The following is a 57,671-nucleotide window of genomic DNA, read 5'->3' as shown; positions in this document are numbered from 1 at the left end:
GTCGGCAACGACACTCCGAGATCGACAATATTGCCCCCTGCACTGATCGCGACGTTGCCGCCTACGCTCATAACGCCTTGATTGAATGCACCGAAGTCTATTGAAGTGCGATCGAGCCGCCCGTAGCTGCTACTGCCGGAGGCAATCGTCGGCTTTCCCGTTACCTGCATCCATTGCCACCAAAATTGCGCAATCGGCGCGCCGGCTTGCCCGGAGATCGTGCCCGCCGTGTCAATGACATTCTCGATGCCTGCGATATTTCCTTGCGCGTGAATCGATATGTCACCGGCTGCTTCGGGATTCACCGCGGACGTGACGAGAATATTGCTCGCTGGCGTCCCGGCGCCTTGCACAACCGTAGTCGAGCCTGCCGGAGCATCGGGCGCCCGAGGCGACGGTGCGCCAGCCGTATAGATCACGCCGGGAATGACCGTTGCGTCAGGCTGTTGAGCAACAATCGGGTCGAACAGCGAAACATCGTTCGCTGCAGCGACATCGATCGAGCCCGTACCGGTTCGAACCATCGTCGGCGCCACCACAACGCGGTTGTTCGGATTGGCAATGTTCGGGTTGGTCGCGTTGTTGTATTCGAAATGCCCGTCAAGGATCACGTTACCGATCGCGCCCGACGAGAATCCGTCGGCGGGCCTCAATGCGAGCGGATTGGTACTCGATAGATCGGCGCCGGCGACAAGCCGGTATGACGAGCTGCTCCCTTGGTTCAGACTGGCGGAAAGCAGTGGCAACGCGTTTGCCACCACCGCGACCGGTGCCGGCGTATTGTCCGTCTGGGGCGGCTGTATCGTGATGTCTCCGGCAATGACCGGCACCAGCACGGACGGAGGCGCCTTCACCTGGTCGATATGCGGCGTGACACCCGGGTTGGCAGCTTGCCATGTGATCAAGTCCTTGACGTACGACTGGTATTGCGCAAGATAGCGCGGATACCAGGTCGGGTCAGCCAGTTCCTGAGCCGCCGTCGGCGCCTGAAGCGCCACGACCGGCTGCCCTAGGGCAATCGGCGCGTTCTGATGCGTCGGGTCTGCGAAGTAGAACCCCCAGGCACCGTTTGACAGTTGTGATGTCAGGTACTGCGCATATTCCTTGTACATGCCGTAATACTGCGCGACCTCGTCGGCATTCCCGCCCGTCCAATTGTACGGACCGATCAGCCCCAGATAGCTATAGTTCGACAGAATGTAGCCAAACGGTCCAAACGGCATCGTCGACCATGTGTAGTTTGCTGCACTGTACGTCGACGGCGTCGGCTTCGGTGCAACAATACTGCTCCCGATCGGGTTGTCGATCTGGAAAAATCCATCCGACAAACTTGCCCTGACATCAACGTCATTCTCCGCCCGCAGCGTCACGACCGGCGCCTGCCCATTGAACCGGAACGCCTGATTCGTCGCCGACGTCCCTGCTCCGAGGTTCCAGTTCGTCAGCACCTCGATGTTGCCGCCGTTGATCGCCAGGCTCGGATTGTCCAGCTCGATACCCGGCACGATGCGCGCATTCGCGATTCCCGTGCCATCGAACGGATTCTTCAATACGTCCAGCCCGTGCTGCACGAAACCCATCAGCGTGCCGGGCGCAGCCGTCGTCGCGTTGCCGTCCTGATACCCGTAGAACGTCTGGTGATCCGTGTTCGAGCCACCCGACACCGGCGTAAAGAACATGCTCTGCAGCCCGCCGAAGCCGATCGCGCCGTTGCCACTCTGCAATTGCGCCTGCGTCACCGCCGCCGTTGCGCCTGTCCCATTGTTCGTTACGGTGCCACCGCCGGTTCCATCCGGCGTGAACGTAAAGGTCGTCGGCGTACTGGACGTGCTCTGCGCGGTAAAGGTGCCAGCCAGCAAGTGACCGCGGGCGTCGTACCAGCCGGCCGGGTCGACGATGCCGTCGAAATGCTTCGCGCCCGTGGTCGCATCCGTGGTGCTCCACGTCGCATAGGCCTCGAGCGTCGTCGCGCGCGAACCCGCGATGCCCTTGCCCGCCGCGAATCCCGACGACGGTAACGACACGTTCACGGTACCGTCCGACAACAGCGGCGCGCGGAAATTCACCGTACCGCCCGACAGTCCGCCAGCCGTTCCGCCCGAAACGTCGATCAATGCGTTCGCGCCGACCCGGATCAGCCCGGCGCGCGACGGATCGATGTTCTCGTAGCCATAAGTTGCATTGTACGGATCGGCCACGCCCGGATCGAACACGCCACTCGTCCCGATATCGACCCTGCCGCCGCGCTGGTTCGAAGCCGAGCCGCGTGCCAGCAGCGTGCCCTCGACATCGACACCGCTGTGCCCGTACAGCGCGATCGCGCCGCCCGCCTTGCCCGACGCGTCGATCGTGCCCGACACATTGACATTGCCGTTCGCCGGGTCCGATGCGTTGCCCGCACCGCCGTCCGCCGTCAGCGACACCGCGTGTGCGGTGAGCGTGTTACCTGCCGACAGCGTGAGATTGCCCGACCGGGTATGGATCGCGATGGCCTGGTTCACGCCGCTTGATGCGAGCGTTTTCGCGAGCGCGTCGAGATCGGCAGCGCCGCCCGTATCGAGCGACAACGAACCACCCGCATAACCACTTGCCGCGCCGCCCTTGATCGTACCGTTCAGGGTCACGACCTGCTCTGGCGCCGACAGCGTCAGGCTGCCCGCCGCGCCCCCGCCATTCGCACCCGAGAAATCGAGCGTCGAGCCGGCCTGCACGTCGACCGTCCCGGCGTCGGCCGTCAACGTGATCGCGCCGGCCGGCGCGTACCGCACGATGTCGAAGAACTGCTTCGACACGCCGGCCGCGCTCACCGTCGACCCGCTACCAAGCGTCAGATTGCCGCTCGTCGCCTCGAGACTCACGTTGCCCGCGGGGGCGGCGATCGTCGCGCCGTTGTCGGCGATCGTCCCGCCAACGAAATGCCATGCGCCGCCTACCGGTGTCCTCGCCAACGCGGTGCCCGACGCGCCGTTCAACGTCAGTGCCCCGGTCGTCTTCACGGTCGATGCCGAACTCGTATCGGCGAGATAGACGGGCGCATTCAGCGTAACCGGCAGTGCGCCGAAGTCGAACGTGCCGGTTCCCTGCCCGACAATACCGCCCGTCGCGGTCATGCTCGCGGAGCCGAAACCGCTCGCCAGCTTCGTGCCCGAGCCGAAATCGATCTCCTTGGCATTGACCGTCAGCGTGCCGCTGCCCGGTGCAGCCGTCCCGTTCGGCGCGCCAGTTTCGTTCGTGAACGCAATCTGGTGCGCATTCAGCGTCACATGACCGCCGTCGCTCTTGAACGTCCCGGCGCTCAGGTCCACGCTGTTGCCGAACGTCGCGTTCACGTCGCCGACGAAGCCGATCGCACCATAACTGCGCAGCGTCACCTGTTGCGCGTTGCCGAATTGCGCGAGCCCGGCCGGATCGATCACGAAGCCGGGCAGTGCCGCGGCCGCCGCACCGTTCGTACCGGTAAACGTAATCGCCGATCCGTCCGCCGTGATCGCCGTCGCCGACAGCACGGCACTGGGATCGACCTTCAGGTTTCCGGACGAATCCAGCGTGAGCGCCTGCCCGCCCGCAAGCGTCGCGCCTGCGCCGACGGTCAGCAGACCGCTGCCGGTCGAGCCCGTGCGCGTGAGCGGTGCCATCGTGCCGTTCGACACGCGCACGAGCGCGCCATCGCCAGCGATTGCAATCGGTTGATCCTTCGCCGCCGGATAGTCGCCGGCTGCCGCGATCGACGCCCCTGCGTCAATGCGCAGGCCGTTCGCGGCATTCGGATCCGTGCCGCTCGTGTCGGTCTTCGTGACGAGAAGGATCTCCGGGCCTTTGAGCGCCGTGTTGCCATCGTTCGATACGATCACGCTGTTCGCGATCGGCGTGATCGTCACACCCTTCTTCGTTGCCGCGCGCGTGCCGCCGATCAGCAGGCTGCCCGCATTCAGCGAATCGAGCGCATCACTGCCGATCTGCAGATAGCCCGGCAGCGCGGCACCGCCGTTGCCGGTGATCTGGATGTCCTGGGACGCAATGTCGACTTCGGCGGGTGCGCCCCCAGTGCCAGCGGCCGTATTCAGCGTTGCACCGAGCGTCAATGCCTTGTTCGCAGCCAGCACGAGCTGACCGCCGTCAACCGGCAACGGCGGCGTTACGTTGCCTTTCTTCGCGGCCTGCGCGGCAAAGAACGCGTTCGCTCCCGTCACCGTGTACTGCGAGTATTGCCGCCACACCGGAGCCGACTGCACGCTGAACAGCGTCGGCGTCGCGCTGCGACCACCGGTCAGTGCATCGGCGAAATACCCTGCCGTCGTCACGATGCCATCCGGCAACACCTGGCTCGCCCCCGGCACGACGCCACCTGCCGCGCTCGCGAGCGTCACGCGATACGCGCCTGGCAGCGTCGCGTACTTGCCTGGAAGCAGCGTGTAATAGCCGGCCGCCAGCCCCGGCACCCCGGAAAGGTAGACGGCCTTGCCGACCGTGTCCCTCAGGCCTGCTTGACCGACACCGAACGTCATCGTCGTGCCGACCGTCGTACCGTCGACCGACGGCTGCACGGACTGCGCGAACACCGGATCGTAGGCCGCCACCGGCGACTGCGCCCCCGGCACGATCGCATAAACGTTCGCCGCCCCCGGATTCACCGGCACCGTCGCCCCGGCGGGATTGTTCGCATAGCTGATGTTGTATTGCGACAGCACGTCGCGCGTGCCGCCCGTTCCCGGTACCCATTCGACCGCCTGCAGGTCGCCGCCGCCGGATAGATCGATCTTTGCGCCCGGGGCCAGCGCGACGCGGTTGCCGTTGACGCCGATGTACTTCGCCGGCGGAGCGGTCACATCCGGCACCGTCGAGACCGTGCTCGGCTTGAACTGCCACTCGGCGCCATCGACCGTCGTGCCATACGGGATCACGAGGCCGCCGTTCGATACCGATGTCGTACTGCCGTTCGCGAACGTAACCGAATCGGTCGCGACCAGCGGCAGGCTGGCGAACTGCGCCTGGGTCGAAGCGTTCGACGGATCGCCGACGCCGAACAGGATCGTGCCGGACGGTGCGCGCACCGTGCCAGCCTGCACGATGTCGGTGGCATCGACGAGCAGTGCGCCGCCCGCCGATAGCGGCGTGCCCGATGCTCCGTTCGACGCGAATGCGACAGTCGTCGGCGCCGGCTTGCCTGTCGCCGGATCGATCGGTCCGACGGCATCGACAATGAACGTGCTGCCGGTGGCCGGATACAGGTCCGCAGCCTTGAACGACACGTTGCCGGGTGTATGGAGAATGCCGGGAGCCTGAGCCGTTCCCGTCGAATTCGCATTGGTCGAACTCATGCGAATGTCGCCTGAACTGACGAAGTTGGCCTGTCCGATGTTGTTCAGTTGAAACTGATTGCGCAGATCGATGAACGACGCGTTCACGTTCAGCGTCGCGTCGGACCGGGTCGCGACCGGCGCAAATGCCAGCGACTGCGCCGTCAGCGTCGGCCCGACCAGTGCGACGTATGGCGCATCGATCTCGATCGTGGTGCCGGACGGCCGCTGCGGCGGCTGGGTTAGCAAGGTCTGGAGAACCGAGGCCGGATTCGTGCTGCCGTTCGATTGCGTTGCAGGCGTCGACAGCAGGGTCACGAATTGATCCATGCCCAGCGCCGCGACGCGCCCGGTATTCAACGTAACCGATTCGGGCAGCGCCAGTTTGACGTCGCCTGCGAACGCAATCGGCGGCACTTCCATGGCAGCCGTCGGGGGCGTGGCGTCGCCGAGCACGAGATTCGCGACGCCCGATCCGTCAAGGCGATCGGCCGAGAACTGAATCACACCGGTCGGCCGGCCGATCGGCAAGCCGGTCGTCGTGTCGATGGCGGTTGCGAAACTTTGACCGGCCTCGAGACCCGCCGGCGTCAGTTCCCCACTTTGCCGGACGACCAGCGCGGTCGCGCCGGCTGCGCCATTGTTCTGATGCGGCAGGATCGTCAGCGTGCCGCCGCGCCCCTGCGAAGCGCCCGCGTGCGCAGCGAGCGTCGCATCGGCAAAGAGTCCGTACGCGGCGGACAGCGTGATCGAGCCGGCATCGCTCCAGACAGGCTGCGACGCGTAAGTGCCGTTCGCCTGCAACTGATCGAAGTTCGCCGACGCACCGGCCACATCGATCCGCGAGCCCGGCTGTGCAACCACATAACCGGCATCGCTCGAGAGCGTGACCGAACCGCCCGGCAGGACCTTGCCGGTGTTCGGCACGACAGTCGTCGCCCCAATCTTGACCGGCGTGGCGAGCGGATTGGCAAGCGCGGTGCCCGACACATCGAGCGTCGCGCCCGCGCCGAGCCACACCGATCGGCTGTCGCTCGGCGTGAATATGCCGTACTGGCCCGTCTGCCCGAACGTACCGCCCGAATCCGCACTGAGCGTGATCGATCCGCCAGGCGCGACGATCGAGCCGAGCACCGTCACCTGCGTGGGCGAACCAAAGCCGACGCTCGCACCGGCATCGGTATGAATCGACGCGCCGGACGACAGCGTGACCGCCCCTGTCACGCCCGGATACGACGGCGCCATACTCCCCGCTGCCAGCCATGACACATAGTTGCCGCCCGTCAACACGAGGCTGGTCGGCTGCCGGTGATAGTCGTCGAGACGGCCCGATGTCGTCAGGCCCGAAGTCGACAGATTGGCGCCCGTGGTCGCCTGTTGTAGCGCCAGTACGTCCGGAATCAGATTGCGCTGCGTAAGCGCAACCGTCGCGCCAGGCGCCACGGTCGCGTCGTAGTATGCATTCAGCACAACCTTGCCGAAGCCTTGCTGCGCGAAGAATCGCTCCGGCAGATAGACATCCCACGGCGCGGCGGTCTGCGGATCTCCGCCAATCTGGAATCCGAGCGCCTGCAACGTCAGCGTGCCGCCTCCTGAAAGACCCTCACTGAGGATCGTGCCGCCGAGCGCGATCGTACCGTTTGCGGGTTGCGTGCTCGGCAAGTTGGGACCGGAATCGCCTATGTGACCGAACTGCTTTGTTTCAAGCGCGACATAAGTCTTCAACGACACGTTGCCGCCGCGCCCCACTGGCGTGCCGTTCTGCATCAACAGTTGACCATTCGACTGCAGTTCGCCGCCACTCGATACGTCCAGCACGCTACCGGGACGCAGCAGAATCGATCCCGTGGCGTCCGCGAAGACGTCGCTCACGTGTCCGACGGATTGCTCAGTGGTCGCCAGCGAAATGTTGCCGCCGTCGATGAACTGGGTATTGCCCGGCGTCGTCCCCGGTGCCGCCTGAACGTCATTGTTGACCCATTGGCCCGCCGCACTGAGCACGGCTTGCGGACCGACGACGATATTGCCGCCGCTCGCGATGGAAATCGAGCCGCCCGGCGCAGTCAAACTGCCAGCCACGTTGACGTCCGAACCGCTAGCCGCACTGTTGAGCGCAATGGATCCCCCCGGCCGCACGCCAAGATGCGTGTCCTGGGCGACGACGATCCCCTTCCCGCCGTGCGTATCCTGCGTCACGTTCACGTTCGAGAAGCCGCCGGCGTTCAATGCGTCGACCGGCACGACCATCGTGGTCAGCACGTCGCGCGGATCAGTAGTGGCGACATTCTGCAGCGACGTCTTGTCGATCGGCGTATTGCTCGAGAAGCCTGGCGCGAGATCGTCGAGCTGCGGCGCCTGGCCCTGCAGAATCGTCAATCCCGTGACGCCGGTCGGCGCCTCAATCGAATTGTTCCACGTCAGATCGGCGAGCGTGCCGCTGGTGCGCTTCGCATCCGCACCGAGATTGAACGTCCCGCCCGACGGCAGGCTGTTGCCCTGCATCTGCTTCGCGCCGCCGAACGATTGCGCGCTGATATCGCCATCGAGCACGAGCGCCGAGGTCGCGAACAGGTCGAGCGTGCCTGCGTTGCCACCAACGATATAGTCGCCCTGATACGTGCCGCCCGTCAGAAGCGGGTTGTACCACGTCTTCGTCACGCCCCAGCGCGGGTGGCTTTCGATGAACTGGCCGGCAATTCCGACGTAGGTCTGGTACGGGCTCGCCTGCCCGATCGGCACGATCGCGCCATTCGCATCGACGAGCCGCGTCGTATTGACGATCCCGCCGTCGACATGCACGTACCCGCCGTTCAGGTTCAGTGACGAACCACGTGCGGTCATCACCTCGTTGCCCGACAGCGTGATCGTTCCACCGTTGGTCAACAACTGATCGACCGTGCGGGGAATCAGGTTCACATAGCCCGACAGATTCAGGATCGGGCTGCCGACCCATGACACGCCATCGCTGCGCGTACCGGTCAGCGTGCTGTCCACGACCACGTTCTTCAGCCCCGCGAGGAAGCTGTCACGCAGCAGTGGCGAATCGGCCAGTTCGTTCTGGCCGATTCGATCGACCGTCACGAGCGTCTGCGCGATCGGGATGTCGACGTTCGCCAGCCCGGACACATCGATCGTCGATCCGGCATCCTGATAAATGCGACCCGGCGCCGCGCTCTGCTTGACGTCGGGCGTATAGGCCGTCACCGACGGCGAAATCGCCGTCACCGACACGTTCGAACCCGGCGCCTCGATCAGCGAACCACCCTGGAACCACACCGCACCGGCCGTCATCGCGATGCCGCCCGGCGTGAACGTCGTGCCAGGCGTCGACGTCGCCGTCTGCCCGCTTTTGTCCGGCAGCACAGTCGTCACCGAGCCCGGACCGAACGTGAGCAAGCCCGACCGTTTGGCGGTGTCGGCATCGCCTCCGCTCGGTCCGCCCGTTGCAAGCGTCGTCCCCGGATACGCATTGCCGAGTGGATCGTTCGACATGTATTCGTCGACCGTCGAAATCGTGATCCGGCCCGGCGTATTGACGCTCGTCGTCACGCCTACCACACCATCCTGCGCGACGCGGCCGCCGAGCAGGTTCACGCTGCCACGCGACACTTGCACGATGCCTGTGTTCGTCAGCGTGCCCACCGGCGTGAGGTCGACCGTCGTACCATTCTGCGTCGTGACGATCTGGCCGCTCAGCTCGGGCAACAGCAGTTGCGGATTGTTTTTCGGGCTACCGTTCGGCCGCAGGCTCACGCCGACACCCGCGGCCAGCACGACCTGGCCGTCGGTCGCGGTGATGCTGCCGCCATTCTTCACGTTCGGCGCCGCGACGAGCACGAACCCGCCGTCGCTGACCGTGCCGTTCGTATGCGTCGCAATCGACGCGCCCTGTTCGATCGTGATGTCGCCCGGCGCCTGATAAGTCCCGTTCGTTTTCGCCACGTTGCCGAGCCCCAGTATCTCGTTGGGGCGATTCGACGATCCGACCACACCGGTGGAACTCCCGGACTCCGGATACGCGAGTCCGCCGGTCGTGCCGGCAGGCAAGCTGAGGAACTGCTGGTTGCTCGCAACGATGCCGTCGGGCGTCGGTACGATCTGGTTCTTCATGTCCAGCAGATTCAGCGACGACGCCACCAGCGAATGCACGTTCACCTGCGACCCCGCCCCGAACAACACCCCGTTCCGGTTGATCACGTACACCGCCCCTTGCGCGGTGATGTTCCCCAGAATCTGACTCGGCCGGCCACTCGGATCATTGACCCGGTTCAACACCGCCCAGTTGTTCGCACCATTCGTCTGCGTCCCGCCCGACTGGTCGAAATTGAGCGTCGTCTGCCGGCCGACGTTCATCGTCTCCCACGTCAGCACCGCGTTCTGCCCGGTCTGCTTGACGTCGACGTTCACGTGCCCGTTCGTGTCGGTATTTTGCGTAGGCGCGTTCGCGTTGAACCACAGCACCGGATTGTTCGTATCGCCCGACGCGCCCGCCGCAACCTGCAGCCCGCCCGGCGCCAGCCCGTTCGCCACCGTCGACGGCAGCTTCGCCGCCGCGGCGGCCGCATTCTGCTGCGCCGCAATCTGCGCGGCGATCGCATGCGCGGCATAGCCGAGGTTGCGGATCGACGGCTGGCTCGCCTGCAGCGCCTGCTGCGGCGACACGCCGAGATTCGACACGCCCGGCACGCCGCCGGCGCCGCCCGCGCCACCGCCCGACGGGCTCGCGGCCACGTGACCGAGGTTCATGATGCCCGCCCCATGCGCATGCGCGGACACACCCGCCGCGAGCATCAGCACGACCGCCCGGTAGAGCGGGTTCAGCTCCGATTTCAGGACCGACCGCGAGGCCGCTGCGTGAAGTTGCCGATCCGTACGTGCGCGTGCTGCCATTCTTGCCACCCCGATGCTAGGAAATTGCGCGCGGCGCCGGTCGGGCACCACGCGTGTCGTTGCGCCTGAAGCAGGCCGCTGGAATCCGAAGACCATACGAAGCGCGCATGGCAGCGACATGGCGACTGTTACGGACCATTCCGGCCGCCGTGAAATGGTCCGTAGCTTTTGTCATGGAGCACCGCTCACGCCCGTACGGAATGCGCGCGCGGCAGCGCAGCGAGCGCGTCGGCCAGCCGCGCGACCACCGCGGGCCAATCACCGGGCCGCGTCTGCCGGAACAGCGTCGCGGACGGATACCACGGGCTGTCGTCGCGTTCGAGCAGCCAGCGCCAGTCAGGCACGCGCGGCAGCAGCACCCACAGAGGTCGCGCGAGCGCACCGGCCAGGTGCGCGAGCGACGTGTCGACGCTGATCACGAGATCCAGCGCGTCGACCAGCGCGGCCGTTTCGGCGAAATCCATCAACGCGTCGGCGAACGACAGCACGCCGCTTGCGGCGAATTCATCCGCGTCGCGCGCACGCACCTGCGGCTGCAGGCTCACGAACGTCGCATCGAGCGCCCCGAACCCGACGAGCGGCGCCAGCGCGGCGAACGGCATCGAGCGGTTCTCGTCGTTCGCGTGACGCGGATTGCCGGACCATGCGAGCCCGACCCGCAGCCGGCCGCGCGGCGAGATCGCGTCGAGGCGCTGCACCCACGCCGCGCGCCGCCGCGCATCGGCGCGCAGATACGGCACGTCGGCCGGCACCGTATCGAGCGTCGTGCGGAACGCATACGGCAGGCTCATCAGCGGACATTGCAGGTCGAAGGCCGGCGCCGGCTGGCCCTCGGTGACGATCCGGCTCACCCCGCGCAGCGTGCCGAGCAGTTCGCCGAGCGCGGCCGGCGCCTCGACGATCACGGTCGCGCCCCGGTCGTGCGCGAGGCCCGCGTAGCGGCAGAACTGCAGCGTGTCGCCGTAGCCCTGTTCCGCATGCAGCAACAGCGTGCGGCCGGCGAGCGGCTCGTCGCCGGTCCACAGCGGCCGGTCCGCATGGCGCCGGTGCAGCATCACGTCGGCCGCGTCCCAGCGCGCCTCGTGCTGCCGCCACCCCGCGTCGAAATCGCCCATCAGCAGCCGGCAGAACGCCTCCGAACGGCGCGCTGCGCCGTGGTGCGGATCGCGTCCGCAAGCATCGGCGTAGTCCGCCAGCGCCGCGTCGTAGTCGCCGCGATGCTGGCGCGCGACCGCCCGCGTGAAGAGCGCCTGCGCGACGTTCGCGGGCGCGGCGGCCGCCGCTGCGTGACTCGCGAGCGCTTCGTCGTAGCGACCGAGTTGCTGCAGTGCCAGCGCCCGGTTGTAATGCAGCTCCGCATGCGGTCCCGTCAGCGCGAGCGCCGCGTCGTAATCCGCGAGCGCTTCGTCGTAGCGGCCGAGCGCGCGCAACGCGGCTGCGCTGTTTCTCCGCGCGTGGATGTCGTCGGGCTTGCGCGCCAAAGCCTCCCGGTACGCGTGCGCGGCCTGCTCGTGACGTTCGAGACCGAGCAGCGCATTGCCGCGTCCGACCCATGCGGCGACGTTGCCGCGATTCAGCGCGAGCAGCCGGTCGCAGCGTTTCAGCAATTCGTCGCGGGCATGCAGCAGATCGAGCGCGACGCAGCTCGCGTAAAGCAGTTGCTCGTCGTCCGGCATCCGCGCGAGCCCTTCGTCGAGACACGCGAGCGCGTCGGCGGGCCGGCCGAGTTCGGTCATCACCACGCCGCACGCGTGGACGAGCTCGAGCGTCTTGCCGCGCACGACCATCGCGAGCTGATAACTGTGAAGCGCCTGCTCGCGATGGCCGAGCGCACGCAGCGCATGGCCACGCTCGGTATGCGCGGCCGGATCGTTCGCGTCGATCCGCAGCACGCGCTCGATGCTGATCAGCGCATCGGCCGGCCGCCCGAGCCATCGCAGTGTCTCGCCACGCCGGCACCACGCCGCCGTGTGGGCCGGTTCGCGCACGAGCGCGCGATCGTAGGCCGCGAGCGCCGCGTCGTATTGGCCGAGCGCGAGCAACGCGTCGCCGCGCGCCGCATGCGACGGCGCATGCTCCGGATCGGCCGCGAGCGCGCGCTCGACAGCGGCGAGCGCATCGCGATGACGGCCGATGCCGGTCAGCGCCGCCGCATGGTTCGCGAGATTCCACGGCTGGTTCAACCCGAACGTCATCGATCGCGCGAGCAGCGGCTCCGCGCGCGCCGGGTCGCCGAGTTTCAGATACACGAGGCCGAGCAGATGCAGCGCCTCGACGTGGTCGGGCGCCATCGTCAGCACGCCTTCGTAGAGCCGCCCGGCGCCCGCGAAGTCGCGCTGCTCGAGCCGCACGCGCGCATTGCGCAGCGCATCGTCGAGCACGGCGCGCAGCGGCACGGCGGCGGCGCCGAGGACGGCGCCCGCCATCGGCGCGGGCTCGCGGCGCGCATTCATCGCGCGCCTTCGCCGACGAGCGCCGGCAATTCGGCCGCGATCCGCTCGACGACGGGCGCCCACTGCCCGCCCTCGGGCTGGCGGAACAATCGCGCGGACGGATACCACAGGCTGTCGTCCCGTTCGAGCAGCCAGCGGAAATCGGGCGTATGCGGAATCATCAGCGCGAGCGGCCGGCCGAGCGCGCCGGCGAGGTGCGCGACGGACGTATCGACGCTGACGATGCCGTCCATCAGCGCAGTGAGCGCCGCCGTGTCCGCGAAGTCCGCCAGCTCGTCGCCGACGAACCGCACGGCGCTCGCGTCGAGCAACGGCCGGTCCTCGTCGCGGACCACCTTCTGCAGGCTGATCCACTCGTAGCGGTCGTCGAATAGCGGCAGCAGATCCGCGAGCGTCATCGAGCGGTTGCGGTCGTTCAGGTGCAGCGGGTTGCCGGACCACACGAGGCCGATGCGCGGCCGCGTCGATGCGCCGAGCCGGTCGCGCCAGCCCGCGACGCGGGCGGGATCGGCGGCGAGATACGGCACGCTCGCCGGAATCGACGTCAGATCGGTGCGGAATTCGAGCGGCAGGCTCAGCAGCGGGCAATGAAGATCGAACGGTGGCAGCGGCTCGCCGCGCGCGACGAGCGTGTCGACGCCGTCGAGCGTCGCGAACAGCGTCTTCAACTCGACCGGCGCTTCAAGCACGACGCGCGCGCCGAGCGCTTTCACGAGCGGCACGTAGCGGCAGAACTGCAGCGTGTCGCCGAGCCCCTGTTCCGGGTACAGCAGGATCGTCTTGCCGTCGAGCGGCATCCCGTGGGTCCAGCGCGGCTGCGCGAACGTGCGCCGGCTCGCGTCGAGCTGCGTATCGCGCCAGCGCCATTCGTATTCGGCCCAGCCCGCTTCGAAATCGCCGATCGACAGACACAGAAACGCCCGCATGCAGTGCGCGAGCACGTAGTCGGGATCGATGTCGATCGCGTCCGCATACGCCTGCCGCGCGTCGTCGTGACGCCTCAGCGCACGCAGCGCATTGCCCCTGTGGAAGTGCGCGAGCTTGTCGCGCGGCGTCGCGGCGATCACGCGCGCGAAATCGTCGAGCGCGGCGTCGTAGCGATGCGTTTCGAGCTGCACGCGGCCGCGCGTGAACCACGCTGGCGCGTAGCTCGCATCGAGCGCGAGCGCGCGGTCGCACATGTCGCGCGCTTCGTCGTGACGTTCGATGCGCATCAGCGCGCTCGCGTAGTTGCACAGCACGCCGGCACTGCCCGGTTCCGCGTCGAGCGCGCGCGCATAGCTGTCGACCGCGTCGCGATAGCGCTCCAGGCGGCTGGCCGCGTTGCCGCGGTTCGCGAGCGCCCGCGCATGGCGCGGATCGATTGCGAGCACGCGGTCGCAGCGCACCAGCGCCTCATCGTGCCGCTCGAGCTGTTCAAGAGCGACCGAGCTGTTGAAGATCGCATCGACGAAGGTCGGGCTCGCCGCGATCGCCGCATTGAAATCCGCGAGCGCCCGTTCCGGATCGTGCAGATCCAGATACGCGACACCGCGCAGGAACAGCACTTCGGCGCTGCCCGGCGTCTGCGCGAGCGCATGGCCATAGCTGTCGACCGCATCGCGGAAACGGCCGAGTTCGCGCAGCGCGAGACCCCGCCCGCGCATCGCGTCGAACGTGCGCCCGGCGATGGCGATCGCGCGGTCGCAATCGGCCAGCGCATCGTCGTGGCGGCCGAGCGCGCGCAGCATGTCGCTGCGCTTCACGTAGCCGTCGGCGAAACCGGAGGTCAGTTCGAGCAGGCGATCGTAGACCGCGCACGCTTCGTCGTACCGCGCAAGCTGCGCGAGCAAGCCCGCCCGCTGAAACAGCGCGCGCTGATGCGCGGGATTGATCGCGAGCGCTTCGTCGAGGCGCGCGAGCGCATCGTGCTCGCGCCCGAGCCCCGCCAGCACCGCCGAATAGTTCGCGAGCGCGAGCGGCACCGGCTGACGCTCGACCGAACGCCGCATCAGCGGCTCGGCGTCGTCGAGGCGCCCCTGCTGGAAGCGCACCGCGCCGAGCAGGTGCAGCGCCTCCGGATGGTCGGGTTCGAGCGCGAGCAGTTCCCCATACGCACGCTCCGCATGCTCCAGTGCGCCGTCGCGATGCGCGTTGCGTGCACGCGCGAGCAGCCGTTCGAGCTGCGCGGCGTCGGGCGGACGGCGATCCGGCGATCGTGGCGCGGCCGGCGCGCTCGCGAGTGTCGTCCCTTCCCCGTTCGATGTCATCGTGTGGCCCCTGGCTGGTCGTTCTGTTCTGGTTCGGTGTCGCTATCGCACGCTTGCATCGATGCCGCCGATCGCGACACGCACCGCGTCGATCACGTCGGCCCAGTTGCCCGGCGCCGGCTGGCGGAACAACCGCGCGGACGGATACCACGGGCTGTCGCCGCGTGCGCGCATCCAGCGCCATTCCGCCGGATCGGGCAGCAGCACCCAGACCGGCGCGCCGAGCGCACCAGCGAGATGCGCGACCGCGGAATCGACCGCGATCACGAGATCGAGCGCGCCGATCAGCGCGGCCGTATCGGCGAAATCGCCGAGTTCTTCGTCGACACGGCGCACCGGCGCATTGGCGAGCAACGTATGGTCCGATTCGCGCATGGGCTTCTGCAGGCTGATCCAGTCGACGTCGAGATCGAACAGCGGCGCGAACCGGGCGAAATCGATCGAGCGGTTGTGATCGTTGCGGTGTTCCGGATTGCCGGCCCACGCGAGGCCGATGCGCGGCCGGCGCCGCTCGCCGAGCAGCGCATCCCACTGCCGTGTGCGCTGCGGGTCCGCATGGAGATAGGCGCCGGCGCGCGGAATGGTGGCCTCGTCGGTGCGGAACGCGTGAGGCAGGCTCAGCAGCGGCGCGTGGCAGTCGAACGCCGGCAGCGGCTGGCCGCGCGCGATCACGTCGGCCGCACCGTGCAGCGACGCCATCAGCGCACGCAGCGGCGGCTGCACCTCGAACACTACGCGCGCACCACGATCGGCCATGAGCGGCACGTAGCGGCAGAATTGCAGCGTGTCGCCGAAGCCCTGCTCCGCATGGATCAGCACCGTCCGGCCGTCGAGCGGCGTGTCGCCGCGCCACGCAGGTTGCGTGAACGGCCGGTAGTGCCGCGCGAGTTGTGCGTCGCGCAGCCGCCATTCGTATTCCGGCCACCCGCGCGCGAAGTCGCCTTCGATCAGATACAACGACGCGCGCGCGAAATGCGCTTCGGCGTAATCGGGCTGCAGCGCGATCGCGCGGTCGTACGCGGCGAGCGCATCGTCCGTGCGAGCCGTTTCGAAATGCAGGTTGCCGCGGTTGAGCCAGTTCGTCGCGTGTTCCGGACGCAGCGCGACTGCGCGGTCGAGCGACGCCATCGCTTCGTCGTAGCGGTGCAGATCCTGCAACACGTTGCCGCGGTTGGTCCACGCTTCGGCGAACCGCGCGTCGCGCGCCAGCGCGGCGTCGTAGCTCGCCAGCGCTTCGTCGTAACGCTTCAGGTAACGCAGCGCGGTGCCGCGATTGCACAGCGTTTCCGCCGAATGCGGATCGATCGCGAGCGCGCGCGCATAGCCGGCGAGCGCGTCGTCGTAGCGCTTGAGCTGCAGCAACGCGTTGCCGCGGCTCGCATGCGCACGCACATGACCTGGGTCGAATGCCAGCACGCGTTCGCAACGGGCGAGCGCCTCGTCCGCGCGGCCGAGCCGTTCGAGCGCCACCGCGCTGTTGTACAGCGCGTCGAGCCGCGCGGGATCGGCCGCGATCGCTTCGTTGAAGGCGGCCAGCGCCTCGCTCGGCCGGTCGAGGTCGATCAGCGTGCGGCCGCGCTCGGCCATGATCGCGGCCACGCCGGGCCGGATCGCGCTCGCGCGGTCGAGGCACTGCAGCGCATCGGCCGGCCGCTGCAGTTCGCGCAGCACGAGACCGCGGTTGAACCAGGATTCGAACGAGCGCGAGTCGACCATCAGCGCGCGGTCGTAGGTATCGAGCGCTTCGTCGAAACGGCCGAGCGCACGCAGCGCGCTGCCGCGATTGCAGAGCGCGTCGAGCACGAGCGGCGACACGGCGAGCGCACGGTCGAACGACGCCAGCGCGTCGTCGTAGCGGCGCAGCCCGATCAGCGTATTGCCGCGACGCACGAGCGTCTGCACGTCGTCGGGCGCCGTGCGCAGTGCGGCCGCGAAATGCTCGAGCGCCTCGTCGATGCGGCCACGCTCGCCGGAGATCGCGCCGAGATCCGACAGCGCGCGCGTGCCGGGCGCGATCGCGATCGACTGGCGCAGCAGCGCTTCGGCGTCGTCGGCCGCGCCGCGCTGGAACTGCAGCACGCCGTACAGGTGCAGCGCCTGCGGATTGTCCGGCTCCTTCGCGAGCACGGCGAGATATTCGCGCGCCGCGTCGTCGAACCGCCCGGCGCTGTGCCAGTTCTGTGCGCGGCTCAGGAGCGCCGCGGATTGCCGTTGTCCGGATGCGTCGTTCCCCGACGCGCCCGCGTGTGCATCATGCCGGTGCTCGACCGTCACGTTCGCCCCCTTCCAGTTTGCCGATGCCGCCGCTGAACGGGCCGAGGCGGCCGGTCGCGGGGTCATGCTCGGGACGAGACTAACGGACACCCAATAACAGACGTATGACGAAAGTTACGGACCTTTTTGTCGGGGGACGGATCGCCGGCGCGGGGGCGGCACCACGCCTATTGGCCGATCGGAATCGTGCGCACGTATTCGACCGCGGGCGCCCCGATCGTGACCGAGAAGCGCACGCCGCGCGGCAACGGCATCCCGAGCGACGTGACGCTGCTGACGCCGTGCTGCGCGAGAAACTGCGCGTAGGTCTGCTCGATCGCGGCCTGGCTTGTCGTCCAGCCGCCGGGCGGAATCCATACCGCCAGTTGCATCGACCGCGCATCGCTGCTGACGACCACGCGCGTGAAATCGTCCATGTGCTGGAGCGCCGTCTCGACCTCGGCCAGCGACGCAATCGGCTGCGACGCGCTGCGCACGAGCTCGCGCCCGTTCAACCGGTAGCGCACGACCTGAACGTGCGCCGGCCCGCCGCCGACACCGAGGTGACGCACCATCACAAGGTCGTTCGGCCGGATCCGCAACGGCGGCCCGAACACCTCGTCGGCCGTCACGAGGTTCATCAGGTCGAACTGCAACTGGGAAAAATAGCGGCCGAGCAGACGCGTTTGCGCCAGATTCGACGCGATATCGTCGCGGCCTCGGATCGTCGCGTCGAGGCCGCGCCACGACAGCAGCGCGATCACGGCCAGCAGCGCGATCGCGACCAGCATCTCGATCAGCGTGAAGCCCCGCGCGCGCGCCGCCGCGCGCGGTTCAGTGGCGCGCTTCATCCTGGACGACCGTCACGACTTCGGCGAGCACGTTGCGGCTCGACGCCGACGAAAATACGCTGACCGTCACGCGCCGCACGAGCGGGCTCGGCAACGCGGCCACGGACTGCCGGCACACGAACCGGTAACGGCCCTGCGGGCAAGCGAACGTCTGCGTGCCGACCGGTGGCCAGGTCGACGCGATGCGGATCTCGCCGAGCGCGTTGTCGGCGCTCCACAGCGCGAGCAGTCGCATGCGCGCCGTGTCGGTGTCCGACGCGAGCGCGCCGATCGCGCGCATCACGGCGCCGAGCGCCACCGCGACGATCGCCAGCGCGATCAGCACCTCGATCAGCGTGAAGCCCCGTAGCCGCGCCCGTGCGGCGCGGTAGGTGTTGGTTCTGTCGTCGCACATGACCTGCGTTCTTGTCGATGAGTCGTCGCCGGGCATCCCGCGCCGAGCGCGCGACGCATCACGCATCGCCGGCACGGCAGACGCCGCGCATGCACGTTAAGTCGCGCGTATGGCAGGTGCGTGTCGAAAGGTACGGACCATTTGGCGCGGTCGATGCGGCGCGCGCGGGCACGCCGGTGTGTCACGCGATGCGTGACGAGCGACAGCGAAACGAGGGAAAAGGGGAACGAAGAGGAAAAACGAGGGCAATGAACGACCGCGCCGATCCAGGATCGGGATTGGGATCGGCGCGACGGCGTCAGGCCGTCACGGTGTCGTCATACTCGGCGCGTGCGCGCTGGCCGGCGGCATAGGCGTCGGCTTCGCCGCGAAAGGCGTCCGTGCTGAATGCGACGACTTTCACACCGACGCCGGACGCCCGCTTTACCGTCAGCGCCCATTGCCAACCGCCGTCTTGTTCGAAGACGTGCAGCGAGGATTCGAGGGATGAGTCCAGTACGGTCACGGGTTGTGCTCCTGCCCTACGCGTCCCATTGGCGGCACCTCAGGCATGTCGAAAAAATGCGCCGGTTCGCGGCGCGTTTCAGCTATTCGACAGTCTAGTCAAGGAATGTTGCGACGCACCATCAGGGCTTACACTCGCCTATCGGAACCCGGTGGTCGATCGAACCTGCCTGAAACCCTTGCGGCACGGGCCTCCCGGGCACGTTTCCGCCGCCGATACACACTCGTGCGACAACGTGCCGCATCGACTACCCATGGATCGTATCGGTCGGAAAACGGGTCGCGATCGAACGCCACCGAGCCGCCCGGGCGGCATGGCCAGCGACTAACGCCCCACCGCCGCCGACACCACCCGCCGGAACGTCAGATTGATGCGCTCGCCCTGCACGGCCGGCGCCTTCGGCACGCGGTGCTGCCATTCGGCCTGCGTGCGGCCGCGCATCACGAGCAGGCTGCCGTGCGTCAGCCGGTACGCATGCACGACGCCGGTCGCACGGTGACGCAGGTCGAACACGCGCATCGCGCCGAGGCTCACCGACGCGATCACCGGTGCGTCGCCGAGCTCCGGCTCGTTGTCCGCATGCCAGCCGAGGCTGTCCTGTCCGTTGCGGTAACGATTGAGCAGCACGCTGTTGAAATGCGCGCCGCACGTGGCCTCGACTGCACGCTTCAGGTCGAGCACGGCCGCCGTCCACGGCGCGGGCACGTTGCGGATCCCCGAATACACGTAGACGGCGTCCGGCTCGCCCTGCCACGCGGTGAGCCGCGGCAGCGGAATGCGGCCGCGCGGCGTGCGAATCGTGTCCTGTCGCCATGCGACTTCATCGATCAGCGCGGCCAGCACGCGATCGGCGTCGGACGGTGCGAGCCAGTCCGGGTACCAGTCCACGTCGGGCGCGGGCGCATCGGCGAAAAGATCGGGCGTCGACATGTCGGGATCAGGCAGAAAATGAACGGTACAGACGAACCATGTCTGCATGGTAGACAACGGCGACACGCGCCGCCATGCGCCGTCATTCCGGCGCGTGGCGCGGCCGCCCGTGCGAACCGTGAACCGCGAAGCCGATGCATTTGCGGCGTGTCACGCGATCATCGCGGCGCGCGTCGATTTCGACGCTATCGCGCCCGTCAACCTTTCGCGCGCGTCAACCGGATCAGCGTGATTTCGGACGGCACGCCGAAGCGGTTCGGCGGCCCCCAGTAGCCGGTGCCGCGGCTCGTATAAAGCCACATCGCGCCGAACCGGTTCAGCCCGCCGATCACCGGCTGCTGCAGCCGCACGAACGGCGGCCACGGCAGGAACTGGCCGCCATGCGTATGGCCGGACAGCTGCACGGTGAAGCCGGCGCGGCTCGCCGCTTCCGCGCTGCGCGGCTGGTGCGCGAGCAGGATCTTCGTCGCGACGTCGCGCGGCGCGCCCGCCAGCGCCTGCTCGGGGTCGCTGCGATGCGCGGGATCGAACCCGCCCGCCGTGAAATCGGTGACGCCCGCGAGCACGGCGCGCGCACCGTCATGCTCGATCAGCACGTGCTCGTTGAGCAGCACCGTCAATCCGATTCGCCGGAATTCGTCGATCCACGCGTGCGCGCCGGCGTAGTACTCGTGGTTGCCCGTCACGAGGAAGCTGCCGTGCCGCGACTGCATGCGGCCGAGCGGCGCCGTGTGCTCGCGCAGCCGCTTGACCGAGCCGTCGACCACGTCGCCCGTGACGACGACGAGATCCGCATCGAGCGCATTGACTGCCCGCACGATCCGCTCGATATAAGGCCGCTTGATCGTCGGCCCGACATGAATGTCCGACAGTTGCACGATCGTCAGCCCGTCGAGCGCGGCCGGCAGCCCGTCGACCGGAATCGACACGCGCTTGACCGCCGCCGTGCGGCGCGCGCCGACGAAGCCGATCGCGGTGACCAGCACCGCCGCCACCAGCACGCCGAGCGCCGTGTCGGGGCTCGCGTCGCTCCAGGCGCCGTCATGCCCGAGATGCCGCCACGCGACGACGCCGAGCAGCACCAGCTCGCGCAGGAACGTCAGCACCAGCAGCGACGAGAAGAAGCCCATCGCGAGCGAGCCGGCCCAGCCGACGAGCGTCGCGGCCCAGCCTTCGTCGAAGCGGCGCGAGAACATGCCGACCGGAATCAGCACGACGAAGCTCGCCAGTACCAGCGCCGCGAGCGTGCGCGCGAGCGGCGACGCGAATGCGCCGGGAATGATCCGCATCCCGACATACACATGGAACAGCACGCCGATTGCGATGAACCGGACAAAGAAACTTCGCATGGAACACTCATCCTCGTTGCGCTACCACCGTCGCGCGGCGCGTCGGCCGGGATCGTGACGTCAAGTCTCGTCATGCCCCGCGCCACGCGCCGCGTCCTTCGCACGATGGTACACAGATACCGGCCGGCTCGACCGGTCGCGGATTCGCAACCGCCCGCGCAGCAATCCGGCTTGCGCCGCCTCGATTCCCGCCCATCGGCGAACGAACGTCGCCGGCGCGGTTCCGTCTGACGATCCTTTACGGTCCGTCAGCCACCCTGCGACAGCATCCGCTGGCAGAATCGCGGACCGCGCCACGCGCCGTACCCGAACGCCCGGCGGGCGCCTCGGCGCGTGCTACGGGCCCGCGCCGCATCGCTGGCGGTCCGCATCGCGCTGATTTATGATCGGCTCCGTATCGCGGAATCGTCGTCGCGGCAACGAACCGCATTGCGCCGCGCCCGGCATCCACCCCCAACGTCGAGCTCGTCACACCATGAGAAAAACAACGCCGCGCGTGCCCCTGCGCGCCGCCGCCGTCCTGGTGCCAGCCCTGCCGCTGGCGGGCTGCACGTCGCACGGCGCACCGTCGTATGTCCTGTTCGGCGCGTATTTCCCGCTCTGGCTCGTCAGCGCGATCGTCGGCATCGTCGGCGCGATCGTCGCGCACCGCGTGTTCGTCGCGACCGGCTGGGCCGCCACGGTGCCCTACCAGCTCGCCGTCTGCACCGCGATCGGGCTCGTGGTCGCCGTGATCGTATGGCTCACCGGCACGGGTCCGTTTGCATGAAGGCCGCCGGAATCGCCCGCCCCTCCACGAAAGGCCGCGTGATCGCGCTGGCGATCGTCGCGCTCGGCATCGCCGCGCTCGCGTTCGCGTACCACCGCACATCGGCCTACCCGTCCACCGACGACGCGTCGATCGACGCGGACGTCGTCCACGTCGCGTCGCCCGTCGGCGGCCGCATCGTGCGGCTCGCCGTGCACGAGAACCAGCGCGTCGCGAAAGGCGACCTGCTGTATGAAATCGATCCGGTGCCGTACCGGCTGACGGTCGCGCAGGCGCAGGCTGATCTCGAGCTCGCGCGCGCATCGCTCGACACGCGCCGCCGCTCGCTGATCGGCGAGCGTTCGAACGCGGCGGTCGCCGCCGAGCAGGTCAAGCGCGCGACGCAGAATTACGACCTCGCGACGCGCGACGTGAACCGGCTCGCGCCGCTCGCCGCGCAGGGCTACGTCAGCGCGCAGCAGTTCGACCAGGCGAAGGTCCGGCAGCGCGATGCGGCCGTGTCGCTCGCGCAGGCAAAGGAACAGCAGCGATCGTCCGCGCAGACGATCGGCGACGATGCCGACGCGATCGCGACGCTCCATGCGCGCGAAGCGGCGCTCGCCCGCGCGCAGCACGCGCTCGACGACACGGTCGTGCGCGCGCCGCACGACGGGCTCGTGACGGGCCTGACCGTGCTCGCCGGCGAAACCCTCGCGCCGAACCAGTCGATCTTCACGCTGATCGACGCAAGCGAATGGTTCGCGGTCGGCAATTTCCGCGAAACGTCGCTGAATCGCATCGCGGTCGGCGATTGCGCGACCGTCTATTCGATGATCGACCGCAGCCGTCCGCTGACGGGCAAGGTGGTCGGCATCGGCGCGGGCATCGCGGACAGCGATCGCATCAACCTGCCGCGCGCGCTGCCGATCGTGCAGCGTTCGGTGAACTGGGTGCATGTCGCGCAGCGCTTCCCCGTGCGCGTGAAGCTCGACGAACCCGACGGCAAGCTCGTGCGTGTCGGCGCGAGCGCGATCGTCGAGGTCCGGCATGGCTCAGCCTGCCGCTGACGTCCGCGCGCCGGGCCCGCGCGAAGTTCTGCGACTGCTCGCGCCGTTTCCGGGGCGCACGTCGATCGCCGTGCGGGTCGCACTGATCTGCGCGCTGACCGTGCTCGTGACGAGCGCGTACGGCACGCCCGAAGCCGCGCTGTCCGCCTACGTCGTGTTCTTCATGATCCGCGCCGACCGCGTGACGAGCATCGTGCTCGCGGCGGCGCTCCTGCTGATCGTCACGATCGTGATCGGGCTCGTGCTCGGCATCGCGATCTTCAGCATCGACTATTCGATCCTGCGGGTTGCGTGCATGGCCGTGCTGTCGGTCGGGCTGCTGTACCTGACGTCGGCCAGCAAGCTGCGCCCCGTGGGCGCGATCCTCGCGATGATCGTCGGCTTCGGGCTCGACCAGCTCGGCCTCGCACCGTTCGGCGAAGCCGCGACCCGCGCGCTGCTGTATATCTGGCTGACGATCGCGATTCCCGTCGGCGTTGCGATCGTCGTGAACCTGCTGATCGCGCCGTCGCCGCGCCGGCTCGCGCTCGCGCAGATCGCGAAGCGGCTGCGGCTCGCCGCGCGTCGGCTGCGCGGCGACGACGACGCGTGCGCGGCGTTCGACGCCAGCCTGCGCGAAGGCGACAAGCAGCTGCTGACGTGGCTCAAGCTCTCGAAACTCGAAGGCTCGTCGAGCGCCGCCGACGTTGCGGCACTGCGCCAGGCGATTGCGTCGAGCACGGCGCTGATGGTCGGCGTCGCGCTGGCCGATCGCGAACCCGACGCGCGGCTGCCCGCCGCGTTCGCCGCATCGATCGCCGCCACGCTCGACGAGATGGCGGCCATTCTCGAGCGCGGCGGCTATCCGGTCGACGTGACGCTCGCGCTGCCGCCGGTCGATGCACTGCCGCCGCTCGCGCGCGTCGCCGCGACCGATCTCCATGCGGCGATCACGCGCTTCGCGGAACCGGGCGCGGCGGCCGATACGACTGCACCCGCGCCGGCCGCGCCCGTCGGCGCGTCCGCCGCTGCCCGCCCCGAGCCCGTCGCATCGCCCGCACCGGCGCCGCGCGGCGGCTTCTTCCTGGCGGATGCGCGCAGCAATCCCGATCACATCCGCTATGCGCTGAAGACGACCGCCGCGGCCATCTTCTGCTATCTGCTGTATTCGCAGCTCGACTGGTCGGGCATCCATACGTGCGTCGTCACCTGCTACATCGTGTCGCTCGGCTCGACCGCCGAGACGGTCGAGAAGCTCACGCTGCGGATCGTCGGCTGCATCGTCGGTGCGCTGCTCGGCACCGCGGCGCTCGTGTTCGTCGTTCCGGCGCTCTCGTCGATCGGTCAGCTGATGGCGCTGGTGTTCGCGGGCGCGTGGCTGTCCGCGTGGGTCGCGTTCGGCTCGCCGCGCATCGGGTACGCGGGCTTCCAGATCGCGTTCGCGTTTTTCCTGTGCGTGATCCAGGGTGCCGGCCCCGGCTTCGACCTGACGATCGCGCGCGATCGCACGATCGGCATCCTGCTCGGCAACGTCGTCGTGTATCTCGTATTCACGCGCATCTGGCCCGTCAGCATCGGCAAGCAGATCGACGTCGCGCTCGCCGCGCTGCTCGAGCAGTGGCGCCGCGTCGTTCAGATCGCGCAGCCGGCCGAACGTCGCACGCTCGCCGCCGAAGCCTTCGCGCGCCACGGCGCGATCGCGCAGGAGCTCGGCCTCGTCCACTACGAACCGTCGTGGGTACGCCCCGCCGCCACGTGGCTCGCCACCCGGCGACGCGCACTCGCGGAACTCGGCGCGCTCGAAGGCCCGCTGTTCCTGCTCGCCGAGCGTGCGCCGGGCGACGCGGCGATCGGCGCGCGGCTCGCGCGCGTGGTCGCGCTGCGTGACGGCGACCCGGCTGCCGACACCGCTTCGCCGACGGCGTATTCGAGAACAAGCGCGGCGACCATGCCGGCCGCCGCGCCCGCCGACCCTGCACGCGACGCGCTGCTGAACCTGATCGACACGCGGCTCGCGCATATCGCCGAGGCCGCGCGTCAAGCCACCCCGAAGGAGCCTGCCCCTCATGCGCGTCCCTGAACCGCCGGCCGCGTCGATCGCCGCCGCCGCGCTCGCGACTGCCGTCGCGCTGGCCGGTTGCGCAACGTCGTCGATCGATCTGGCGCCGGACGCACCCGATCGCCCGTGGCAGCCGCAAACGTCGGCCGCGGGCGACATCGTGCCGGCCCCGCCGCTCGCGTCCGCGCAACGCGCACCGCACGACTACACGCTGCCGCCCTCGCCCGCGCTCGCATCGGTGTCGCCGCCCGCCGCGCTCGATGCCGCGCATCCGTACACGCTGCCCGAGCTGATCGATCTCGCCGAATCGACGAACCCGCTGACCCGCATCGCGTGGAACGACGCGCGCAACGCAGCGCTCGCGGTCGGCATCGCGAAGGCCGCGTACCTGCCGAACCTGTCCGCGACCGCAATGGGCGCGTACCAGACGAGCCACGGCTCGACATCCACGATCCTCGGCGACGCGTCGAGCAACACGACCGCGCACGGCACGATTTCAGCGCTGTCGCTGCAATGGCTGCTGTTCGATTTCGGCGGCCGCGCGGCGCGCGTCGAGGCGGCCGAGCAGGCGTCGGTCGCGTCGAACGTCGCGTTCACGGCCGTGCATCAGCAAGTGATCCACGACGTGACGGTCGCGTACTACCGCTACGAAGCCGCACGCTCGCGCGCGGCCAGCGCGCAGCAGGGCCTGACGAATGCCGACGCGATCCTCGCGGCGTCCCGCGCACGGCTGAAGCAAGGCGTCGGCACCGTCGTCGAACTCGCACAGTCGACGCAGAACCGGGCGCAGGCGAATCTCGCGCTGGTGCAGGCGAACGGCGCGCAAAGCGACAGCTACCTCGCGCTGGTCTCCGCGCTCGGCATCTCGCCGCTGTCGAAGCCGTCGATCGCCGCGCTGCCGAAGCGGCCGCTGCCGCCCGCGCTCGCTTCGTCGGTCGATGCGATCGTGTCGGATGCGATCGCGCGCCGTCCCGACCTGCAGGGCGCGTATGCGCTCGAGCAGGCCAACCGGGCGAAGATCAAGGCCGCGGAAGCCGCGTTCATGCCGAAGGTCTTCCTGTCCGCGTCGACGTCCTATGCCAGCGGCGGCACGGCGATCACCGCGCTGCCCGCGATCGGCGACCAGGCGCCGACCGTCAACCTGAACGGCAGCCGCTACGGCGGCGGCGTGTTCCTCGGCGTAACGATCCCGCTATACGATGGCGGCCTGCGCTCGGCGGTGCTGATGCAGGCACGCAACGATGCGCAGAGCGCGTCCGCGCGACTCACGCGGACCAAGGAGGAAGCCGTCCGCCAGGTCGTCGCCGCGCAGAATGCGGTGCAGACGAGCCTTGCGTCGCACGATGCGGCAAAGGCGCTCGTCGACGCCGCGCAGACGAGCTACGACGCGGCGCTGGCCGCGTACCGGAACGGCGTGGGCTCGGTCACCGATGCGACGATCGCGCAAAGCCAGTTGCTCGCGGCCCGCAACGCGGAGGTCGACAGCTACGCCGGCGCGCTGTCGGCCGCCGCCGCGCTGGCGCTCGCGACGGGGACGATCGGGTCGTCGCAGTAACCGTCGCAGTAACCGTCGCAGTAACCGTCGCAGTGCGGCGCCGGCCGGCCGCCCAACCGGTTGACGGGTGCGCGGGCGGCCGACTAGAATGCCGCCCATTCTTCCTTCAGGAACCATCGTGGACAGTTGCAGCACTCCGTTGCGTGCGCCGCTTGCCGCCTGAACGCCTGTCCGACGCAGTTCTCCTGCCGCGGCTCGCGTTCCGCGAGCCCGCACGCCTCCCGTTTCACACTGAATGACGTATTCGCGCGGTACAGTGCCGCGCGATGACGGCCATCGTGCCGCGTTCGGCATCTCGTCGACGCGACGCGGGCCGGCATGCGCTCATTGCACGGCAGGACACTCATGACTCTCGATTTCGCACTCCGTCTTTTCACCGCGTTCGCCTGCGGCGTCGCGATCGGCCTCGAACGCCAGATGCGGCAACGCACGGCGGGCCTGCGCACCATCACGCTCGTCGCGAGCGGCGCATGCCTGTTCGTCACACTCGGCGTGCTGACCGGCAACGGCGTGGCCGGCGTCACGCAGATCGCCGCCTACGTCGTGTCGGGCGTCGGCTTTCTCGGCGGCGGCGTGATCATGCGCGACAAGGGTTCGATCCAGGGCATCAACACGGCCGCGACGCTGTGGTGCTCGGCCGCCGTCGGCGTGCTGGCCGGCTCTGGCCACTTCGTGCCGGCGCTGGCCGGCACGGGCGTCGTGCTGCTCACCAACACGGTACTGCGCGGCGTCAGCCAGGCGATCAACGCGACTCCCGTGTCGAATGCCGATCTCGTGCGCGAATACCAGATCACCGTGATCTGCCTCACCGCGGACGAAGTGCACATCCGCACGCTGCTGTCGAATTCGATGTATGCGAAACCGCTGTCGTTCCAGAGCCTGACCAGCGAGGACGTGCCCGAGCAGCCGGACCGGCTGAAGGTGACCGCGACGCTGAAGCTGCATCCGAAGGATCAGCAGAAGCTCGAGCAGATCGCGAGCCGGATGAGCATGGAAAAGAGCATTTCCAGCGTGAGCTGGACCGCGAAGGAAGCGGAGCCGCTGATGGAGTGAGCGGCAGCGGCCGCTCGTGCGTTCGTGCAGCGCGATCGCCCCGCCGCCGGTGCCGCGTCAGGGGGTTTCGATGAGTCCGGCCGCGATCGCCTTGACGACCGCCTGGACCTTGTTCGTCGCGCCGAGCTTCTCGAGGATGTTGTTCACGTGGAAGTTGACCGTGCGCTCCGAGATGCTGAGGATCTGGCCGATCTCGCACGCGGTCTTGCCTTCGGCCGTCCAGCACAGCACCTCGCGCTCGCGCGCGGTCAGCGTGACGCTCGACTCGGGCGACAGCTTCGGCACCATGAAGCGGCTCATCAGCGAATGCGACAGGTTCGCGAGCCAGTTCGTCTGCAGCGTCAGCATGTTGATCTCGGCCGGCGTGAGCCGGTCCGCATGACGTGCGATGCTCAGCAGCCCGAACGCGCCGCGCGCCGCCCAGCTCGACTGCGCAACGCCCACCGACAGCCCGTAGTCGCGCGCGTCCTGCCACAACGGGCACGGGTCGATCCGGTCGACGTCCGGCCACACGATCATGTTGGTGCTCAACGCGCCATCGCGAACCGTCGAATCGATCTCGATGTAGTTCTGCGCCTGGTAGCGCGCCATCCAGCCGTCCGGATAGGTGTTGAAGATCGCGACGGCCGGCTTCGACACGGGCAGCGGCACGCGAATGCCGTAACAGCAATATTCGAAGCCGAGGCGTTTAGAATAGGCAGCGATCCGCTGGAAGAGCTGCTGCTCGTCTTCCGCGGCACTGAATTGTTGGTAGGCATCCTGCCAGCGTAATTCCATTATTTCTCCGACAACGTCACGCTGTCATACCTGTCAGGTGCCAGCGCCGGTTCGGGGCTGATACATTCCGCGCATGACTTCACCTTTGTTGCATCCGGTCCGCGGCCCGTCTCCGGACGGCTACGTACGGCTGTCCGAAAACGCACTGGCCGCGCTCGCGCTCGACCATGTCGCCAGCGACTTCGATGCATCGCTGCTCGCGGAACTGCGCGACAGCGCCATCGACGCGCGCCTGGCCGGCTACACCGAATGGCACCGCCCGGCCAGTGCCGGCGTCGCGTATCTGACGGTCGGCTGGGACTGGTATCTCGAACGTGCAACGGGCATGTTCGTGATCGCGGGGGGCGACGTCCGCAGCAACATCATGGCAGTCGATGCCAGCGGCGCCGATCTCGGCATGTTCCGCACCGCCGCCGCGCTCGCCGCGCGGCTGGCAGGCATCGACTGGCCCGCCGCGGTCGCATCGGCGCTGCTCGGTCGCAACGACACCTATCATGCCGGCCCCACGCTCCAGTGACAATCGGCCACACTTTCCTCTGACATTTCCGCAAGACTGGCGCTCTTTATAAGCAAAAGCCGCCCGTATTTCAATCCCGCCGATCAAGAAACCGTTACCACCGGTCAAATCGCCTCGGCGCACGTCTACCTGTAAGAGTTACCAGTTACCGCCTCCTCGTGACGCGCGCTGTAATGCGTGCATACAAAGACCAATCCGAGGACACCATGCGAACCTTCGTTCACGAGGAAGGGCGGTTGCCGCACGAACTTGCAGCGGATTTAGGGCGCTATCGGCGCCGTGTATTCGTCGAACAGCTCGGTTGGGCGCTTCCGTCGGCGAACGAGAGTTTCGAGCGCGATCAGTTCGATCGCGACGATACCGTCTACGTGTTCGCGAGAAACGCCGGCGGCGACGTGTGCGGATGTGCGCGCCTGTTGCCGACCACCCGCCCGTACCTGCTGAAGTCGTTGTTCGCCGACCTGATCGCCGAAGACGTCGCGCTGCCGCAATCGGCTGCCGTCTGGGAGCTGTCGCGGTTCGCGGCGACCGGCGACGAAGGCGGTCCGGGCAATGCCGAGTGGGCCGTCCGCCCGATGCTGGCCGCGGTCGTCGAATGCGCGGCGCAGCTCGGCGCGCGGCAGCTGATCGGCGTGACGTTCGCGAGTGTGGAGCGGCTGTTCCGCCGGATCGGCGTGCACGCGCACCGGGCAGGGCCGCCCAAGCAGGTGGATGGTCGTCTGGTTGTCGCGTGCTGGATCGACATCGATCCGCAAACGTTTGCTGCACTTGGAATCGAGCCGGGACGGGCCGCCCGGCAAGCCATCGCCGCCTGAGCCGGAACGCGCGTAGTCCGGCCGCGGCATCGTAACGAAGGAGAACCACCTTGGACCAGTCTCAGGTCTTTCGCGCGATGATGCCCGGCTTGACGGGTGCCGGCGGCGCCCGCATCGCAGTCGCCTACCCGTCGTTTCCGCGGCCGCTGCCGCTCGTGCGGCTCGATCGCCGCGGCCTCGTGTTCCGGGCTGCCGGCGCCGCGCCGCTCGTGTGCGGGCTGCCGCGCGCGGCGACGCTGCTGGTCGCCGACGAGCCGCTCTGCTCCCTGCGCCTCGTGATCCGCGACATCGCCGCGGCCGACGACGGCCGGCACGACCTCACGATGCAGCCGTCCGGTGCCGCCAGCGACGAACTGCTGTGGCACGCGCTCCGCGAACGCGCACCGTACCGGCAGATCCGGCAGCCGCTCGCGCCCGTCGATGCGGCCGTCGCACCGAACGGCGAGCCGCAGGCCGCCGGCGACGCCGCGCAGCGTCCGTCGCGCAGCGCGGCGTTCCGTCTGCGCAGCCACAGCGATGCGCTGTTCTTCGCCGACTGGCTCGAATATCACTTCGACGAGCTGCGCGCGCTGTCGCAGCGGCACGGGCCGCAACTGCAGCTCAACCAGTTGCAGCGGCAGGTCGCCGACGACGGGGTGGGCGTGCGCTTCCTCTACGACATCGATGGACACGCGACGCGGCACGCGCTGACCGACTGCGCGCGCGAGGCCTGCGCGTGGATCGAGATGGAAATGCGCGACAAGTACGCGGTGCCGGTTGCGCAGGAGCGGTTCGGCGCATTCGCCGCGCACGCGCGGGCAGGCGGGATGTGAGCATGTGAGAGTGACGGCGGCCCCGGGATGCGCGACGGTCGGTGGGCGAATGGCGAATATTCCGGGGCAGGACACGGCAGAATGCCCGATCTCCCGAAGGGTCGCGGTACGCGGTGCCCTGCCCTTGCCAGGAAAGGCCGGCAGCGCTGCGTTGCACAATTACAACTAGGGCTTGCCATCCCTCGGGTTTTCCCTTAAAGTTGCATCTGTCTCCTCCATGTCTCCAAACATGGATTCAGCCCGCTCCAGTAGCGGGCTTTTTCTTGCCTGCGTGGTTTAGCGGGGACATATCAAAACTCCGCGCTTCCGGCACATTCACCGTGGCCAGGCGGCTTATCATCGGCGAACCGTCACGCACAGCCGACGTCGTCATGCACGCCCAGCTGCGCATCGCCCGCCCCGTCGCCGATCTCGCCCGAACCGAGCGCATGTACCGCGCGGCGTTCGAATTGTCGGTACTCGCGCTTCGACAATCACGACGGTTTCTCCGGCGTCATGCCCGGACGCGAAGGGCTCGACTACCACTTCGAATTCACGCACTATCCGGCGCATCCGGTCGCACCTTCGCCCACGCCCGAAGACCTGATCGTCTTCTATCTGCCTGACCACGCTGCCTGGGAAGTCGCATGCGCATGCGCAGCCGCGCACGACTTCATGCGCGTGGTGTCGTTCAATCCGTATTGGGATGGATCCGGACAGACGTTCGAGGACCCCGATGGTTACCGGATCGTCCTGCAGAACTCGGGATGGCGTTGACGGGCAGGCATGCCAGAACCGTTACGCACTGAGATCGCCGCCGGGACGAACAGTCATCGCGCATGCGACAAATATCACATGCGGTCGCAGCGCATGGCGTTGGGGCGACGCGAGATGATCACCGAGATCGCGTGCGTCGGAATGCGCTTCGAAGCGTGCGATGGTTGCTCGTGCATCGGCAACCGAGCTCGGGCCGCGCGCGAGCCATGCAGTCACGTCGGGATCTGAATGCATTGCCACCAGCGGGCCTGCACCGTCCGAGCGCCGGCGGCGCAACGTCAAACGTTCGGTTTCGATCTCCGATGGCACGATCAACGTGATCGGGACGTACACAGTGCACGGGATGCGTCAGACCGCACGCGCTCGATTTCGATAGCGCAGTAACGAGCCCGAATGCAACGCGAAGGGGTGAGGCAATCGTGATCGTCGTCCGTACCGGCAAGAAGCGTCGACGGTCACAAGCACCGGCGACGTGAAATGAATGCAGCGGGACGCATCGCCCCGCCCGGCGTTCGCCGAATGCGCACGCGGCGTCCGTTCGGGCGCCCGCGCGTCGAACGCGCTTACTCGTTTTCTTCGAAGTAGTGACGGGGCCTTGTCCAGCAAGACTGTTTCGCGAAAGTTACGCCAAAATCTACGCCGAATTCCTAAATTGGGGACAAAGACGGAGCCAAGAGCCCGCGCACTCCAGCTTCGAGTAGCCGGCGCTTGATCATCTGTGTAGCGTTGCGTTACACTACACAGATGATCAAGTCCTTCCGACACAAGGGCCTCCAGGTTTTCTTCGAGGCGGGCTCCAAGAAAGGCATCCGGCCAGATCATGCCGACAAGCTGCGTCGCCAGTTGGCCCGCCTGGACTTAGCGAGCGGCCCCGAGGACATGAACGTACCAGGCTGGCGGCTGCATTCCCTGGCGCAGGATCTTGCCGGCCACTATTCGGTGAGAGTCAATGGCAACTGGCGCATGACGTTCACCTTTGAAGACATGGATGCGATTCTGGTGGACTACCAAGACTATCACTGAGGCAATCATGACTCGAATCTTCAATCCGCCGTACCCCGGCGAAACGTTGCGCGAAGACGTATTGCCCGAACTTGGGCTCACGGTCACGGAAGCAGCCGAGCAGCTTGGCGTGACCCGCTCGGCTCTGTCGCGCGTGCTGAATGGTCATGCTGCAATCTCGCCCGAAATGGCATTACGCCTCGAGCAATGGCTGGGCATCGAAAATGGCGGGCGTGCCGACTTGTGGATTGCCCAACAAGCGGCCTACGATCTTTGGCAAGCTCGCCAGAAAGGTGTGCCGCACGTCGAGCGAGTCCACCTCGCGGCTTGAGGCACAGGCATCGATGCGAAAATCGCCAGTCCGTCCTGGTTGCAGATGGGACACCGAGTTTCCGTAAGGCGGGCCGCAAGATGTGGCCGCGCTCGCTGTTCGGGCTTCCGTCTCGTCCGCGCAGCTCGTTCAGCAAGCGCCGGAGCATAGGTTCTCTCGCAAGAAGGAAAAACCTACGCCGGTATCCTTATTTTTCAACGATCTAGGAAAAGATCGCCGGCGTTCACCCGAATGTCCGGCGAACTATTCGTTCTCTTCGAAGTAATGCCCGAATTTCACCTGCTTGGTCCGGATATAGCGCTCGTTTTCCTCGCGCATCGGCACCGCGAGCGCCACGCGTTCGCAGACGGGAATGCCGTGCTTCACGAGCGTGTCGAACTTCTTCGGGTTGTTGCTCATCAGGCGCACCGACGTCACGCCGAGGATGCGCAGGATCGCGGCGGCCGAGTCGTATTCGCGGGCGTCGTCGGGCAGGCCGAGGTCGAGATTGGCCTCGACGGTATCGCGCCCCTGCTCCTGCAGCGCGTATGCGCGGATCTTGTTGCTCAGGCCGATGCCCCGCCCTTCGTGGCCGCGCAGATACAGCAGCACGCCGCGGTCTTCCGCCGCGATGTAGCGCAGCGCGAGATCGAGCTGCTCGCCGCAATCGCAGCGGTAGGAGCCGAACACGTCGCCCGTCAGGCACTCGGAATGCAGCCGCGCCAGCACGGACTGCTCGCCGGTGACGTCACCCATCACGAGCGCGAGATGTTCGGCATCGCTGCCCGATACGCGGAAAGCGTACGACGTGAACGTACCGTAGCGCGTGGGCAGCGAGGCGGTGGCGACGAGCGTCACGCACTCGTCGGCCTGGCCATTGCCCGGCGTGGGCGATTGGGGACGCGAAGACATCATGAATTGAGTCGAAACGATCAGGAATGTAGGAGTTGTGTGGATAGTGCGTGACCGGAGTTTACCGCTAATCTGGAAACGTCACGCGACTGCCTCAGTCGGCCCGGCTATACTGGGCCCCTCGGGTGCCGCGCATCACGCCCTGCCTTCCCTGCATCGTCCCGCACACGGAGAAAGCAAATGAGCACGACTGTCGCGCAAATTCTCAAGGCCAAGCCGGATTCCGGCCGCACGATCTACACCGTCACGAAAACCGATTTCGTCTATGACGCCATCAAGCTGATGGCCGAAAAGGGAATCGGCGCACTGCTGGTCGTCGACGGTGACGACATCGTCGGCATCGTTACCGAGCGCGACTACGCGCGCAAGGTCGTGCTGCAGGAGCGTTCGTCGAAAGCCACCCGCGTCGAGGAAATCATGACGGCCAAGGTGCGCTACGTCGAACCGTCGCAATCCACCGACGAGTGCATGGCGCTGATGACCGAACACCGGATGCGCCACCTGCCCGTTCTCGACGGCGGCAAGCTGATCGGCCTGATCTCGATCGGTGACCTCGTGAAGAGCGTAATTGCCGACCAGCAATTCACGATCAGCCAGCTGGAACACTATATCCACGGCACCCCGGCGGTCACGTCCGTCTGATCCCCCCAGCGAAAAAGGCCCAAACGCGCGAGCGTCTGGGCGGGAAAGCCGCCGGAATGCGGCGACGGAGGTTCTGCTCTGCTTGACGCAGACGCGCGCTAGCGGCGCGCGTCCCCTCGGTCACATGCTTTGTTCGGGCAGACCCGGGATATTCAGTTGCCGAAGTAGACGGAGTTCACGGGATTCGGGGCTTCACGCGTGACGCGGCGGCCCGACTGGCCTGCGCTCATCGCCGCAGCACCGTAGCCGCTCGTATCGGCTTGGGCGAGCATCGGCTGGTTCGGCTGAATCCGTTGTTCCGCGGCCTGGATGTCCTGCGGATATTGCGAATCGCTCGCGATCGGCTTGTAGCCGTGCTGTTCGAGTTGCACGAGGTCGGCCCGGACCTGCTCACGGGTCAAGCCCTGCTCGGACTGTGCGAACGATGCAATCGGGGCGGCAAGGACGGATGCAGCGATCGCTGCGTAGATGATCGACTTCATGATTAACCTCCGAAATATGTTCTCTTTTGGCGTCGCTCCCGGCAGGACTGTCTGAAGCGATGGATCCAGTGTAGTGCTCGCGATACCAAGGGGAAACCCTTGGTTTGAACATACAGCGTTGCATTTTTGGAAAATATCCATCGCCGTCGCGTCACCGCATCGCCCTCACTTAACGCATTTCGACAACAATACCTGACGGAAGGCCGACAGCCCAATCGCCGATCCGGAAGGTTGTGTTGTAGAATCGTAAGGCTTTATTCACACGCCAGTACCTTATCCACCATGCACGCGCCCACGCCTCTTTCGGTTTCGCCGTCCGGCCCCGCCGGCGTGTGCATGCGCGCCGGTCATCCGGCGCCCCCCTGCCTTCGACGCACGGCCCAGGCACCGCTCGCCCCTGCCCGGCGCCTGATCTGACGGCACGGTCTCCTCCCGGAGCCAGGTCAGACAGGCTCCGGGCGATCCCCATAGGCACGCCACGCCTGCCCCCTGCCGATCATTTGGAGAACTGCCATGAAACAACGCCTTTACCAGCTGAGCGAAGTCGACGTCGCTCGCCTCGAGAAGCACGCCGAACACAACCCGCGCTTCCAGGCGATGCTTGACACGCTGCTCGAGCGCGCGGACATCGTCCAGCCCGACGCCATCAAGGCGAACGTCGTCACGATGAACTCGCAAATCACGCTGCTCGACGAAGCGTCCCAGGAACAGACCACCTGGACGATTGTTTATCCGGATGCCGCCAATCTCGAACTCGGACGCCTGAACGTATTCTCGCCGGTCGGCATGGCGCTGCTGGGCACGCAACGCGGTCAACTGGTGAAGGTGCTGCAGCCGAGCGGCGTCGAAAAGCTGATGAAGGTCGCGGCGATCGTGTTCCAGCCGGAAGCCAACGGCGAATACACGCGCTGACGCCGCTGCTGGCCGGCGGCGTACCTCGGCCATCCCAAACAAAAAGCGAGGCCCTGAGCCTCGTTTTTTTGCGTCCGGACGATACGCACCGTCGTCGCGACCTGCGTCGCCGTATTCGACAGGCGAAAAAAAGGCGCCCGAAGGCGCCTTTTTCGATACTGCGAAGCTGGTTACCCAGCCGTCACGCTTAGAAACGGTGACGCAGACCAACCGTTGCTGCGGTTTGGTTGATCGACGAGCTCGGCAGGTTGTTGCTGAAGCTGTCGCCGTTGTAGATCGATGCGCCAATGCCGTTCTTCGCAGCGCGCTGGTACACAGCTTGTGCGTAGACGTCGGTGCGCTTCGACAGCGAGTAGTCAGCTTGCAGGCCGAACTGGTTCCAGTGCGTGCTGCCGTTGTTGATCTTCGCGTTCGTGTACGTGTAAGCAGCACCCAGGCCGAGAGCCGGCGTCAGGTTGTACTTTGCGTTGACTTCGTAGTTGTCGGTGCGCAGCGTGCCCAGAGCGACTGCATTGTTGTCGAGACGCGCTTGCGTCCATGCAGCGCCGACTTGTGCCGGGCCGAATGCGTAACCAGCAGCAGCACCGTACGTGCGGACGCGGCCTTGGCTGGCGATGCCACCGATTGCCGACGACGTTGCGCCGTTTGCGTTCGTACCGTCACCCAGGTTCGCTTGCGAGTATGCACCCGCCAGCTTCAGGCCTTGGAACTGGTATGCAACGCCTGCGCTGTACGCACGGTTGTTGCCGAAGTTCGTGTTGTTCGAGAACGAGTACGTGCCGCCGAATTGCAGGCCAGCGTAGTTCGCGCTCGTGAACTTGACCGTGTTGTTCTGTGCGACATCGCCGTTCGTGCTCAGACGGTCGAGGTTCAGCGGGTGCGCGAAGTACGTGCCGCCCCACGAGCCCGTTGCCGTCAGCGGCGCCAGGTAGTCTTGCGTTGCGTCATACTGCTTACCCAGCGTGACCGTGCCGTACTGGCTCGACAGGCCGACGAAAGCTTGACGGTTGAACATGCCGCCGTTGCCGTTCGCGAACTTGCCGTTACCGATGTTGAAGCCGCTTTCCAACGTGAAGATTGCCTTCAGGCCGCCACCCAGGTCTTCCGAGCCACGCAGGCCGAAACGGCTCTGGTCAATGCCCGAACCCATCGCCCAACGCGACTTGCCAGCTTGGCCGAGTGCCGGCTGGACGTTGCTCGTGTAGGTGATGCCTGCGTCCAGCACGCCGTACAGCGTGACGCTGCTTTGCGCGTGAGCGACGGTAGCAAACGATGCTGCAGCTGCTGCAACGATCAGAGTCTTGTTCATTCGTGGAGCTCCCTTCTAAAAAGAGGCAGGTCTCGCGACCTTGTTCATAAACGGTCTGCAACCGCCCGGGAGCGCCATCGGTCCTGCTGGCGGCGCCCGGATAGTTGCCCGTTTGGGAACCGTGAGTTTAGGGGTGTACCCTAGGGGCGCGATCTGCAAATAAAGAAATAAGCTTTTCCAGAACTAGAAATAATGAAAGTGGGGACGAGTTATAAGTATTTGTTTTAACTTATTTTTATGACTTCTTGACGGCCGTTTTTTGGCCCCTTCCATCCCACCATTCCTTCATGTCAGCGTCTTGACGGTTGCATAGAAACAACAAGCGGAATCGGTAAACCGCCCGAAATCGGTAATTTTTACCCAAATCAATCTCAAATACCCGGGCCGCGCCGTCTAAAACCCAGCGATCAAACGGTAAACACACATCCGCGCGGCCGTTGCTGGCCCCATGCGCCGTCGGCGGCGGCTGCAACGGGAGATTGCCCGGCACCAGCGGACGACCAGCCGCCCATCGTGACATGCGGTAACAGCCTTAACGGCCCGCGTAACCCGGCTAGGGGTCCGGGGAGGCTAATGTAAGGCGGACCCTATTACATATAAGAGGACCCGCCATGAATCGACGCTCGTTGTTGCGCGCCGTCGGACTGACCGTCGCACTCGCGGCCACCGGCGGCGGGCTGCGTACCGCCTCGGCTCAGCCCGCACCGCCGGGATACCGGCCGTCCGGACCGAACCACGGGCCTGGCAGGCCGCCTTATCCCGATCGCCCGGGCTTCGCGCCGCCGGCACCGCGGCACGATCGCCGGCCGCCGCCGCCGCGGCCGCACGGCTATGTCTGGACCGACGGCTACTGGCGCTGGCAGCGCGGCCACTATATATGGGTATCCGGCCGCTGGGTCGCGCGGCGCCCGGGGCGCCGGTGGGTGCCCGGCTATTGGCGGCGCCAGGGGCCTGTGTGGATCTACGTCGACGGCACCTGGCGATAGGCGGTCGCCCGCGCCGGCTGTCGGTCGGCGCAACGCCGTACGGCCAACGACCCGGCGCCGTTCGACGGCAGGACGGCAGGACGGCGTGCCGCCGTGCGAGGCGGCGAATCGGCACCCGAACCGGCCCTGGGCGGGAGTCAATCGCATCTGCCCCGATCGCGGTGGATCGCGCGCGTCAAGCCGCGATCGCCAAGCAAAGGTTCTCCCCTTCATAACAACGCGCACCGCGGCCGACACGCGGTGCGGCGCTCGGTACCCTTTCGCCTGTATCACCGAGGTGCCGACATCGCGCGCCGCCCGCTTGCCACCGTGCACGAGGAACGGCCGCGCGCGGCGGTACACGCCTTCCGCTTCCGATACACAGTCAGGATCCCGAAATACAGCAGCCCGACAACGCCAGCAGCAGTGCGCAGGCCGCCCAAAGGCGACGTCCTGCGTAGGGATAAGGGGAGCATGATGCCCCGCGACGGGTTAAACTGCCGCGCAGCATAAAAGTTGAAGTTAACTTCAAGTCAAGCTTTCCCGGAGGGCGTCATGGGTATCGACGAAATCCCGCAATGGCCGCTGATGTCGATCCGCGAAGTGGCCGCGCGCAGCGGCGTGCCGGCGTCCACGCTTCGCTTCTACGAGATGCGCGGGTTGATCAAGTCGCACCGCAACGGCTCGAGCCATCGCCATTATTCGCGCGCGGTGCTGCGGCTGATCGCCTTCATCGTGTTCGCGCAGAAGATCGGCTACTCGCTCGACGAGATCGCCGAGCAGCTCGTGAGCCTGCCGGAAGACACCGCGCCGACCAACAAGGATTGGCAGCGGCTGTCGCGCGGCTGGAAGCAGCGCGTCGCGAACCGGATCGAGGAGCTGCAGCGGCTCTACATCGACCTCGATGAATGCATCGGCTGCGGCTGCCTGTCGCTGAAGCGCTGCAAGTTGACCAATCCTCAGGATCGCGCAGGGCGCAACGGACCCGGCGCGCGGCGCTGGCTCGGCGATACGCCGCCCGATCTCGACTGACGCACGCGGCCGGCGCGACGCGCGGCACCGTTCCGCGTCACCCGACCCGCCAGCCGCCGTTCACCGCGATGGTCGCGCCGGTGACGAATCCTGCGCGCGGCCCCGCGAGCCACGCGACCGCGTCCGCGATATCGTCCGGATGGCCGGCGCGGCCGACCGGCGTCTGCTCGCGGATCGTCGCCGCGATGGCCGGTGCGACGCCGGCATCGCCGAACAAGCGCGTATCGGCGATATAGCCGGGCGCGACTGTATTGACCGTGACGCCGCGCGGCCCGAGCTCGCGCGCCAGCGCGACGGTAAACCCTTCGACGCCCGCCTTGGCCGCCGCGTACGCGAGGCCGCCCGGCAGGAGGCTGCCGGCGCGCGCCGCGATCGACCCGATGTTCACGATCCGCGCGGCGCGCTCGGCCAGATGCGGCAGCACGGCCAGCGTCGTGATGAATGTGCTTTTGAGGTTCGCAGCGAGGACGGCATCCCATACGGTTTCGGCGTCGCCCGCTTCGGTGTCAGCGCCAACCCGCCCCGTCGGCCCGGCGTTGTTGACTAGCACGTCGATGCGCGGCCACCGCGCGACGATCGCCGCGACCGCCGACGCCGCGTCGCGCCGCACGCTCAGGTCGGCCGCCTGCCCGATCGCCGTGTGGCCGAGCCGGGCGACGGCCGCCTCCAGGCGCCCCGCGTCGCGCCCGACGATCGCGACGCGATACCCGTCCCCCACCAGCCGGCTCGCGATCGCGAAGCCGATTCCGCTCGACCCGCCCGTGACTATCGCCGTACGTTGCCGTTCGCTGCCTGTCATGACCTGCCCTCCTTGCGTCGGTGTTGACGATTGATGACATTGGCAGTCTGGACAATGGAGGGCGATAGGTAAAATACGAATTCGATGACCGTCCGATACGCGAAAGGTATCGCAATGATCGACTTGCGCCAGTTCCGGCAATTCATTGCCGTCGCCGAAACGCTCAGCTTCCGGCGCGCCGCCGAGCGCCTGCACATGGCGCAGCCGCCGCTCAGCGCGGCCATCCGCAAGCTCGAGGACGAGCTGGGCGTCGCCCTGTTCGAACGCGACAACCGCGGCACGACGCTCACGCCGGCCGGCGATGCATTCCTGCTCGAAGCGCGCCGCGCGCTCGAGCAGGCCGAGCGCGCGATCGCCGTGGCGCGACGCGTCGGCGCAGGCCTGGGCGGCACGCTGCGGCTGCGGTTCGTGGACAGCACGGTCAACGCACTGCTACCGCTGATCCTCCGCGCGTTCCAGGAACGGCATCCGGACGTCGATTTCCAGCTGGAAGAAGGCACGACCGCCGAGCAGGTGCTCGCGCTACGGCAGGACCGCACGGACGTCGGCCTCGTCGTGCTGCCGGTGGCCGATGCCGCCGACGTGCATGTCGAGCCGCTGCTGCGCGACCGGATGGTCGCCGCGCTGCCCGACGGCCACCGGCTCGCGCGCCGCCGCCGTATCGCGCTGGCCGAACTGGCGGACGAACCGTGGGTGCTGTTTGCCGCGCATCACGGGCCCGGCATGCACGCGCGGATCGTGACGGCGTGCGCGCAGGCCGGCTTCGCGCCACGGGTGGTCCAGCAGCCGCGCCAGATGCAGACGACGGCCGGACTCGTCGCGGGCGGCATTGGTGTCGCGCTGATGCCGCGCCTGTTCGTGCCGATGCAGCCGCAAGGCATTACGTTCTGCGAACTGACGGACGCGGGCGGCCCGCTCGCGTACGAACTGGCGATCGCGTACCGGACGCCGTCGCCGCTCGTCGACGCGCTGCGCGACACCGCGCGGCACGCGGTCGGCACGTTGAGGCTGGCGGCTGCGACGTGACGGCGACGTAATCGCGCGCGTGCCGCGCACGGCGCTCAGTCGAGCAGGATGTGGAGCGCGACGTCGAGCACGGCCTGCCGGAACGCATCCCGCCGCGTGGGCAACGACGTGAACTCCAGAATCAGGTGGCTATACGACACCGTCGTGCCGATCGCGCTCGCGATCATGAAGAACAGCACAACCGGATCGACCGGACGGATCGCGCCGGCGTCGACGGCCTCCGCCACCAGCGGAAACATCGCGTCGTGATACGGACGCACGATCTGCTCGCGCAGCCTGTCGAGCCGCGCGCCCTCCTCGGTCGCAGCGGTCGAGAAGAACATGCCGATGTCCGGCTCGTCGAATTCGTGATCGACGCACAGCTCGATCGCGCGCCGCATGCGCTCGCGATGCGGCAATGACGACGTGCGCAGCGCGCGCAACGCATCGAACATCGGCTCGGCCAGCTCGGCGATCTGCTCGACGACCGCCAGCCACAGCGTTTCCTTCGTGCCGAAATGATGGGCGATCAGCGCCGCGTCGATGCCCAGCTCGCGCGCGACTTCGCGCACGCTCGTCGCATCGTAGCCGCGCTTCGCGAACGTGCGGCGCGCGGCTCGCAATATCACGTCCGGACCGACGGACGCGCGCGCCAGGGGCCGCCCGCGCGTACGCCGCTTCGATGGCGCGCACTCAGTGACTTCAGCCACGTTTTCCTTGCTCCCGTTGATTAATTCGAATGCCCGTTTTCATGCCCCGATTTCGCGTCGCCGGAGCCGGGCCGCCTGCCCCGCTCCGTTGACACGCGAAGCCGGGAAGCGCTAGGATCATACCTTATTCATCACGTGATGATTTATCCATGACAACCCCTACTTCCCCTGCCCGCATCGTCATCGTCGGCGGCGGAATCGCCGGCTTGCAGCTGGCGACCCGCCTCGGCGAACGCCTCGGCCGTAGCGGGCGCGCGCAGGTCACCGTCATCGACCGCAGCCCGACCCACGTGTGGAAGCCGATGCTGCATACGATCGCGGCCGGCACGCGCGACGTGCAGCAACAGCAGGTGATCTTCCTCGCCCACGCGCGCGACCACGGCTACACATACCAGCCCGGCGAACTGAAGGGGCTCGATCGCGCGCGCCGCCGCGTGCAGCTCCGCGAGATCCGCTCGCCGGAAGGCGAACTCCTGCTCGACGCACGCGAGCTCGAATACGACGTGCTGATCCTCGCGCTCGGCAGCCAGGCCAACGACTTCGGCGTGCCGGGCGTGCGCGAGCACTGCCACTTCATCGACAGCCAGCAGCAGGCCGAAACCTTCAACGAAGCGCTGCGGATGCGCGTGTTCCGCAGCGTCGCGCGCGACGAGCCGTTTCGCGTCGCGATCGTCGGTGCGGGCGCGACGGGCGTGGAGCTGGCAGCGGAGCTGAGCCGGCTGCTGGAAGTCGCGCAGGCGTATGGCGATGCGACGGTGCGCGAGCGGCTGCAGTTGACGCTGCTGGAAAGCGGCCCGCGCATCCTCGCCGCGTTTCCGCCGAGGATTTCCGCGTCCGCGCAGCGCCGGCTCGAACAGATCGGCATTCACGTGCTGACGTCGACGCGCGTCACGTCGGCCGATTCGAACGGCTTCCACTATGGAGACGGTTCGTTTGCCGAAGCGGATTTGATGGTGTGGGCGGCCGGCGTGAAGGCGTCCGATTTCATGCAGGCGCTGGGCGGGCTCGATACGAACCGTGCGAACCAGATCATGGTCGGGCCCACGTTGCAGGCCACGGCCGACGAACACGTGTTCGCGATCGGCGATTGCGCGAGCCTGCAACCCGACGGCCAGGAGCGGCCGCTGCCGCCGACCGCGCAGGTAGCGGCCCAGCAGGCCGAGCATCTCGCGAAACACCTGCCCGCGTGGCTCGACGGCAAGCCGTTGCCGCCGTTCGCGTTCCACGATTTCGGCGCGCTCGTGTCGATCAGCGACTACGACGCATTCGGCACGCTCGGGCAATTCGGGTTCTTCCGCGGCGGCTTCATTCAGGGGCGTTTCGCCCAGTTCAGCCATCTGATGCTGTACCGGCGACACCAGCAGGCGCTGCACGGATTCTCCAAGGCGACGCTGCTGTGGATCGCCGAACGGATCAACGGCTGCGTGCAGCCGCGCATCCGCCTGTCTTGACACATTGTGTAACGTTTCGAGGAAAGCAGACATGAGCAACAGTGCAGCCGCCTGGCTCAGGACCGTCGCCGCGATCGGCAGCTTCGACATGCCGTCCGTCTCATGGGCCGGGCCGCGCCGGCGCAGCGTCACGCGCGACCGCTTGCCGTCGTGGGACGCGACGAGCCAGCCGACGATCAGCGTGCTCGAGCGGCCCACCGCCGACACCGTGATGATTTCGTGGCGCGACGCGTGCACCGGCCACTACGGTTACCAGAAGTGGCGGCTGTTCACGACGCGCAAGCGCGGCGTCTGCGCGCTGTCGGGGCGGCCGATCGCGCCCGGCGACAGCGTCTATGCGCCACAACTGCTCGGCTCGGCGCCGGGCAACGCCGCCGCGATGGTGCTGGCGGCGTCTCTCGACGACGCGTACGCCGCTTAAGCGGACGTCGCCCGACCGGCGCCATAGGCCGGATCGCCGTTCTGCCGCTCCAGTTCCGCGTCGAGATGCGCGGCATGCGCCTTCGCTTCGGACTCCGACATCAGCTCGCCTTCCCACTTCGCGACCACGGCGCTCGCGATCGAGTTGCCCACCGCATTGGTGGCCGAGCGGCCCATGTCGAGGAACGTGTCGACGCCGAGGATCAGCAGCAGCCCCGCTTCCGGAATGTCGAACTGGTGCAGTGTGGCCGCGATCACGACGAGCGATGCGCGCGGCACGCCGGCCATCCCCTTCGACGTCAGCATCAGCACCAGCAGCATCGTGATCTGCGTGCCGAGCGACAGGTGGATGTTGTACGCCTGCGCGATGAACAGCGACGCGAACGTGCAGTACATCATCGAGCCGTCGAGGTTGAACGAATAGCCCATCGGCATCACGAAGCTCGAGATCTTGCGCCGCACGCCGAACCGGTCGAGCGCGTCGAGGATCTTCGGGTACGCGGCTTCGGAGCTGGCGGTTGCGAACGACAGCATGAACGCTTCCTTGATCAGCGCCAGCAGCTTGAACACGCGACGGCCGAGGAACAGCAGGCCGGCAGCCACGAGCGTGCTCCACAGCAGGAACAGGCTCACGTAGAAGTCGCCCATGAACACCGCGAACTTCAGCAGGATCGACAGCCCGTTGATCGCGACGGTCGACGCCATCGCGGCCAGCACCGCGAGCGGCGCGAGCTTCATCACGTAGCCGGTGATCTTCAGCATCACGTGCGCCAGCTGGTCGATCGCCGCGACGAGAATCTTGCCGCGCTCGCCGAGCGCCGACAGCGCGACGCCGAAGAACATCGAGAACACGACGATCTGCAGAATCTCGTTGTTCGCCATCGCCTCGGCGATCGACTTCGGCACCATGTGACTGACGAAATCCTTCAGCGTGAACTTGGACGTCGCGAGATGCGCGGATGCGCCGACGTCAGGCAGCGGGAGGCCGAGGTTTTCCCCGGGGCGCAGCAGGTTCGCCATCAGCAACCCGAGCAGCAGCGAGATCAGCGATGCGGTGACGAACCAGCCGAACGCCTTCACGAACACGCGCCCCACCGACGATGCGTCGCCCATGTGCGCGATGCCGACGACGAGCGTCGAGAACACCAGCGGACCGATCACCATCTTGATCAGCCGCAGGAACACGTCGGACACGAGCGAGATGTAGCCGGCGATTTCCGTCGCGGACTGCTTGTCCGGAAACTGCGTGTAGATCATGTAGCCGATGAAGATGCCGGCCGCCATTGCGAGCAGGATCCAGACTGCCGCGGACATTCGTTTGTTCATAACGGTACTCGTCGCACGGTGCAGGAATGGAAGAAAACGCCGCGCCGGTGCCGTGCCACCGTGCGCGTTGCGGGCCGGTCGTGCGCCCTGTCGCTGCCCCGGCGCTCGCGCGATGGCGAACGCCGGTTGCAACCGTTCAGCGTGATGCGATCAACTCGGATCGGTCAGGACCCGATCAGTAGCCGATCGCCGATCCGGCCGGGCGGCGCGGATCGTTGACGCCGTAGATGTAGCCGACGCGCACGTTGCCGGAGACCGACGAGTCGTTACCGGAACTCTGGTGGCTCGCCGCTTCGGTGCCCGGCAGGCCGACCATGATCAGCTCGGCGGCGCCCCACGGCGTCTGCTCGACCATCTTGTAGCCCATCTTGTGCAGGATCGCGAGCGTGTCGGGCGACAGGCCGCGAGTCTCGTAATAGACCTGGTCCGGCAGCCATTGATGATGGACGCGCGGCGCACCGACCGCATCCTGCGGCGTCATCCCGTAGTCGATCACGTTCAGCACGGTCTGCAGCGTGATCGTGATGATGCGCGAGCCGCCCGGCGAACCGACCACCATGAACACCTTGCCGTCCTTCTTGACGATCGTCGGCGCCATCGACGACAGCGGGCGCTTGCCCGGTGCAATCGAGTTGCGCGTGCCCTGCACGAGGCCGAACAGGTTCTGTGCGCCAACCTTCACGGTGAAGTCGTCCATCTCGTCGTTCAGAAAGAAGCCCGTGCCCGGCGCGATCACCACGGCGCCGAAGCGGCCGTTGACGGTGTACGTGGTCGACACCGCGTTGCCGTCGTGGTCGATGATCGAATAGTGGGTCGTCTCCGGCTTCTCGTGCACGCCGACGCCCGGCTGCACGTCGACCGACGCCGTCGCCGTCTCGCCGCTGATCTGCTTGCGGATCTCGGCCGCATACGCCTTGCTCGTCAGCTTCGCGACGGGATTGTCGATGAAGTCCGGGTCGCCCAGCAGCGTGTTGCGATCCTCGTATGCATGGCGCATCGCCTCGGTCATGTAGTGGACCACCGACGCCGACTGGTAGCCCATCTTGCGCAGGTCATAGCCTTCGAGGACGTTCAGCGTCTCGCACATCGTCACGCCGCCCGAACTCGGCGGCGGCGCCGACACGAATTCGTAGCCGCGATACGTACAGGTCAGCGGCGCGACGTCCTGCGCGCGATACGATGCGAAATCCGCTGCCGTGATCAGGCCGCCGCCGCGTTTCGCGGCCGCCTCGACGATCTTCGGGATCTCGCCGTGATAGAACGCCTCGGGGCCCTGCTCCGCGATGCGCTCGAGCGTGCGCGCCAGGTCCTTCTGCACCAGGCGATCGCCCGGCTGCAGCGGCGTGCCGTCCGGGCGCAGGAAGATGCGCGCGGCTTCCGGATCCTTCTTGAAGCGCTCGATCGTCGTGTCGAGGATGTCCGTGTCGCCGCGCGTCAGCACGAAGCCGTCGCGCGCGAGCCGGATTGCCGGGTCCATCACCTGCTTGCGCGTCAGCTTGCCGTACTTGCGCTGCGCAAGGTCGAGACCGGCGACCGTGCCCGGTACGCCGACCGCGCGATAGCCGTACAGGCTGTCGTCCGGAATGACGTTGCCGTTCGCATCGAGATACATGTTCGCCGATGCCGCGGCCGGCGCCGTCTCGCGGAAATTGATGAACCGGTCGCGGCCATCGGCCAGGTGCACGGTCATGAAGCCGCCGCCGCCGATGTTGCCGCAGCACGGATTGGTCACCGCCTGCGCGTAGCCGACCGCCACGGCGGCATCCACCGCGTTGCCGCCTTTCTTCAGGATGTCGACGCCGATCTGCGACGCGAAATGCTGCGACGACACGACCATGCCGTTCTTCGCTTCCACGGCGGGTTCCGAAGCGGCGAGCGCGCACGCGGTCATGGCCGACAACAGGGTGAGTACGACGAGCCGCCTCATGACGGAATCCTCCAGACGAATAACCGGGCCATGCCGTGACGCGCGACCGGCCCCCAAGGCCTGGCCCACGCTACTCATGCGGCATGTAATGAACAGTACATTCCAGCGAGGCCGCGATCATATCACCGTCGTTTTTATCCAAAATACTAGGGTTATCACTGAACCATTTCGCTGAATCACGCGCTCTGCGGTGAGTCGGAATGTTGGTTTTATTACACATGTGAAATGATTAAAGGCGCGTGCGATGCGTCCCTCTAATCTACGGTCGCACACGGCCCGCAGGCTGTCGTTGGGCTAACATGCATGGAATCGTCGGCAGACACAGGTCTGCCGTTTGTCATTCAGATACGAGCAAGCCGGAGTGCCCGATGGGGACAAGCATCAGGGCGTTGCTGCTATCCCAGATGGATAGCTTCACGCCGTCGGAACAGAAGGTCGCGCACGCGCTGCTGGATCGCTATCCGAGCCTCGGTCTCGGGCCGATCGCGAGCTTCGCGAAGCAAGCCGAAGTCAGCGACCCGACCGTGTTTCGCTTCGTCGTGCGGATCGGCTTTCCGAACTACTCGTCGTTCCAGCAGGCGTTGCACGACGAGATCGACACCGCGATGAATTCGCCGCTTGCGCGGATGGATGCGTTCCACTCGGAATCGGGGATGCGCGACAGCAATTCGGCGATCTTCCAGCGGCTCTCGCAAGCGCTCGCCACGACGATCGAGGAGCTCGACGCGGCGGCGTTCGACGAAGCGGTGACGCTGCTGGCCGATCCGGATTTTCGCGTGTTCTGCGGCGGCGGGCGTTACACCGCGCCGCTCGCGTCGCTGTTTTCCTTCACGCTTGCGTATGCGCGCCCGCATGTGCAGTACATCGAGCCGAACGTGAATCTCGCGTCGGTCACGCTGACGGACATGGGGCCCGCCGACGTGCTCGTCATTTTCGATTTTCGCCGCTATCAGAAGGACAGCATCCGGTTCGCACAGGCTGCGCACCGGCTCGGCGTCAGGGTGCTGTTGATTACCGACGAATGGCGCTCGCCGATCAGCGCGTTCGCCGAGATCGTGCTGCGGATCCAGGGACGCCCGTTCGCGATGCTGCAGACGAACGTGCCCGCGCTCGCGCTCGCCGAAGCGCTGGTGATCGGCGTGACGAACCGGCTTCCCGAACTGGCGCGGCAGCGGATGGAGAAAATCGAGCGGCTGAGTACGGGTGGGGTCGAGCGGGATGCGAATCAGTGGGATTTGCCGGAGTGACAACTTATCGCCATTCAGGCGTGAGCGACTTACCCGCTCCTCAGGCAATTGCCTTTCGCACCGATGCTTGCGCTCTTGCGTTTCGAACGCCGCAAGCACCCCGTGCCGCCCCGTAACCCGCTGGAATAAATCCGTCGCCGCGCCGGTATGGCATGCGAATGCGCCGGCTTATTCCAGGACGCTCCGGCCGTCCGCTTACGTCATACGATTGCGAGGCTCCCATGTCTTCATCGACCCCTACCCGCCCGTCGCGCCGCAAGGCCCTGCAATGCATGGCGTTCGGCGGCCTCGGCACGCTGTTCACGCTGTCGGGCGGCATCCTGACGCCGTTCGATCTCGCGCTCGCGCAAAGCGGCGCCGCCGTCCCCGCGAACGCGGGCCGGCCGCTGTTCGTACAGATCAGCGACACGCACATCGGCTTCAACAAGGACGCGAATCCCGACGTCGCGGCCACGCTGCGGCAGACCATCGACCTCGTCAACGGGATGCCGACCGCGCCCGCGCTCGCGATCCATACCGGCGACATCACGCACTTGTCCAAAGCGGAGGAATTCGACCACGCGTCGCAGCTGCTGTCCGCGCTGCGCGTGCCGGAACTGCACACGGTGCCCGGCGAACACGACGTGACCGACGGTTCGGGCGCCGAATATTTCAGCCGGTTCGGCAAGGCGTCGGACAACCGCGGCTACTACAGCTTCGATCACGCGGGCGTGCACTTCGTCGCGCTCGTCAATGTGATGCACTTCAAGCCGAACGGGCTCGGCAGCTTCGGCGACGACCAGCTCGCATGGCTCACGCAGGATCTGAAGGGGCAGTCGTCGAGCACGCCGATCGTCGTGTTCTCGCACATGCCGATGTGGACCATCTACGAGCCGTGGGGCTGGGGCACCGGCGACGCGCCGCAGACGATGGCGCTGCTGCGCCGCTTCGGCTCGGTCACCGTGCTGAACGGGCACATCCACCAGATCGTGTCGAAGGTCGAGGGCAACGTGACGTTCCATACCGCGCGCTCCACCGCGTTCCCGCAGCCGACCGCCGGCAACGGCCCGGGCCCGGTGCCGCTCACGGTGCCGCGCGACCGGCTGCCCGCGATGCTCGGCGTGACGACCGTCGATTTCGCCGGCCATCCCACGGCAGCGTCACTGCGCGACACGACGCTCGCCTGATCCGGATACGCAAGGAGACCGACATGACCTTCTTCAAGCCCTCGATGCTGCCGGCCGCGCTGATCCTGTGCGCGGCCGCCGCCGGCGCGCCGTTCGCCGCGTTCGCGCAAACCCCGGCCGGCCCGCTCGTGACGATCCGCAATTTCATGTTTTCGCCGATGTCGACCACGATCAAGGCCGGCACGACGATCACGTGGAAGAACCTCGACGCGGAACCACACACCGTCGTCAACGATGCGGGCATCTTCCATTCGAAAGCGCTCGACCAGGACGAGACCTACTCGTTCCGCTTCGACAAGCCGGGGGTCTACAAGGTGTTCTGCGGAATTCATCCGTACATGAAGGAGACCATCACCGTGGAATGACGCGGCGCCCGCGACACGCGCAACGATCGGCATGACGGACGGTGCGCGTCGATCGCCTACACTGGTTCCATTCGGCCGGAACCCGCCGGCCGTTACCGACTGCGAGGAAAGCGATGACGGCAAGTCAACCCGCACATCCGCAACTGCCGGGCCAGGTCGTGCTGGTGCTCCAGGGCGGCGGCGCGCTGGGCGCATACCAGCTCGGCGTATTCGAGGCGCTGGACGCGTCGGGCATCCAGCCCGACTGGGTCATCGGCACGTCGATCGGCGCGATCAACGCAGGGCTGATCGCCGGCAACGCGCCCGGACACCGCGCGCAGCGGATGGCGGAATTCTGGCGCCACGTGACCGAACGGGCCGCCGTGAACGTGCCCGGCTTCCCGACGACCTGGGACAAGATCGGCGCCGAGCTCGCGGTCATCGGCGCCGGCATCCCGGGATTCTTCCGGCCGAATCCCGCCGCGTGGCTCGGGCCGCTCGCGCGCGTCGGCGTCGAGCACGCATCGTACTACCTGGTCGAGCCGCTGCGCGACACGCTCGCGTCGCTGATCGATCTAGACCTGCTGAACGCGCGCCGGCCGCGACTGACCGTCGGCGCGGTGAACGCGTGCACCGGCACGATGCGCTATTTCGATTCGCGCGACCGGCCGCTCGACCTCGACCACGTGATGAGTTCGGGCGCGCTGCCGCCCGCGTTCCCGGCCGTGCGGATCGACGGCGCGCCCTACTGGGACGGCGGCATCTATTCGAATACGCCGGTGGAGGTCGTGCTGGACGACGCGCCGCGCCGCAGCTCGATCATCTTCTCGGTGCAGATGTGGAATCCGGTCGGGCCGGAACCGCAAAGCATCTGGCAGGTGTCGGAGCGGCAGAAGGACATCCAGTATGCGAGCCGCACGGACAGCAACATCGCGCGGCAACAGCAGATTCACGGGCTGCGCCACGTGATCAGGGAACTCGTCATGCGGCTGCCGGAGGCCGAACGCAAGTCGCCCGACGTGCAGGCGCTCGCCGCGTGGGGCTGCCAGACCACGATGCACGTGATCAAGCTCGCGGCGCCGCGCCTCGACGGCGACGATCAGTGGAAGGACATCGATTTCACGCCGGACGGCATCGCGGCGCGCCGCCAGGCCGGGTTCGACGCGACGATGCAGGCGATCGCCGCGCGCCCGTGGGAGCTGCCGCTGGACCCGACGGAAGGGCTCAGCGTGTGGAGTCCGGAAGAGAACAGGATCGGCGAACGGCATAACTGAGGCCGCTGGCCGCCATCTGCGCGCGCATCGTCGCGCCCTGGATCCGGCTTACAGCGCGCGCACGATGCCGCCGTCGACCCGAATGTTCTGCCCGGTGATATAGCCGGCGCCGTCCGACAGCAGGAACCTCACGGTCTGCGCGATCTCCTGCGTCTTGCCGAAACGGCCGACCGGAATGCGGGCAACGATCTCGGGCGTCTCCGGCCAGCTGTCGATGAAGCCCGGCAGCACCGAATTGATGCGAATGTTGTCCTTCGCATACCGATCGGCGTACAGGCGCGTGACCGAACTCAGCGCCGCGCGCAGCGCGGACGATACCGGCATCGCCTGCTCGGGCGCGTCGGCCGCGAAACTCGAAATATTCACCACCGCCCCGCCGCCCTGCTTCAGGAAGACGGGCGTCACCCGGCGCAGCACGCGAACGACGTTGAGCACGATCAGGTCGAGCCCTTCGTGCCACTTGCCGTCCTCGATGGCGAGCAAGTCGCCCTTCGGCGGATGGCCGGTGTTGTTGACGACCGCATCGATACGGCCGTACTTCGCGAGCGTCTCGTTCACGAAACGCTCGATGTCGGCGTCGTCGGTCACGGACCCCGCAATGCCGAAACCACCCAGTTCGCTGGCCAGCTCGACCGCGCTGCCGGACGGCGACATCAGCGCGACGCGATAACCGTTGGTCGCGAGGTCTCGCGCGATTGCAGCGCCCATGCCCTTGCCCGCCGCCGTCACCAAAGCCACTTTCTCTACAGTCATGCTGCTCTCCCGGATAGGTCGGCTCAGCGCCGCGATCATCGTTCCAAAGCGCCACTCTAGGACCCTATAATCGAATTGTCGAACGATGATTTCTCCATCCACCCTGTAGAATTTCTACTGCATGAACGCTCTGTTGCGTACTCGCCGGTTCCCGCCGCTCAATGCGCTTCGCGCGTTCGAGGCCGCCGCGCGCCACCTCAATTTCCGGCTGGCCGCCGACGAACTCGGCGTGACCCAGGGTGCGGTGGCGCAGCAGGTCAGGCATCTGGAGGACGTCGTGGAGGTTCAGCTGTTTCGGCGCTTGCCCAGGGGGCTTGCGCTGACGCGCGAAGGGCTCGAGTATTTTTCGTCGGTCCAGCGCGCGCTGCGGATCATCTCGGATGCCACGGACGCGCTCGGGGAGCGCCCCACGGTTCTGGCGGTCAGCACGACGCCGTCGTTCGCGTCGAAGTGGCTGATTCCGCGCCTGTCGGACTTCGGCCGGCTGCACCCCGACATCGAGGTGCGCGTGATCGCCGACGAACGGCTTGCGTCGTTTCGGGCTGACGGCGTCGACATCGCGATTCGACTGAGCAAGCCGCCATTCCCGGCCGGCCTCGCCGCGGAATTGCTGGCTCCGCTCGACATCTTCGCGGTCGCGAGCCCGACACTGCTCGACGGCGGGCCGCCGATCCGCACGCCCGCGGACTTGTCGATGCATGCGCTGCTGCACGACGCGCACGATCTGTGGCCGGAGTTCATCGAGAAGCTCGGTGGAAAGGGGCAGGCCGATCCGACGAAAGGGCCGAGGTTCAGCCAGTCGCTGCTCGCGATCGACGCCGCGGTCGCGGGTCAAGGCATCGCGCTGACCAGCGAACCGCTCGTCGAGCGCGACATCGCGGAAGGCAGGCTGCGCCGGGTGTTCGATTTTTCGTTCCCGATGTCGCTCGGGTTTTACGTCGTCTTCCCGCAGGCCAATGCGCATTCGGAAGCGCTCCAGGCCATGCGCCGCTGGCTGTTTGCGCAGTATGGGAAAGCGTGATCGGCCGGCGCCAGCAGCGAGATTACGAACGACAAAGAAGCATCGCACGCGATAGTGCCGATCGCGCGCCTTCCGGCCGCGAGCCTGCATCAGCCGCTGTTCAGCAGCGCCGCAAACTTGTCGGCCAGTGTCGGACGCGAACGATGCGGCCAGATCGCGCTGAGTTCGAAGAGCGGCAGCGCGTCGCCTTCGCGCACTTCGCACACGCGCACGCCCGCAAACTGGATCGCCTTGACGGATCGCGGCAACAGTGACGCGCCGCAACCGGCGGCCACGCACGCGAGCACCGTCAGCGATCGATTGGCATCCTGAACGACATTGGCTTCGCAACCGAACTTGCGAAACGCACTGAGGATGCCTGCTCGCACCACCGGCAGCTGGCCGTGCGGAAACCATACCAAACCCATGCTCGCCAGTTCCGCGAGGCCGAGTTTGCCATCCTCGCCCAGCGGATGCGACGCCGGCACGACCGCGTGCAAGCGTTCGCGGACGATCAGCTTTTCGCGCATCCGGCCGCGGACCGCAACAGGCGTATGCAGCAACCCGATATCTATTTCGCCGGATTCCAGCGCGCTGGCCTGCTCCGCGTTGCTCATTTCCCGCAACGTCAGCTCGACATCGGGAATCTCGTCACGCAATGCGGCGATCGCGCGGGGCATGACCTCGAACAGCGCCGCTGACGCGAAGCCGATGGTCAGCCTTCCGCCACGTTGCGCGCCGATATCGCGGGCCCGCTTTTCCGCGGCCTCGATCCTCGACACACTCAGGCGAATGTCCTCCGCGATCGCTTCGCCCGCGGGCGTCAGCGCCGCGCCGCGACGCGTGCGCGCGAGCAGCTTCGTGCCCAGATCCTTCTCCAGCCGCGTCATGGCCTGACTGAGCGCCGGCTGCGCTATCCCGAGCTGCGCCGCCGCGCCGGTGACGCTTCCCGCATCGACGATCGCGAGAAAGTACTTGAGCGTGCGAATCGATTCCATGATCGCCTTCCATATCAAGATGCTATGAATGAACAACGTTTTCATAGTATGCACGCGTTCCTGACGTTCATAGAATGGCGTCAAATCGATCAATAGCGGCCGCCCGTCCAACTTCGCAGCGGCCTGCACCAGGAGACGACCATGCGCTGGTATGAGGACATCACGCCCAACGAGCGGCGAACCCTGTGGAGCTGCTTCGGCGGATGGGCGCTCGACGCCGTCGATACGCAGGTCTTTTCCCTCGTGATCCCGGCGCTTCTCGCCACCTGGGGCATCAGCAAAGGTCAGGCAGGATTGATCGGCGGTGCGACGCTCGTGGCCGGCGCACTCGGGGGATTGCTCGCCGGCATCCTGTCCGATCGCGTCGGGCGGGTGCGCGCACTGCAGATCACGGTGATCTGGTTTTCGCTCTTCACGTTTCTGAGTGCGTTCGCCCAAACCTTCGAGCAGCTGCTTGTGCTGAAGGCGCTGCAAGGCATCGGCTTCGGCGGCGAATGGACGGCGGGCGCCGTCCTGCTCAGCGAAACGATGAACCCGCGGCATCGCGGCAAGGCCATGGGCATCGTGCAGAGCGCCTGGGGATTCGGCTGGGGCGCGGCGGTGCTGCTCTATATGGCCGTCTTCTCGCTCGTTTCGCCGCAATGGGCGTGGCGCGTTCTGTTTGCGATCGGTCTCGTCCCGGCCCTGCTCGTTCTCTACCTGCGCCGCAACGTGGCCGAGCCGCCGCGCGAGCCGCAAACTGAAACCGACGATTCCGCGCCCCGCGGCGTATTCAGCATTGCCGCCGGCATTTTCGATCCTGCGGTGACGCGCACCACGATCGTCGGCGCCCTGATCGGATTGGGCGCGCACGGCGGCTACCATGCGATCACGACGTGGCTGCCGACGTATCTGAAGACCGAGCGCCATCTGTCGGTCCTGGGCACCGGCGGTTATCTCGCGGTCGTCATCGTCGCATTCATCATCGGATGTTTCGTGAGCGCCTGGTTGCAGGACCGCATCGGGCGACGCTGGAACGTGATCCTCTTTGCCGTCTGCTGTGCGGTGACGGTCAACCTCTACACGTTGCTGCCGATCAGCGACACCACGATGCTGCTCCTGAGCTTTCCGCTCGGCCTCTTTTCAGCCGGCATTCCCGCGACGCTCGGCGCGCTCTTCAACGAGTTGTATCCGCAAGGCGTGCGCGGCACCGGTGTCGGCTTCTGCTACAACTTCGGCCGCATCGCATCGGCTGCATTTCCGGTGCTGATCGGTCACATGAGCGGATCGATGTCGCTGGGTGCGGCGCTGGGCATCGACGCGGGCGCCGCGTACGGCCTCGTCGTTGTCGCCGCGCTGATGTTGCCCGACACGCGGCGCCGGCTCGTCCCGTCGCGGCACGAGAACGGCGCGCAGGCCATATCGCGCCACTGAGCGCGCGGCACGCGTACATCGATGCATCGCTCCAACGTCAATTTGATTTCACGCACCCGAAACGATGGACCGCTTCCCGCCCGCAATCCCGGCCGCCCCGTTCGACGGCCTGTCCCCCGCGTCCCTGGCTTGGCTCGACGAAACCGCGCCCTGCATCACCGGCGTCGACGCGCACGCGCACATCTTCGTGCAAGGCCTGCCGCTCGCGGCACACCGCCGTCACGCGCCCGACTACGATGCAACGCTCGATCAATATGTCGCGCAGCTCGCGGCGCACGGTCTCTCCCAGGGCGTGCTGGTGCAGCCGAGCTTTCTCGGCACCGACAACGGGTTCCTCCGCGCGGTATGCGAGCGCTATCCGCGACGCTTTCGCGGTGTTGCGGTTGTCGCGCCAGATGTCACGGATGCCGAGCTCGAAGCGATGGACGCCGCACATATCGTCGGTGCGCGGCTGAATTTGATAGGGGTTGCACTGCCGGATTTCCGCGATGGCCGATGGTCCGCGCTCCTCGCACGCTTCAACGCACTACGTTGGCATGTCGAAGTTCAAGCGAATGCGGATGCTCTGCCGGTCGTGCTCGATGCGCTGCTTCGACACGATTGCACTGTCGTCGTCGATCACTTCGGGCGGCCCGATGCGCGGCTGCGCGCCGCGGATGCCGGCTTTCGCCATTTGCAGTCGACGGCCGCCTCCGGCAACGTTTGGGTCAAGCTCTCCGCCGCCTATCGCAGCGCCGAAAATTCGAACGGTATCGAGCACGGACGGACGCTTGCCACCGCTCTGCTCGATTCGTTCGGCCCCGAGCGCATGGTCTGGGGTAGCGACTGGCCTCACACGCAGCATCGTCATCTGATCGACTATGACGGGGCCCTGACCGCATTGGAATACTGGATTCCCGACCGTGCTGCCAGAGACAGCGTGATGACGACGTCCGCGGCGGAGCTTTTCAGGTTTTAGCGTGCATTTGCATTGGCCCCCCGAAGTACGATGGTATGTCGATCGATAAACAACCCCACTCGCGGCAGTGCCTTCGCACATATCGTCTTTTTCCGATATATGATTCGCCCATCGACGATACTCGTTTGCGCCGGTTTTCCGACCGAACGCCGAAACACCACGCCCCTTCCATGCCGACCGAACTCGACATCGACGCGATCCTGAAAGCGCTTTCGAACCCCGTGCGCCGGGAAATCCTCGTCTGGCTGAAAACGCCGGCCGTGTATTTCCCCGAGCAGACGCTGCCGTACGACCACGGCGTCTGCGCCGGGCAGATCGACGCGCGCTGCGGGCTGTCGCAGTCGACCGTCTCCGCGCACCTCGCGACGCTGCAGCGCGCGGGGCTCGTGACGTCGACGCGGATCGGCCAGTGGGCGTTCTTCCGGCGCAACGAGGCCGTCATCGACGCATTTCTCGACGCCGTGCGCCGCGAACTGTGACCCAGGCCATGCGGGCCACCGCCGCGCACGACGCGACGGCCATCCCGCCTTTCGTGAAGAGGTTATCTGCCATGCCCACCCTGTTCGACCCCGTCACCCTCGGCGACCTGACCCTGCCGAACCGAATCGTGATGGCACCGCTCACCCGCTCCCGCGCGGGCGCGACGCGCGTGCCGAACGACCTGATGGCCCGCTATTACGCCGAGCGTGCATCGGCCGGCCTGATCATCAGCGAAGCGACCTCGGTCACGCCGCAGGGCGTCGGCTACGCGGACACGCCCGGCATCTGGTCCGACGAGCAGGTCGAAGGCTGGAAGCGTGTGACGCAGGCCGTGCACGCGGCCGGCGGCCGCATCGTGCTGCAGCTGTGGCACGTCGGCCGGATCTCCGATCCGGTGTTCCTGAACGGCGACCTGCCGGTCGCGCCGAGCGCGATCGCCGCGGGCGGCCACGTCAGCCTCGTGCGCCCGCAGCGTCCGTACGTGACGCCGCGCGCGCTCGAACTCGATGAAATCCCGGGTATCGTCGCCGCGTACCGCAAGGGCGCGGAGAACGCGAAGAAGGCCGGTTTCGACGGCGTCGAGATCCACGGCGCGAACGGCTACCTGCTCGACCAGTTCCTGCAGGACAGCACCAATCACCGCACCGACGCTTACGGCGGCCCGGTCGAGAACCGCGCGCGCCTGCTGCTCGAGGTGGTCGACGCGGCGATCGACGTGTGGGGCGCGGGCCGTGTCGGCGTGCACCTCGCACCGCGCGGCGATGCACACACGATGGGCGACTCCGACCCGGCCGCGACGTTCGGCCATGTCGCGCGCGAACTCGGCCGCCGCAAGATCGCGTTCATCTTCACGCGTGAGTCGTTTACGGGCGACCACCTGAGCCCGCGACTGAAGGAAGCGTTCGGCGGTCCGCTGATCGCGAACGAGCAGTTCACGCTCGAATCCGCGCAGGACGCGCTCGCGAGCGGCAACGCCGATGCGATCGCGTGGGGCAAGCTGTTCATCGCGAACCCGGACCTGCCGCGCCGCCTCGAACTCGGCGCACCGCTGAACAAGCCGGTGCCGGAGACGTTCTACGCCGAAGGCGAAACGGGTTACACCGACTACCCGGCGCTCAGCGACGCGGCCTGACGGCCGGCGACACGTTCATGCGCGCACGTCAGCGCGCATGAACACGCGCTGCGTCTCGTCGAGGCCGCGTGCAACGTGACGCGCGCGGATCGCGTGCAGTGTGTCGTCGAGCGATGCGTCGTCGACGATGTGGAAACCGAGCCGCACGTAGTACGGCGCATTCCACGGCGCATCGCGGAACGTCGACAGCACGACCTCGGCAATGCCGTCTTGCGCGGCGCGCGTCATGATCCGTTCGATCAGGCGCGCACCGATCCGCTGCCCCGCATGCGACGGCGCGACATCCAGTTCCTCCAGATACAGCCGCCGCGCATCGAGCAGCCGGTAGAACGCGAAGCCCACGCACGTCCCCGCATCGTCCGTCGCGACATACGCGCGACCGTCGTCGATGCG

At 67.0% G+C, this 57,671-nt stretch carries 48 protein-coding genes (2 of these 48 only partly in view); 27 read left to right on the top strand and 21 right to left on the bottom strand.

Annotated features, from left to right (window positions below; translation table 11 throughout):
* The 9 genes from SB786_RS20035 to SB786_RS19995 all read right to left on the bottom strand — a co-directional run.
* A protein-coding gene (locus tag SB786_RS20035; RefSeq protein WP_410728967.1) for a filamentous haemagglutinin family protein crosses the window boundary here: on the bottom strand, positions 1-10,187 show its 5' portion. 2,494 nt of this gene lie to the left of the window's left edge; 10,187 of the gene's 12,681 nt are visible here — the first part of the coding sequence; the start codon lies at positions 10,185-10,187; its stop codon lies off the left edge, out of view.
* Positions 10,188-10,372: 185 nt separating this feature from the next.
* Positions 10,373-12,640, bottom strand: a complete 2,268-nt coding sequence (locus SB786_RS20030) for a tetratricopeptide repeat protein (protein WP_410728966.1) — start codon at positions 12,638-12,640, stop codon at positions 10,373-10,375.
* Complete coding sequence (locus tag SB786_RS20025) at positions 12,637-14,889, bottom strand: tetratricopeptide repeat protein (RefSeq protein WP_410728965.1); 2,253 nt, start codon at positions 14,887-14,889, stop codon at positions 12,637-12,639. The genes SB786_RS20030 and SB786_RS20025 overlap by 4 nt, the downstream gene beginning before the upstream one ends.
* A 42-nt stretch (positions 14,890-14,931) precedes the next feature.
* Positions 14,932-17,163 carry a tetratricopeptide repeat protein gene (locus SB786_RS20020; protein WP_410729032.1) on the bottom strand — a complete coding sequence of 744 codons (2,232 nt, stop codon included), beginning with the start codon at positions 17,161-17,163 and terminating at the stop codon, positions 14,932-14,934.
* A 167-nt stretch (positions 17,164-17,330) separates the two neighbouring features.
* On the bottom strand, positions 17,331-17,993 hold the full coding sequence (locus SB786_RS20015; RefSeq protein WP_410728964.1) for a type II secretion system protein J: 663 nt from the start codon (positions 17,991-17,993) through the stop codon (positions 17,331-17,333).
* Positions 17,977-18,387: a type II secretion system minor pseudopilin GspI gene (gene gspI / locus SB786_RS20010; RefSeq protein WP_284891382.1), complete on the bottom strand. Its 411-nt coding sequence runs from the start codon at positions 18,385-18,387 to the stop codon at positions 17,977-17,979. The genes SB786_RS20015 and gspI overlap by 17 nt, the downstream gene beginning before the upstream one ends.
* A 298-nt stretch (positions 18,388-18,685) precedes the next feature.
* Positions 18,686-18,892, bottom strand: coding sequence for a hypothetical protein (locus tag SB786_RS20005; protein WP_410728963.1), 207 nt, complete (start codon positions 18,890-18,892; stop codon positions 18,686-18,688).
* 324 nt (positions 18,893-19,216) lie between these two features.
* Positions 19,217-19,822, bottom strand: a complete 606-nt coding sequence (locus SB786_RS20000) for an alpha-ketoglutarate-dependent dioxygenase AlkB family protein (protein WP_410728962.1) — start codon at positions 19,820-19,822, stop codon at positions 19,217-19,219.
* Between the two features lie 197 nt (positions 19,823-20,019).
* Positions 20,020-21,171 carry a metallophosphoesterase gene (locus SB786_RS19995; protein WP_410728961.1) on the bottom strand — a complete coding sequence of 384 codons (1,152 nt, stop codon included), beginning with the start codon at positions 21,169-21,171 and terminating at the stop codon, positions 20,020-20,022.
* Positions 21,172-21,646: 475 nt separating this feature from the next.
* Between SB786_RS19995 and SB786_RS19990 the strand changes: the two genes are divergently transcribed.
* The 5 genes from SB786_RS19990 to SB786_RS19970 all read left to right on the top strand — a co-directional run bounded on the left by SB786_RS19990 (position 21,647) and on the right by SB786_RS19970 (position 27,632).
* A complete protein-coding gene (locus SB786_RS19990) occupies positions 21,647-21,940 on the top strand; it encodes a hypothetical protein (RefSeq protein WP_334042098.1) in 294 nt (97 codons plus the stop codon).
* Positions 21,937-22,986 carry a multidrug transporter subunit MdtN gene (gene mdtN / locus SB786_RS19985; RefSeq protein WP_410728960.1) on the top strand — a complete coding sequence of 350 codons (1,050 nt, stop codon included), beginning with the start codon at positions 21,937-21,939 and terminating at the stop codon, positions 22,984-22,986. The genes SB786_RS19990 and mdtN overlap by 4 nt, the downstream gene beginning before the upstream one ends.
* Positions 22,967-25,045: an FUSC family protein gene (locus tag SB786_RS19980; RefSeq protein ID WP_410728959.1), complete on the top strand. Its 2,079-nt coding sequence runs from the start codon at positions 22,967-22,969 to the stop codon at positions 25,043-25,045. Before mdtN ends, SB786_RS19980 begins: the two co-directional genes overlap by 20 nt.
* Positions 25,032-26,579: a TolC family protein gene (locus SB786_RS19975; RefSeq protein WP_410728958.1), complete on the top strand. Its 1,548-nt coding sequence runs from the start codon at positions 25,032-25,034 to the stop codon at positions 26,577-26,579. Before SB786_RS19980 ends, SB786_RS19975 begins: the two co-directional genes overlap by 14 nt.
* 345 nt (positions 26,580-26,924) lie before the next feature.
* Positions 26,925-27,632, top strand: coding sequence for an MgtC/SapB family protein (locus SB786_RS19970; RefSeq protein WP_410728957.1), 708 nt, complete (start codon positions 26,925-26,927; stop codon positions 27,630-27,632).
* A gap of 57 nt (positions 27,633-27,689) precedes the next feature.
* On the opposite strand, the gene SB786_RS19965 is transcribed toward SB786_RS19970, so the two are convergent.
* The gene (locus SB786_RS19965; protein ID WP_410728956.1) at positions 27,690-28,409 is read right to left on the bottom strand and encodes an autoinducer binding domain-containing protein; all 720 of its coding nucleotides are present in this window, start codon (positions 28,407-28,409) and stop codon (positions 27,690-27,692) included.
* 73 nt (positions 28,410-28,482) lie between these two features.
* Here SB786_RS19965 and SB786_RS19960 point away from each other — a divergent pair, with 73 nt between their 5' ends.
* The 4 genes from SB786_RS19960 (at position 28,483) to SB786_RS19945 (ending at position 31,309) form a co-directional block, all read left to right on the top strand.
* Entirely contained in the window at positions 28,483-28,926 is a 444-nt protein-coding gene (locus SB786_RS19960) for a DUF4902 domain-containing protein (protein WP_410728955.1), read from the top strand.
* A 206-nt stretch (positions 28,927-29,132) separates the two neighbouring features.
* Positions 29,133-29,741, top strand: a complete 609-nt coding sequence (locus tag SB786_RS19955; protein ID WP_410728954.1) for an acyl-homoserine-lactone synthase — start codon at positions 29,133-29,135, stop codon at positions 29,739-29,741.
* Between the two features lie 50 nt (positions 29,742-29,791).
* On the top strand, positions 29,792-30,553 hold the full coding sequence (locus SB786_RS19950; RefSeq protein ID WP_410728953.1) for a hypothetical protein: 762 nt from the start codon (positions 29,792-29,794) through the stop codon (positions 30,551-30,553).
* A 495-nt stretch (positions 30,554-31,048) separates the two neighbouring features.
* Positions 31,049-31,309, top strand: coding sequence for a glyoxalase (locus SB786_RS19945; RefSeq protein WP_410728952.1), 261 nt, complete (start codon positions 31,049-31,051; stop codon positions 31,307-31,309).
* A gap of 21 nt (positions 31,310-31,330) precedes the next feature.
* Here the strand turns inward: SB786_RS19945 and SB786_RS19940 are convergent, their stop codons facing one another.
* Complete coding sequence (locus SB786_RS19940) at positions 31,331-31,642, bottom strand: hypothetical protein (RefSeq protein WP_410728951.1); 312 nt, start codon at positions 31,640-31,642, stop codon at positions 31,331-31,333.
* A gap of 411 nt (positions 31,643-32,053) precedes the next feature.
* Between SB786_RS19940 and SB786_RS19935 the strand changes: the two genes are divergently transcribed.
* Positions 32,054-32,332, top strand: coding sequence for a type II toxin-antitoxin system RelE/ParE family toxin (locus SB786_RS19935; RefSeq protein WP_410728950.1), 279 nt, complete (start codon positions 32,054-32,056; stop codon positions 32,330-32,332).
* Between the two features lie 7 nt (positions 32,333-32,339).
* Entirely contained in the window at positions 32,340-32,642 is a 303-nt protein-coding gene (locus SB786_RS19930) for a HigA family addiction module antitoxin (RefSeq protein ID WP_410728949.1), read from the top strand.
* Positions 32,643-32,885: 243 nt separating this feature from the next.
* On the opposite strand, the gene ribA is transcribed toward SB786_RS19930, so the two are convergent.
* A complete protein-coding gene (gene ribA / locus SB786_RS19925; protein WP_006752576.1) occupies positions 32,886-33,536 on the bottom strand; it encodes a GTP cyclohydrolase II in 651 nt (216 codons plus the stop codon).
* Between the two features lie 177 nt (positions 33,537-33,713).
* On the opposite strand from ribA, the gene SB786_RS19920 reads away from it, so the two are divergent.
* On the top strand, positions 33,714-34,175 hold the full coding sequence (locus tag SB786_RS19920; RefSeq protein ID WP_410728948.1) for a CBS domain-containing protein: 462 nt from the start codon (positions 33,714-33,716) through the stop codon (positions 34,173-34,175).
* Positions 34,176-34,327: 152 nt separating this feature from the next.
* Here SB786_RS19920 and SB786_RS19915 read toward each other — a convergent pair whose 3' ends face one another.
* Positions 34,328-34,657, bottom strand: coding sequence for a DUF4148 domain-containing protein (locus tag SB786_RS19915; protein ID WP_410728947.1), 330 nt, complete (start codon positions 34,655-34,657; stop codon positions 34,328-34,330).
* Between the two features lie 513 nt (positions 34,658-35,170).
* Between SB786_RS19915 and SB786_RS19910 the strand changes: the two genes are divergently transcribed.
* The gene (locus SB786_RS19910) at positions 35,171-35,569 is read left to right on the top strand and encodes a GreA/GreB family elongation factor (RefSeq protein ID WP_006761842.1); all 399 of its coding nucleotides are present in this window, start codon (positions 35,171-35,173) and stop codon (positions 35,567-35,569) included.
* 187 nt (positions 35,570-35,756) lie between these two features.
* Here SB786_RS19910 and SB786_RS19905 read toward each other — a convergent pair whose 3' ends face one another.
* Complete coding sequence (locus tag SB786_RS19905) at positions 35,757-36,878, bottom strand: porin (RefSeq protein WP_006761844.1); 1,122 nt, start codon at positions 36,876-36,878, stop codon at positions 35,757-35,759.
* A gap of 611 nt (positions 36,879-37,489) precedes the next feature.
* On the opposite strand from SB786_RS19905, the gene SB786_RS19900 reads away from it, so the two are divergent.
* Together SB786_RS19900 and soxR are read left to right on the top strand one after the other, a co-directional pair.
* Positions 37,490-37,864: a hypothetical protein gene (locus tag SB786_RS19900; protein WP_410728946.1), complete on the top strand. Its 375-nt coding sequence runs from the start codon at positions 37,490-37,492 to the stop codon at positions 37,862-37,864.
* A gap of 534 nt (positions 37,865-38,398) precedes the next feature.
* Complete coding sequence (gene soxR, locus SB786_RS19895; RefSeq protein ID WP_410728945.1) at positions 38,399-38,875, top strand: redox-sensitive transcriptional activator SoxR; 477 nt, start codon at positions 38,399-38,401, stop codon at positions 38,873-38,875.
* Between the two features lie 37 nt (positions 38,876-38,912).
* Here soxR and SB786_RS19890 read toward each other — a convergent pair whose 3' ends face one another.
* The gene (locus SB786_RS19890) at positions 38,913-39,674 is read right to left on the bottom strand and encodes an SDR family NAD(P)-dependent oxidoreductase (protein WP_410728944.1); all 762 of its coding nucleotides are present in this window, start codon (positions 39,672-39,674) and stop codon (positions 38,913-38,915) included.
* Between the two features lie 114 nt (positions 39,675-39,788).
* On the opposite strand from SB786_RS19890, the gene SB786_RS19885 reads away from it, so the two are divergent.
* Entirely contained in the window at positions 39,789-40,700 is a 912-nt protein-coding gene (locus tag SB786_RS19885) for a LysR family transcriptional regulator (protein ID WP_410729031.1), read from the top strand.
* Positions 40,701-40,735: 35 nt separating this feature from the next.
* Here the strand turns inward: SB786_RS19885 and SB786_RS19880 are convergent, their stop codons facing one another.
* A complete protein-coding gene (locus SB786_RS19880; RefSeq protein ID WP_410728943.1) occupies positions 40,736-41,389 on the bottom strand; it encodes a TetR/AcrR family transcriptional regulator in 654 nt (217 codons plus the stop codon).
* A gap of 149 nt (positions 41,390-41,538) precedes the next feature.
* On the opposite strand from SB786_RS19880, the gene SB786_RS19875 reads away from it, so the two are divergent.
* Together SB786_RS19875 and SB786_RS19870 are read left to right on the top strand one after the other, a co-directional pair.
* A complete protein-coding gene (locus SB786_RS19875) occupies positions 41,539-42,840 on the top strand; it encodes an NAD(P)/FAD-dependent oxidoreductase (RefSeq protein WP_410728942.1) in 1,302 nt (433 codons plus the stop codon).
* A 31-nt stretch (positions 42,841-42,871) separates the two neighbouring features.
* Positions 42,872-43,261, top strand: coding sequence for a DUF3331 domain-containing protein (locus SB786_RS19870; RefSeq protein WP_410728941.1), 390 nt, complete (start codon positions 42,872-42,874; stop codon positions 43,259-43,261).
* Here SB786_RS19870 and SB786_RS19865 read toward each other — a convergent pair.
* Complete coding sequence (locus SB786_RS19865) at positions 43,258-44,586, bottom strand: dicarboxylate/amino acid:cation symporter (protein WP_011659127.1); 1,329 nt, start codon at positions 44,584-44,586, stop codon at positions 43,258-43,260. The two genes, SB786_RS19870 and SB786_RS19865, sit on opposite strands and share 4 nt — an antisense overlap.
* Positions 44,587-44,761: 175 nt before the next feature.
* Complete coding sequence (gene ggt / locus SB786_RS19860) at positions 44,762-46,513, bottom strand: gamma-glutamyltransferase (protein ID WP_410728940.1); 1,752 nt, start codon at positions 46,511-46,513, stop codon at positions 44,762-44,764.
* 368 nt (positions 46,514-46,881) lie between these two features.
* Here ggt and SB786_RS19855 point away from each other — a divergent pair, with 368 nt between their 5' ends.
* The 4 genes from SB786_RS19855 to SB786_RS19840 all read left to right on the top strand — a co-directional run bounded on the left by SB786_RS19855 (position 46,882) and on the right by SB786_RS19840 (position 50,544).
* Positions 46,882-47,760: a MurR/RpiR family transcriptional regulator gene (locus SB786_RS19855; protein WP_410728939.1), complete on the top strand. Its 879-nt coding sequence runs from the start codon at positions 46,882-46,884 to the stop codon at positions 47,758-47,760.
* Positions 47,761-47,981: 221 nt separating this feature from the next.
* Entirely contained in the window at positions 47,982-48,926 is a 945-nt protein-coding gene (locus SB786_RS19850; RefSeq protein ID WP_410728938.1) for a metallophosphoesterase family protein, read from the top strand.
* Between the two features lie 23 nt (positions 48,927-48,949).
* Positions 48,950-49,291, top strand: coding sequence for a cupredoxin family copper-binding protein (locus SB786_RS19845; protein WP_410728937.1), 342 nt, complete (start codon positions 48,950-48,952; stop codon positions 49,289-49,291).
* Between the two features lie 113 nt (positions 49,292-49,404).
* Positions 49,405-50,544 (top strand): patatin-like phospholipase family protein, encoded by a 1,140-nt coding sequence (locus SB786_RS19840; RefSeq protein WP_410728936.1) that lies wholly within the window; start codon positions 49,405-49,407, stop codon positions 50,542-50,544.
* A 48-nt stretch (positions 50,545-50,592) separates the two neighbouring features.
* Here SB786_RS19840 and SB786_RS19835 read toward each other — a convergent pair whose 3' ends face one another.
* The gene (locus tag SB786_RS19835) at positions 50,593-51,297 is read right to left on the bottom strand and encodes an SDR family oxidoreductase (RefSeq protein ID WP_410728935.1); all 705 of its coding nucleotides are present in this window, start codon (positions 51,295-51,297) and stop codon (positions 50,593-50,595) included.
* 121 nt (positions 51,298-51,418) lie between these two features.
* Between SB786_RS19835 and gcvA the strand changes: the two genes are divergently transcribed.
* On the top strand, positions 51,419-52,318 hold the full coding sequence (gcvA, locus tag SB786_RS19830; RefSeq protein ID WP_410728934.1) for a transcriptional regulator GcvA: 900 nt from the start codon (positions 51,419-51,421) through the stop codon (positions 52,316-52,318).
* A gap of 89 nt (positions 52,319-52,407) precedes the next feature.
* On the opposite strand, the gene SB786_RS19825 is transcribed toward gcvA, so the two are convergent.
* Positions 52,408-53,295, bottom strand: coding sequence for a LysR family transcriptional regulator (locus SB786_RS19825; RefSeq protein ID WP_410729030.1), 888 nt, complete (start codon positions 53,293-53,295; stop codon positions 52,408-52,410).
* A gap of 141 nt (positions 53,296-53,436) precedes the next feature.
* Between SB786_RS19825 and SB786_RS19820 the strand changes: the two genes are divergently transcribed.
* The 4 genes from SB786_RS19820 (at position 53,437) to SB786_RS19805 (ending at position 57,278) form a co-directional block, all read left to right on the top strand.
* The gene (locus SB786_RS19820) at positions 53,437-54,708 is read left to right on the top strand and encodes an MFS transporter (RefSeq protein WP_410728933.1); all 1,272 of its coding nucleotides are present in this window, start codon (positions 53,437-53,439) and stop codon (positions 54,706-54,708) included.
* Positions 54,709-54,772: 64 nt separating this feature from the next.
* Positions 54,773-55,666: an amidohydrolase family protein gene (locus SB786_RS19815; protein WP_410728932.1), complete on the top strand. Its 894-nt coding sequence runs from the start codon at positions 54,773-54,775 to the stop codon at positions 55,664-55,666.
* 170 nt (positions 55,667-55,836) lie between these two features.
* Entirely contained in the window at positions 55,837-56,145 is a 309-nt protein-coding gene (locus tag SB786_RS19810) for an ArsR/SmtB family transcription factor (RefSeq protein ID WP_410728931.1), read from the top strand.
* A gap of 71 nt (positions 56,146-56,216) precedes the next feature.
* Positions 56,217-57,278, top strand: a complete 1,062-nt coding sequence (locus tag SB786_RS19805) for an alkene reductase (RefSeq protein WP_410728930.1) — start codon at positions 56,217-56,219, stop codon at positions 57,276-57,278.
* A gap of 15 nt (positions 57,279-57,293) precedes the next feature.
* Here the strand turns inward: SB786_RS19805 and SB786_RS19800 are convergent, their stop codons facing one another.
* Positions 57,294-57,671, bottom strand: partial view of a GNAT family N-acetyltransferase gene (locus SB786_RS19800; RefSeq protein ID WP_410728929.1) — the 3' portion only. Its footprint extends 150 nt past the window's final position; 378 of the gene's 528 nt are visible here — the last part of the coding sequence; its start codon lies beyond the right edge, outside the window; it ends in the stop codon at positions 57,294-57,296.

Source organism: Burkholderia sp. SIMBA_062, from assembly GCF_046534765.1.
Taxonomy (GTDB): Bacteria; Pseudomonadota; Gammaproteobacteria; order Burkholderiales; family Burkholderiaceae; genus Burkholderia; species Burkholderia ambifaria.
This window is presented reverse-complemented; position numbering and strand designations above follow the sequence as displayed.

Excerpts from the sequence above, each read along its gene's own strand:
- gcvA (WP_410728934.1), top strand. The coding sequence starts at position 51,419 with ATGAACGCTCTGTTGCGTACTCGCCGGTTCCCGCCGCTCAATGCGCTT.
- SB786_RS20025 (WP_410728965.1), bottom strand. The coding sequence starts at position 14,889 with ATGACATCGAACGGGGAAGGGACGACACTCGCGAGCGCGCCGGCCGCG.
- SB786_RS19840 (WP_410728936.1), top strand. The coding sequence starts at position 49,405 with ATGACGGCAAGTCAACCCGCACATCCGCAACTGCCGGGCCAGGTCGTG.
- SB786_RS20030 (WP_410728966.1), bottom strand. The coding sequence starts at position 12,640 with ATGAATGCGCGCCGCGAGCCCGCGCCGATGGCGGGCGCCGTCCTCGGC.
- SB786_RS19980 (WP_410728959.1), top strand. The coding sequence starts at position 22,967 with ATGGCTCAGCCTGCCGCTGACGTCCGCGCGCCGGGCCCGCGCGAAGTT.
- SB786_RS19890 (WP_410728944.1), bottom strand. The coding sequence starts at position 39,674 with ATGACAGGCAGCGAACGGCAACGTACGGCGATAGTCACGGGCGGGTCG.
- mdtN (WP_410728960.1), top strand. The coding sequence starts at position 21,937 with ATGAAGGCCGCCGGAATCGCCCGCCCCTCCACGAAAGGCCGCGTGATC.
- SB786_RS19820 (WP_410728933.1), top strand. The coding sequence starts at position 53,437 with ATGCGCTGGTATGAGGACATCACGCCCAACGAGCGGCGAACCCTGTGG.
- SB786_RS19930 (WP_410728949.1), top strand. The coding sequence starts at position 32,340 with ATGACTCGAATCTTCAATCCGCCGTACCCCGGCGAAACGTTGCGCGAA.
- SB786_RS19935 (WP_410728950.1), top strand. The coding sequence starts at position 32,054 with ATGATCAAGTCCTTCCGACACAAGGGCCTCCAGGTTTTCTTCGAGGCG.
- SB786_RS19960 (WP_410728955.1), top strand. The coding sequence starts at position 28,483 with ATGACTTCACCTTTGTTGCATCCGGTCCGCGGCCCGTCTCCGGACGGC.
- ribA (WP_006752576.1), bottom strand. The coding sequence starts at position 33,536 with ATGATGTCTTCGCGTCCCCAATCGCCCACGCCGGGCAATGGCCAGGCC.
- SB786_RS19875 (WP_410728942.1), top strand. The coding sequence starts at position 41,539 with ATGACAACCCCTACTTCCCCTGCCCGCATCGTCATCGTCGGCGGCGGA.
- SB786_RS19945 (WP_410728952.1), top strand. The coding sequence starts at position 31,049 with ATGCCCGGACGCGAAGGGCTCGACTACCACTTCGAATTCACGCACTAT.
- ggt (WP_410728940.1), bottom strand. The coding sequence starts at position 46,513 with ATGAGGCGGCTCGTCGTACTCACCCTGTTGTCGGCCATGACCGCGTGC.
- SB786_RS19995 (WP_410728961.1), bottom strand. The coding sequence starts at position 21,171 with ATGCGAAGTTTCTTTGTCCGGTTCATCGCAATCGGCGTGCTGTTCCAT.
- SB786_RS19910 (WP_006761842.1), top strand. The coding sequence starts at position 35,171 with ATGAAACAACGCCTTTACCAGCTGAGCGAAGTCGACGTCGCTCGCCTC.
- SB786_RS19970 (WP_410728957.1), top strand. The coding sequence starts at position 26,925 with ATGACTCTCGATTTCGCACTCCGTCTTTTCACCGCGTTCGCCTGCGGC.
- SB786_RS19920 (WP_410728948.1), top strand. The coding sequence starts at position 33,714 with ATGAGCACGACTGTCGCGCAAATTCTCAAGGCCAAGCCGGATTCCGGC.
- SB786_RS19815 (WP_410728932.1), top strand. The coding sequence starts at position 54,773 with ATGGACCGCTTCCCGCCCGCAATCCCGGCCGCCCCGTTCGACGGCCTG.
- SB786_RS20015 (WP_410728964.1), bottom strand. The coding sequence starts at position 17,993 with ATGAAGCGCGCCACTGAACCGCGCGCGGCGGCGCGCGCGCGGGGCTTC.
- SB786_RS19850 (WP_410728938.1), top strand. The coding sequence starts at position 47,982 with ATGTCTTCATCGACCCCTACCCGCCCGTCGCGCCGCAAGGCCCTGCAA.
- SB786_RS19900 (WP_410728946.1), top strand. The coding sequence starts at position 37,490 with ATGAATCGACGCTCGTTGTTGCGCGCCGTCGGACTGACCGTCGCACTC.
- SB786_RS20000 (WP_410728962.1), bottom strand. The coding sequence starts at position 19,822 with ATGTCGACGCCCGATCTTTTCGCCGATGCGCCCGCGCCCGACGTGGAC.
- SB786_RS19810 (WP_410728931.1), top strand. The coding sequence starts at position 55,837 with ATGCCGACCGAACTCGACATCGACGCGATCCTGAAAGCGCTTTCGAAC.
- gspI (WP_284891382.1), bottom strand. The coding sequence starts at position 18,387 with ATGTGCGACGACAGAACCAACACCTACCGCGCCGCACGGGCGCGGCTA.
- SB786_RS19855 (WP_410728939.1), top strand. The coding sequence starts at position 46,882 with ATGGGGACAAGCATCAGGGCGTTGCTGCTATCCCAGATGGATAGCTTC.
- SB786_RS19955 (WP_410728954.1), top strand. The coding sequence starts at position 29,133 with ATGCGAACCTTCGTTCACGAGGAAGGGCGGTTGCCGCACGAACTTGCA.
- SB786_RS19990 (WP_334042098.1), top strand. The coding sequence starts at position 21,647 with ATGAGAAAAACAACGCCGCGCGTGCCCCTGCGCGCCGCCGCCGTCCTG.
- SB786_RS19835 (WP_410728935.1), bottom strand. The coding sequence starts at position 51,297 with ATGACTGTAGAGAAAGTGGCTTTGGTGACGGCGGCGGGCAAGGGCATG.
- SB786_RS19865 (WP_011659127.1), bottom strand. The coding sequence starts at position 44,586 with ATGAACAAACGAATGTCCGCGGCAGTCTGGATCCTGCTCGCAATGGCG.
- SB786_RS19845 (WP_410728937.1), top strand. The coding sequence starts at position 48,950 with ATGACCTTCTTCAAGCCCTCGATGCTGCCGGCCGCGCTGATCCTGTGC.
- SB786_RS19965 (WP_410728956.1), bottom strand. The coding sequence starts at position 28,409 with ATGGAATTACGCTGGCAGGATGCCTACCAACAATTCAGTGCCGCGGAA.
- SB786_RS19975 (WP_410728958.1), top strand. The coding sequence starts at position 25,032 with ATGCGCGTCCCTGAACCGCCGGCCGCGTCGATCGCCGCCGCCGCGCTC.
- SB786_RS19885 (WP_410729031.1), top strand. The coding sequence starts at position 39,789 with ATGATCGACTTGCGCCAGTTCCGGCAATTCATTGCCGTCGCCGAAACG.
- SB786_RS19870 (WP_410728941.1), top strand. The coding sequence starts at position 42,872 with ATGAGCAACAGTGCAGCCGCCTGGCTCAGGACCGTCGCCGCGATCGGC.
- SB786_RS19915 (WP_410728947.1), bottom strand. The coding sequence starts at position 34,657 with ATGAAGTCGATCATCTACGCAGCGATCGCTGCATCCGTCCTTGCCGCC.
- soxR (WP_410728945.1), top strand. The coding sequence starts at position 38,399 with ATGGGTATCGACGAAATCCCGCAATGGCCGCTGATGTCGATCCGCGAA.
- SB786_RS19805 (WP_410728930.1), top strand. The coding sequence starts at position 56,217 with ATGCCCACCCTGTTCGACCCCGTCACCCTCGGCGACCTGACCCTGCCG.
- SB786_RS19905 (WP_006761844.1), bottom strand. The coding sequence starts at position 36,878 with ATGAACAAGACTCTGATCGTTGCAGCAGCTGCAGCATCGTTTGCTACC.
- SB786_RS19825 (WP_410729030.1), bottom strand. The coding sequence starts at position 53,295 with ATGGAATCGATTCGCACGCTCAAGTACTTTCTCGCGATCGTCGATGCG.